Source organism: Geobacillus zalihae NBRC 101842 (assembly GCF_001544135.1).
Taxonomy (GTDB): Bacteria; Bacillota; Bacilli; order Bacillales; family Anoxybacillaceae; genus Geobacillus; species Geobacillus zalihae.
In genome coordinates this window covers 57,672-98,597 of record NZ_BCPV01000006.1, presented here as the reverse complement: position 1 = coordinate 98,597, position 40,926 = coordinate 57,672, and the positions used below count along the sequence as shown (strand labels likewise).

The window sequence follows — 40,926 nt, the reverse complement described above, 5'->3', positions numbered from 1 at the left end:
TTTTTCGGGGGGGAGTAAGGAACAAAATAGCTGCCGACTTCCAAATGAATGACTCCTTTGACGTTTCGGTCAAGCGCGGCGACAATCGCAGGATAATGCGACAGCTTGTCCGCAAATTGCCGGATTGTCGCGCTTACTTCATAACCGTCATTCATGTAGACGATGACGCGGTCTTCATATTCCCTCGTCGGCTTGTAGTGAATTTCCGACATGGCGCCCAGCACGGCCGCGGGCAGTTCGGCGAGCTGCCCCGTCATTTCAGCAATGGCGTCGCCGTCTTTCCAGCCGACAAGCACCGGCGCATCGCTTGGCGCCGTCTTCGTCCCTTCTTGCTTTAACAGCCGCCCGTTTTCAAGCAATGGAAAAAACGTTTGCCGGTCATACACATAAGCGATTCGCCGCCATTCGCGGACGTGGATGGCGATCGTGTTCGGCAGCTGTTTTTCCACTGTTGCCTCCTTAATTACTGGATGGCGAGTGAGCTTTTCTTCCACGTTTTGTTCATTCACTTTCCAAAAGCTTGTCCGCTTCGTAATGCCGCTTAAGCTGATGATGCGCTCCGCTGTGAGATGACGGTTGCCGCTCACTTCCACATGCCCGACAGCGCCAAGCGGCGACTGGAAGTAAAGGACGCACAAAATAAATAGAAAAAAGAAAGATAAGTACGCAATGAGCCGGCGGTTCGCTTTCTGGCGGCGCCGCTCCTTCAGTTTCGGCACGCGGTCCTCCAAGACGACGACTTTTCCCTTTTCCATCGCATTCCCCGCTTTCTTCTTCAACGCCCGCGCTGAAACGACCGGTATAAAAACAAACGGCATCCGCTGCCGTTTCTTTGTTTTTGCACTTATTTTCATTATATCACAAATGAATGCAAGAGAGAGCCTGTTTTTATCGCATTTGCCGGCACCGTTCGACGATGGGCTGCGTTCGAGAGACGCCAAAAAAACGGCGGACATCCGCCGCTTGCCTAATACCGGGCATGCCTGCTGATATTAAGCAGCACGCCGATGGCCATCAGCATCAATGTCAGCGACGATCCGCCGTAGCTTAAAAACGGGAGCGTGATGCCGGTAACGGGCATCAGTCCCGTCACAACGCCGATATTGATCATCACTTGAATCGCGATCATCGAAATAATGCCAAGCGCCAAAAAACTTCCGTACAAGTCAGGGGCGCCAAGGGCAATGCGCACGCCGCGCCAAAGAAGAAGGGCAAAGAGCAGGAGAACGAGTGAACCACCGATAAAGCCGAGCTCTTCAGCTAAAATGGCGAAAATAAAGTCGGTTTGCGGCTCCGGCAAGTAAAAAAACTTTTGTCGGCTCTGCCCGAGCCCAAGGCCGAACAAGCCGCCCGGCCCAATGGCGTACAGCGACTGGATGATTTGAAATCCGCTTCCAAGTGGATCTTCCCATGGGTTTAAAAACGATGTAATCCGCTTGATTCGATATGGAGCCGACAGGATGAGGGCGGCAAGCCCAGCGAGCCCCAAAACGCCAAGCCCGGCAAAATGGCTGAGACGGGCGCCGGCGACGAAAATCATCGTCACGCACGTACCAACCATAACGGTGCCCGTTCCTAAGTCCGGCTGCAGCATAATCATGCCGAACGCGGCAAACACAAGCAAAAGCGCCGGCAACAGTCCTTGTTTAAATGACGTAATTTTTTTTTGGTTTTCCGATAAATATTTGGCCAAAAACGCGATCATCGCCAGCTTCATAAACTCGGACGGCTGGATCGAAAACGCCCCGACGCCGATCCAGCTGCGCGACCCGTTGCGAACCATGCCGATGCCGGGAATGAGCACAAGAACGAGCAGCACAAAACAGACGCCAAGCAACACTTTCGACCAGTCGCGCCACACCCAATAATCGATGTTCATGACAAAAAACATAGCGATAATGCCGACGCCCGCAAACAATAGCTGGCGCTTGGCGAAGAAAAACGAATCGTTGAATTTGTATTCCGCCCAAATGGCGCTCGCGCTGTACACCATAATAAGTCCGATGGCCAAGAGCGAAAACGTCAAAATCATGAGCAAAAAATCTGGCGCAGACTTTTTCCGCGGCAATGCCCAACACCTCTATTTTTGTAAACTAGAGGGGAAGGGCTGTCCCTTTCCCTCTATTTCAACTTATGCACGGCATTGATAAAAATGTCCCCTCTCTCCTCGAAAGTTTTGTATTGATCCCAGCTGGCGCATGCTGGAGAGAGCAAAATGACGTCGCCCGGCTCGGAAAGCTCGAAAGCAACCGGGACGGCTTTTTCCACATTATCGACATATCGGATCGTTTCTATTCCCGCTTTTTGGGCGATGCGGCCGATTTTATCCGCCGTCTGGCCGAACAGTACGACCGCCTTCACCTGTTGCAAATACGGGAGAAGATCATCAAACTCATTGCCGCGGTCAAGCCCGCCGGCCAACAAAATGACCGGCTCGCCGGCAAACGCTGAAAGCGCCTTTTGCGTCGCTAAGATGTTCGTCGCTTTCGAGTCGTTGTAAAACCGCCGGCCGTCAATTTCCGCCACATACTGAAGCCGATGTTTCACGCCGGAAAACGTCGCCAGCACCTGGCGGATCGCCTCATCACTGGCGCCGGCCAGCTTGGCGGCCGCCACCGCCGCTAAAATGTTTTCCAAATTGTGCTGTCCAGGAAGAACGATGTCAGCGATTCTGATAACGGGATCACCGTTCCAATAGATGGCGCCATCTTGAACGTACGCCCCTTCGCCAAGAAGCTTCGTCGCCGAAAACAGCACTTTTTGCGATCGAACCGAGGAGGCAATGTTCATCACGAGCGGATCGTCGGCATTGACGACGGCATAATCGCGCTCCGTTTGATTGCGGAAAATGTTCGCCTTTGCCGCTGCATACGCCTCTTTCGTTCCGTGGTAGTCCAAGTGGGCGTCGAAAATATTGAGCAAAACCGCAATGGTTGGGCGAAACTTGTCAATGCCGGCAAGCTGGAACGAAGACAGTTCCATGACAAGCCATTGCCCCGGCTTCGCTTCCCTCGCCACCTCGCAGGCGACAAGGCCGATGTTGCCGGCAAGCAGCGGATCTTGGCCATCCGCTTTTAACATTTCGTAAATGAGCGTCGTCGTCGTCGTTTTTCCGTTGGACCCGGTGATGCCGATAAACGGCCCTTCGGAAATGTGATAAGCAAGCTCCACTTCGGTCACAACCGGAAGCCCCTTCTCAAGCGCCTTTTTCACCATCGGGTTCGTGTACGGAATGCCCGGGTTTTTCACGACAAGGTCAAACGGCTCATCAAGCAGTTCAAGCGGATGACCGCCGCAAACGATGCGAATGCCGAGCGGTTCAAGCTGCTTGGCCTCCATGTTTTCCGAAAGCGGCTTTTGATCATTGACGACGACCTTAGCGCCTAACTCCGCAAGAAGCCGAGCTGCCGCCGCTCCGCTTTTCGCCAATCCAATGACAAGCACACGACGATGTTGATAAAAACGAGTCGGTTTCAATTACATCCACACCTCGATATAAATTGCTAGCATCGCAAATAAAAGGCCGACGGCCCAAAACGTCACAACGATCCGCCATTCTGACCAGCCGACAAGCTCATAATGATGATGAAGCGGACTCATGCGGAACACGCGCCGTCCCGTCGTTTTGAACGAAGCCACTTGAATGATGACCGACAGCGTCTCGATGACAAACACACCGCCGATGATGACAAGCAACAGTTCAAGCTTCGTCAGGACAGCGACAGCGGCGATCGCCCCGCCAAGTGCGAGCGAGCCGGTGTCGCCCATAAACACTTTCGCCGGGTGGGCGTTAAACACTAAAAAGCCAAGCACGGCGCCAACAACAGCGACGCAAAATACAGCGACATCGTACTGGCCTTGATTCCAAGCCAAGACGGCATAAGCGCCAAAGGCGATCGCCGCCGTTCCGGCAAGCAGCCCGTCAAGCCCGTCGGTCAAGTTGACAGCGTTCGAGCCGCCGACAAGCATGAACAACAAGAGCACGCCGTACGCCCATCCGAGGTCGACCGACCAATCGGCGCCGGGAATATGTAACACCGTCGAAAAGCCGCTTTGGCGGTAGACGGCAAAAAAGATGGCTGCGATCAGGAGCTGGCCGATAAATTTTTGCCGGCTCGTCAAGCCAAGATTTCGCTTCATCACGACTTTGATCATATCGTCGAGGAAGCCGAGCACCCCATAGCCGACGGTGACCAACAACAGCAAATACGTCCTCGTCGACAAGCCGGCGATTTTCGGCGTGATCCATAAGGTCGTCGCCACAATCACCAACAAAATCATGATGCCGCCCATCGTCGGCGTGCCTGATTTTTTTTGATGCGACTTCGGCCCTTCCTCGCGGATGCTTTGTCCGAATTTCAACCGCCGCAAAAACGGAATGAACAGCGGCGATAAAATGACAGTGATGAGAAAGGAAGCCGCCATGGCCATGATGATCACTTGTTCTCGCATGCATTGTCACATCCTTTAAACGGCCGAGCGTCCAGCCATCGCTTCTTCAATTTCGCCAGCCGGCGACGCACGGCCTCCCCAGCGATGGGACTGTCTTCGGGAAGCTCGAAGAAAAACTGCGCCTCCCCCTCGCCGCCTTGCTCTAAATACCGTTCAAGCAATGCCGCGGCCGCCTCGAGCGGCGACGGAACGAAAAAAAGTGGAAATTGGTTAGGAATGTAGCGCGGCAACGGTTCGCCAAGAGGCCAAAACGAACCGATCGCCCCGTGTTCAATCGCTGTTTTCAATGTTTCCGCCCCACGCTCAAGCGGGACGAACAATCCTTTCTTCACCTGCTGGATCGGATCGACGAACAGGGCATGAAAACAAATCGTTTCATCGACAATGCCGCGCGCCTCCACCGCCATCGATTGCACCATCCTGTATGCGATCATCGTCATCCTCTCTCCTTCACTGCCGCTCGGGCAACAGCACGATCGTCAAACTCAATCACATCATTGCCAATGATTTGATACGTTTCATGCCCCTTGCCGGCAATCAACACAACATCGCCTTCCTGCGCCTGGCCAATGGCGTAGCGGATCGCCTCTTCACGGTCAGGAATCGTCACATGCTTTCCGACCTCAGCGCTTACTCCCGCTTCCATGTCGCGCAAAATTTGCTGCGGGTCTTCCGAGCGCGGATTGTCGGAGGTAAAAATAGCGACATCCGCATACCGCACCGCCACCTGCGCCATGAGCGGGCGTTTCGACCGGTCGCGGTCGCCGCCGCAGCCGATGACGACATACACGTTTCGCTTCGCCAATTGGCGCACCGTTTTTAAGGCATTTTCTAAACTGTCCGGCGTGTGAGCGTAATCGACGATGATCGTAAAGTTTTGCCCTTCATCAACCGTTTCAAACCGACCCGGCACCGGCTCGACATCCGCAAGCGCCGCGGCGATCGTTTCAAGCGAAAAGCCAGAGGCAAGGCAGGCAGCGGCAGCGGCGAGAATGTTATAGACATTGAACGAGCCGACAAGTTTCGTTTCGACCGCCGCCGATCCGTGCGGCGTGCACAGCCGAAACGCCATGCCGCCGGCGGTCATGCGGATCTGTTCCGCCATCACATCGCTTTTTTCCCTCATCCCGTATGTGACGATCGGCGCGGCCGTCATATGTTTATAATACTGCGAAACCGGATCGTCATGATTGAGAACGGCAAATTTCGGCCGCCGTTCGTCGTAGCGGTTGCCGAGCTGGGCGAACAAAAGCCCTTTGGCGTTCCGATATTCTTCCATTGTCCCGTGATAATCCAAATGGTCTTGCGTTAAGTTCGTAAAGACGGCCACATCGTAATCGCAGCCATGCACCCGCCCTTGGTGCAGCGCGTGCGACGACACTTCCATGGCGACAAACTCCACTCCTTCATCGACCATCTGTTTAAACGTGCGCTGCAAAATGAGCGACTCCGGCGTCGTATTGGCCGCCGGATAGGAGCGGTCGCCGACCTTGATGTGAACCGTGCCAATGAGCCCTGTTTTCTTGCCGGCTTTTCTCGCGATTTGTTCGATGATCGACGTTGTCGTCGTCTTGCCGTTTGTGCCTGTCACTCCAATTAAATGAAGGCGGTGGGTCGGCCGTCCGTAAAATGCGTCCGCTAAAATCGCCATCGCCCGCCGGCTGTCCGACACAAGAACGACGGGAACATCAACGGAAAGCGGTCGCTCGGCCACGATCGCCGCCGCTTTGCGCGCCACCGCTTCCTCGGCAAAGTCGTGTCCGTCTACTGTAAACCCTTTAAGGCAAAAAAAGAGAGAACCGGGGGCAACGCGGCGCGAGTCCATTTCGAGCGCCACGATATCGGGATTGCCTCCATGGTGCACCCAAAAACCGGGCAAGTGTGACAGCAGCGTCAGCAGTTTCATATTTCGTTCATCCCTTTCGCTTCGAAATCGTCCGCTCCGTTAGGCAGACAGCGGAAAAAGGGGCACAACCAACCCGATGTGTCATCGCATCGGTCGCCCCTTGCACGTTCGTCTTACCGTTCTTCCGCCGCTTCGCGTTTCGCCAAATAAATGCGGACCGTTGAGCCTTCTTTCACTTTCGCCCCTGGCTTCGGGGATTGTTCCACAACGACATCTCCCTCGCCACTAACATCTAATTTTAAGTCAAAAAGCTGCTCTTGCAAATCATTTTTTGTCATTCCGATCAAGTTTGGCACTTCAATGACTTTCGGCTCGTTCCAGTCGCGCTCCTTCTCGAGCTGGTCTTTGCGGGGCTTCACGCCCAACGTGCGCAAACTATCTTCCATAATTTTCCCCACAATCGGGGCAGCGACCGTGCCGCCGAACTGAACCGTTCCTTTCGGGTTGTCGACGGCGACGTACACGACAAGCTTCGGGTCATCCGCCGGAGCGAAGCCGATGAACGAAACGATATGGTTGTTTTGCAAATAGCGGCCGCCTTGCGCCTTTTGCGCCGTTCCCGTTTTTCCACCGACGCGGTACCCTTCGACATACGCCTTTTTCCCTGTTCCTTGAGCGACGACGCTCTCAAGTGCGTAACGGACTTGTTTCGATGTTTCCTCGGAAATGACGCGCCGTTTCGCTTTTGGCGTGTTGCGGCGGACGATCTCTCCTGTTTCCGGGTCGACCCACTGCTTGGCAATGTACGGAGTGTACAAAATGCCGCCATTGATTGCCGCCGACACGGCAGCGACTTGCTGGATCGGCGTCACCGACACTCCTTGGCCAAACGCCGTCGTTGCCAGTTCCACCGGCCCGACCCGTTTCAAATCAAACAAAATGCCTGTTCCTTCGCCTTGCAAGTCGATGCCCGTTTTCTCACCAAAACCGAATTGCTTAATGTAACGAAACAACGTCTCCTTTCCAAGCCGCTCGCCAAGCTCGACAAACCCCGGGTTGCACGAGTTTTGCACGACTTCCAAAAACGTCTGATCTCCGTGGCCGCCTTTTTTCCAGCAGCGAAGCGTAGCGCCGGCTACTTTGGCGTAGCCCGGGTCAAAGAAATGGTCTTTCAGCAAATTCACCTTATGTTCCTCAAGCGCCGCGGCCAGCGTAATGATTTTAAACGTCGATCCCGGTTCGTACGTGCTCCAAATCGGCAAGTTGCGGTTGTAAATTTCCGGAGGAACGCTCCGGTAATCCGCTGGATTGAACGTCGGGCGGCTCGCCATCGCCAAAATTTCACCGGTGTTCGGGTCCATGGCGATCGCGATGATGCCGTCCGGATTGTATTTCGCCTCCGCGATGTCAAGTTCGCGCTCCATGATCGTCTGAATGCGCGAATCGATCGTCAACACCAAATTCAAGCCGTCAGTCGGCGGCGTATAGTCATCAGCGATATCGGGCATGCGCCGCCCTTTCGCATCGGAATAAAACTGCACGGAGCCGCGCTCGCCCCTCAGTTCCTTGTCATAATACAGCTCCAACCCGGTGAGCCCTTGGTTGTCAATGCCGGTGAAGCCGAGCACGTGCGACAAATAGCTGCCAAACGGATAGTAGCGCTTCGTATCTTCCGCGATATACACCCCATCCAAGTCGAGGGAGCGCACATTCGCCGCTTTTTCATCGGAAATTTTCCGCCCTTCTTTCAGGCGGACGATCGACGTTTTTTGCGTGATTTGTTTATAGATGGATTCGACCGAACCGCCCAGCACCCCTGCCAGCTTTTTCGCCGCCTCTGCCGGGTTTTTGACTTGCCGCGGAATGACATACACCGTCGGAGCGCTCATGTTCGTCGCCAGCGGGACGCCGTTGCGGTCCAAAATTTCGCCTCGCTTCGGCTCAAACGGAATGTTCCGGCCCCATAGCCCTTTCGCCCGTTCCGCTAATAGATCGCCGAGCCAAAATTGGACGTAGCCGAGACGGAGATCGATAATGGCAAAAATCAAAATCCCGATCAAAAACACGATCGTCAACCGCTTGCGCACGGTAACGTACGATACGCGCATATGGCGGAACCTCCTTCATGGTGGGCTCGTTCCACTATATGCTTGTACGCCCCGTTATAGAACGGCAAAAATCATTCGTGCGGCTCGGCTTCTTTCCGTAAAGCCGCCTCTTTCTCCTTCTCCGCCGCCGCTTTCTCCCATTGGCGCGGCGGAGCCAATTCAACAATTAAATAATCGCCTTTGCGCACCTCCGCTCCCGGACGAATGTTTTGGCTGACGACATAGCCGGTCCCTTTCGTGCTCGGCCGCAAGCCGAGTATATGAGCCACTTTCATAGCGTCGCGCAGCGAGAAGCCGCGCAAATCCGGCATCGTTGCCGCCCCGTCCGTTTTTAACACGACCCGTTCGCCCAAAAGAACGTGATCGCCGCCTTGCGGAAGCTGCTGCTCAACATATTTGCCGCGGCCGATCACGACCGGCACATATCCCTTGTCCTTCAGCTGCTTGGCTGCCGAAGCCGCCGGCTGGCCGATCCATGAATCAAGCGCCTGCGGTTTTGCAGTCTTTGCTTTCATTCGTTTTTCCCCGTTCGGTTCAATATGCAAATATTGCAAACTGCTTTTCATCACCGTCGTAAAAATTTGCGACACCGGCGCCGCTCCGGTTTCGGTCACATCGAGGTGCGGCTGTTGGACCGCGACATACATGAGAAGCTTCGGATCATCCGTCGGCGCCATGCCTAAAAACGAAAAAATGTAGTTTTCCCGTCCGGTCAAATAGCCCCCGGAAGCCGACGGAATTTGCGCCGTCCCCGTTTTGCCGGCGACGCGGTAGCCGTTGATTTGGTACGGACGGCCGGTGCCGTGCTCGGACGTGACGACCGTCTCTAAAATGGCGCGCACTTTGCGCGCGGTTTCCGCCGTAATCGGCTCGCCGACCACGGTCGGCCCATGATCGAGCACGACTTTGCCGCTGTCTGGGTCGACGACTTTCTCGATGACATACGGCTTCATCATTTTCCCATCGTTGGCGATCGCCGTCGCCGCTTGGATTTGCTGGATTGGCGTCACCGATGTCCCTTGGCCGAATCCGGTCGTAATTCGTTCAATCGGGTAGCGATAGCGGATTTGCCCGACCGCTTCGTTCGGCAAATCGATGCCCGTTTTCCGGTCAAAATGGAAACGGTGCAAATATTGCAAAAACCGATCTTCACCAAGCTTTTCTTTCACTAAAATCGAAAAGGCGACGTTTGAAGAGCGCTGCACCCCTTCATTAAACGTGATCGTCCCCCAGCCGACATCGTTATGGTCGCGGATCGTGTTCGGCCCCACTTTGTAGGAACCGGAGCGATACGTTTCGTTGCCGTTATACACTCCTTCGTTGATGGCCGCCGCGAGCGTGAACACTTTCATCGTCGATCCCGGCTCATACGGATAGGAAATGGCGTCATTTAAAAAGTTCGTAATATCACGCTTGTTTGGGTCGAAGCTCGGACGCGTCGCCATCGCCAAAATTTTCCCTGTTTTTGGATCAGCGACGATGGCGATCATTTTTTTCGGCTTGTATTGCTTCTCGACACTGCTCATCGCATCTTCCAAAAACGATTGAATCTTTCCGTCGATCGTCAAATAGACGTTTGCCCCATTGTCCGGCTTGACAATGCGCTCTTCCCCCCCGGGGAGGCGGAAGCCGTTTGCGTCGCCGGCAAACGACACATAGCCGTCTTTTTCACGCAAATACCGGTCAAGTTCTTTTTCCACGCCCATTTTGCCGACCGTTTCGTTAGCTTCATTTTTTTGCGCGTAGCCGATGACGTGCGACGCAAACACGCCGTTCGGATAAAACCGGCTCGTGTCGCGGATGAAAGCGATGCCTGGCAAATGGAGCGCTTCGATTTTCCGTTTCAGCTCAAAACTGATGTTGCGGCCGTAGGACCCAAACTCGACTTGCTTCGCTTTTTTGGTCAAAATGCGCTCCATCGCCTCGACGTCCATGCCAAGCAACGGGGCGAGTTGTTCCGCTGTTTTTTTCGGATCGACCACATGGTGCGGATGATCTGGATCGGTTGTCATCTTCGGATCCAAAACGGCCACAACCGTATACGACGGCACATCTTCAGCCAAAACGGCGCCGTTGCGTTCGAAAATCGTTCCGCGCTTCGCCTTGATCGTCCGCGTTTGTTGATGCTGCCGCTCCGCGATCACAGCCAGCGTTTGGCCGTCCGCTTTGCCGGTCCATTCAAGCTGCACAAAGCGGGCGAACAACAGAGAAAAGAGAAAGCCGAACAGGCAAAACAGGATGAACGCTCCCTGATGGGTGTTGCGATGCTTTCTTGCCTCCATCGCCGATCATTCCTGCACAACTTTCACATGGTTTTCGTTGAGCGACAAACCGAGCTCTTTTGCCTTTTGCAAAATGCGCTCGTACGCGCTCAGCCGTTGCACCTCGATATATAGGTCATTGTTCTCCTTTTTCTGCTCGTCAATCGACGCCTCGAGCTTTTGCACCCCTTTGTTCAATTCGTAAATGCGCACTTGGTTCGAGACGATATGAACCGCCGCATAGAAAACAAACAAGCAAAACAACACAAACAGCATCTTTTCAGCCAGCGACAGGCGAAAGCGCTGCTTCCGCCGCGTCTTCGGGCTTGGCGGTGACGCCGGATGTCGTTGTTCGCGCGCGACTTTGACTGCTGCATCGTTCACATTTTTCCCCTCCTGTTTCTCCATGCATTCGTTTTTCGCCGCAATGGGCGGCGCCCGCATTGAAATTTGGTTGTGTTTCCCCGCTATTTTCGTCATCTACAGCTTTTCGGCAATGCGGAGTTTGGCCGAACGGGCGCGACGGTTTCGTTCGAGCTCTTCCTCGGAAGGAACGATCGGTTTTTTTGTAATGATTTTCAGCACGGGGCGGTAGTCGTCGGGGAGAACCGGAAGCCCCGGGGGCAATGGCGGGCTTTCGCTCGCCTTTTTAAACGTTTCTTTGCAAATGCGGTCTTCAAGCGAATGAAACGTAATGACGCTCACCCGGCCGCCGGGGGCGAGCAGTTCGATCGCCTGCTCGAGCGCCTCGCGAAACGCCTCAAGTTCGTCGTTGACCGCGATGCGAAGCGCCTGAAAAATGCGTTTGGCCGGGTGTCCGCCGCTGCGGCGCGCCGGAGCGGGAATCGCTTCCTTAATCACCTCAACGAGCTCCCCCGTCGTTTTAATCGGCCTCGTGCGGCGCACTTCCTCGATTTTGCGCGCCACTTGCTTCGAAAACTTCTCTTCGCCGTAACGGAAAAAGATGCGGACGAGCTCCTCGTATGGCCAGCGGTTGACAATCTCCGCCGCCGTCAGCCGCTGCTTGCGGTCCATCCGCATATCAAGCGGCGCATCGTGCTGATAGCTGAAGCCGCGCTCGGGTTCGTCGAGCTGCGGCGAAGAAACACCCAAATCAAACAAGACGCCATCGACGGACTTGACGCCAAGCGCCGAAAGCTCCTCTTGCAAAAACCGGAAGTTCCGGTGCACAAACTGCACTTGCCGGCCGTAGCGGGCGAGCCGTTCGCGCGCATGCATGATGGCGGCTTCGTCTTGGTCAAAGGCAAACAGCTTCCCACGTGCCGACAAACGGGAGAGCAAATACTCGCTATGGCCGCCGCCGCCCAGCGTACAATCGACGTAAATGCCGTCAGGTCGGATGTTCAGCCCATCGACTGCCTCTTTCAGCAACACGGTTGTATGTTGAAACACATGTCCACCACCTTCGTTGCATAAAGCCACACTCACATCGGCCAGTGGCCGCCTCCTTATTATATCGCAAAGATGGACAAAATTTTAGCTTTTTTTGTAAAAAAACGTCCTTTTTTGTTTCTTTTTGTCGGACGGACCAATCACGGCCATCCTGGCGGCTTCACCCCTTTACTTTTATTTCCATTTCGTGAATATTGTTTTTTTACAATTCATTTCACAAAAAAGAAAATCCTGCTCAAAGCAGGATGTTTCTTTTCGACTTTTTCTTTGAAAAAGCCTCACATATATACAATTTTATGCATTCCATTGCCAGGACTGCGAATGGCCAAAAGTTTTTCTACAAAATCAAATCCGTAGCGGTTGATGTAATAAAACACGTTCCAAACCCGCTCCTGGAGCGCACCGTTCGGCCGAAGCGACGTCTCGATGCGCCAAAATTTCCGCCGCTCCGCCTCATGTTTGCGCAACAGCGCCCGCTCGAGCGCGTGCTGAAGAAACTCGATTTGCGCCTGAATGATGGCGGCATTTTTCGCCACCAATCCCTCCAATCCGCGGTCAATCGCCACCCCAAGCTCACGGAGCGGCCGGTGCGCCGCGTCAATGTCCGCCTTCGCTTTGGCAAACGCCGAAGCAAGCGGCGCTTGAGCGGTCGCCTCCCGCCACTCCCGCTTTGCTTCATCGAGCCGCCCGGACAATACATCAGCCACCTCAAGGCCGATATCGGACAGGTCGGTTTGCAGCGAACGGCTGACGATTGTCGCCTGCAGACGCGGCACGACCGGAGGCATTTCTAGGTCGAAAAGCGGAAACGCCTCTTTCAATTCCGCCCAATAAGCGATCTCCCCCGGTCCGGCAACGAAAGCGAGCGTCGGCAGCAAGTGCTCTTGCATGAGCGGACGAGTGACGACATTGTTGCTGAAACGGGCCGGATTCGTTTCCGCAAGCTCAAGGAGCTCTTCTCTTGTCCAAACGAGAGTTCCCGCTTTATTGTGAAACAGGCCGCGTTCCTCATCATACTGCAAAAGCGAACGTTCACGGCCGTCGTAATAAAACAAGTTGGCCGCGTCACGACCGATTTCAATCAGCGGCGCATATCCGAGCGCGCGCAACGCCTCTTGCTGAGCGAGCACCACGGCCGTCACATCGCGATGGCGTTCAATGAGCGCGGCGAAAAAGCGGCGCTCAAGCGGCCGCACCGCCGCATCGCCAGCGTTCAAAACAACTAAACCGTGATCAGCGAACAACCGGAGCACAATGGCGGCAAAAAAGTCGACAAACGTGCGCGCCTCATCAAGACACGATGACAAAAAGAAGAGCAGCTCATTCGTCACGTCCGTTTCCCCATACGTTTTGACGACGCGCTCGATCCACTCTTTCGCAGCCATCCGGTCCAGCAGCACATCGGCAGCCATCCGTTTTTCGTTCGTTTTGTGTGGGTACGCTGCTTTTTTTACTTCTCCTTCCTCAACGACATAGACATGATCGATTTCCGCGATGTCATGATCTTCGCCGGCGATCCAAAACAGCGGCACGACCGGGACGCCCAATTTTCGTTCCTGCTCTTTGGCAAGCTGGATGATGGTGATGATCTTATAAATCGTATACAGCGGCCCAGTCAACAGCCCGGCTTGCTGCCCGCCGACAATGACGACGCTTCGCTCGTTGCGCAGTTTCTCAATGTTTGCCATCGTAGCCACACTCGCCGAGAAGCGCCGGTGATAAGCGCGCAAATAGTCGGCAAGCCCTTCTCGGTCATAGGTTCTTCCTTGCAAATAGGCCAACCGCCGACAAAACGCTTCATCGTCCGCCTGGGCATAAGCGAAGCCGCTCTCTGCTGGAAACGCGCCGGTTATGTAATCAGCCGCCAATTTCGTCGCTGCTGGCAACGGAATTTCGCGAACTTCCATGGCGAAAAACTCCCTTTCTTATGTATTCTTTCATGAGTATAGCACGTTTATGGCCAAGAGAAAAAAAGCTTGCTCGGCCACACTAAAGGCTCATCGCAACGCGCATGGCCATTCCGTATACAAGCAGCCCGGCGTAAAGAGAGGCAAAAATGAGAAAACTCGCCCGCCAAAAGACGCGGAACACCGTCCGCAAACGAAAGTCCGCCGTTTTCCGCCAATAGCCAAGCGCGATCGCCGCGTGCAGACCAAACAAAAAGAGAAGAAGAGGAACGAAGTACGATTTTCCAAACAGCACTGTCAGCAAAAAATAGACAGCGGCGATGAAAAAAGCAGTCGCAGCGTTGACCGCGGCATAAAACGCTGCCCGCCTCCGCCTGCCGACCAAGCGTGCTCCGAAGTAGACGAGCAAAAACAGCAGAAGCGGCGCGGTCACAAACGTCGCCAGCGTCGAAGCGAGCCAATCACCCATCCGTCTCTCCCCCTTCCTTCCCTTTCACCGCGCAAAAGACAAAGCGGACGACCGGCAGCATAGCGCCGCGCGCCTCCCCTTGTTTCAACACATAGCCCAAAATGGCGTCAATCTCCGTCCGGCGCCCGTTCGCCAAGTCCATATACATCGACGAATAGTTGTCCGCTGTTTTTTGGCATATGCGGACGACGCGCTCCCACGCCCGATTGGCGTCTTCAAGCGGCAGCACGTTCCGCACCTCATCAAACAGCTGCCTCATCATATCGCGGTACGGAGCCGTTTCTAGCAGCGCCCCGTTTTTCACTTGCAATAGAGCGGTGAGCGGATTGATGACTGCGTTGACGACAAGCTTGTCCACAAGAATGCGCTCCCAATCATCGGCCCATTCGATCGGAAAGCCGCGCTCCCCTTCCCGAAGCTCCCAGGCGTCGCCAAATGAACCATAGCGGGAAGCAAGTGTCAGCTTTCCGGCGCCCGTATGCGCCACCGTCCGGTCATCCAGCTTTATGGCACCATGCTCCACGACGCCGACGAGGACATTTTTGTCGGCAAACATCGTCAACTGCTCGAGATGCCCCATGCCGTTTTGCAAAAAAACGAGCGTGCGAACGCGGCGAAACGCGTCGATTTGCGCACAGACGGAAGCGAGATCGTACTGTTTGACGGTCACAAACACGAGCGGCTCGTCCAGCTCCGCTCCAGCAAACGGCTGCGCGCGCACCGCCACGACCGATGTCTCGCCATCTTTTTTCAGCGCCACACCATGCTCGGCAAGCTGCCTTGCTTGGGACGGACGCCTCGTATAGACCGTCACCCCATGGCGCCGCCCAAGATAAGCGGCGAGCAGCAATCCGATTGCTCCGCCGCCGACAATCCCAATGTTCAATCCTTCTCCCCCGCTTTCTTGCAACATGGCGTTAGCCTTATTTTAGCAGAGATCTTCTTCTTCCGTTAAGAAAAAAAGCCGGCGAAAAGCCAGCCTTTACCCTTCGTCGACGCCTTCAGCCACTGCATTCGGCGCCGGTTTCCCGCTGTCTGTCACCATTTTGCGCGCCCGCTCCATAATGGAAAGCAGCGTTTTATACTCCTCCTGGATCGCAGCTAGTTGTTTTTGCAGCGATTCTTTTTCCATTTGCAACTTTGTTACCATTTGCTGCAGCTGCTCCATATCGTTTTTGAGCGCCCGGTTTTCATCGGCCGTCCGTCGGGCGTCGCGCGCCTTTTGCTCCTCAGCTTGCAAAAAGGCCAGCACTTCCGCCCATGACAAATGGCTTTTGACTGCCGCTTCCACCTTCGCCTGCCCCTCGCTTTCCTTCGTTGATGAGGTTTCTTTTTTTCGCATCTTCCGTTCTTGCTTGGCTTGCTCGATCTCCTCCTTGTACTGCTTGCGAACGCACGAATTCCAGCGAAATCCGCACGCTGCCGCCGTCCGCGACAAGCGCCGCCCGACTTCGGCAAACGCCTCCAGTTGGGTGCCGCCTTCGCGAATATACTGAAGCACAACATTCGCCAACAACTCATCCTCTTCTTTCGTCCATGCGTCTTGACGCACTCCCGTCATCCCCTTCCCCCCTTATCGCCGCTTTGTCATTATATGTATGCGGCTAGTAGAAACGGTAGAAGGAAAAAATTACTTCTTACGCAAAAAAGGACGCAATGCCTGTTCATGTTCGGCCGACCCCCACAGCTCGGCGCAACGGGCGATCTCGGCGAAGAACTGCTCTCGAAACCAAGCTGTTCGCCATTTTTCGCCGGCTGCGGCCTTATATGCCTGCAAGACGGAAAGCGATCGCTCCGCATAAGGCGCCAGCCGTTCACGCCATTGTTCGCGCCAATGTTCGGCTGGTAGGATGGCGTCAACCCAACCGCACGCTTCCATCGCCTCCGCCGTCATCGGCTCGGCGCGCAGCAATAAGTCAAGCGCCCGCCCGTACGGAAGTTTGGCAAACAGCATCGACGCTCCTCCCCAGCCGGTTGTAATGCCAAGCCGGCCTTGCACAAATCCGATCCGGCTTCCTTCTTTGGCAAAGCGAAAATCGCAAGCGGTCGCCAGCTCGCAGCCGCCCCCCATCGCTGTTCCGTTGACAAGGGCGGCCGTCGGCTTCGGAAACGTCAGCAGCCTGTACAGCAGCTCTCCCATGCGCATGAGCATCTGTCTTGCCTCCGTGCCGCGCAAATGCCCAAACTCGCTCAAATCGCCGCCGGAGCAAAACGCCTCGCTGCCGGCGCCGGTAATGGCGAACACTTTCACCTGTGGATCAGCCGCCGCCTGTTCCATCGCCTCCTCAAGCGCCCCCATCACGGCAAAATTGATCGCATTCCGTTTCTCTGGACGGCAAATCGTAAACAGCGCAATGCCGTCATGATGCTCCAACATGGCTTCCATCAGCACGTCTCTCCTTTCTTCATCAATGAATTGGGCGCGTTCTCTTCAATTTCCTGCCTCACGACGAAAAAAACTGCCGCCTGGACGAACAGCGTTGATTTTTTGCAGACAATCAAAAAGGCTGTCCTCTTTTCGGACAGCCTGTCGTTCGATGTCGGCCATTATTTGTTGACGACATCTCTTCCTTTGTATGTTCCGCATGCTTTGCAGACGCGGTGCGCCAATTTCCATTCGCCGCAGTTCGGGCATTGCACCATGCCTGGCACTTGCAGTTTAAAGTGCGTGCGGCGCAGCCGTTTTCTCGTTTTCGATGTTCTTCTAAAAGGTACTGCCATCATTCCCACCTCCTTGTCGGGCGCATTTTGGCATATCCATGCCGGCGGATCAGTCAACCTCGAGGCCGCCGTCCGCCGGCACACAAGGCGGCTGCCGGACGGTGCGCCATAGGCGCCATCGGCCGGCAACGCCGACTCACGATCATTCCTCTCGTTTTTCCTCGAAAAACTTGGCCAGCCCTGCAAGGCGAGGATCTACTTTCTTTTCCCGCTCTTGCATCGCTTTCTCCCATTCTTCTTCCGACAGAACGTCCCATCCTTCCCCATGTTGCGGCGCGCCGCCGGCAACCGGTCCTTCGGCGATCAGCTGCAACGGGATTTCAAGCAAAATCAACTCGCGGATGATAGGGTTCAAATCAATCGTGTCCCCCGCCACCATATGGGTGTCCTCATCGGTCTCCACGATGCCGCTGCCATCCGCAAAAAACGTCTCCGTCGTCTGAATGGAAAACGGATACGTCACATCGACAAGCGTCCGCGAACAAGGCAACACCATCGTTCCGGACAATGTCAAATGAAACGTGAATTTTGTCGACCCGACATCCGCTTTTCCTTGGACGTGCACCGGCGAAATATCGCGGATCAACGTGTCAATTTGTTTTAAATCAGACACATCGACCGTCTCATCAATCGCCATTTCCTTATGTTGAAAACGGCGAAGCTGTTGGACCGTCCATTTCATATCATCACCTCAAGGCAACGAATAAAATTATACGTTTCGTTTCTAGTTTTGTCAATGTTTTTTCTTTACAACCACTCATTCCTTGGAAAAGAACGGCATACTCCCATCATGTCCAAATGCCATTCCGAACATGCACGGTCGGCGCGCGGACATCGGAAAACGGTCGACCGCTTCGTTTCTTTTGCTGTCCTCACCGCATGTTGCCGTTGATCTTCGCCGCTTTCTATTCCATACTAAGTTCAGATCGAATAGACAGCCATTTCGTTGCGGCCAAGCCGCGCGAATCGCCATGAAAGGAGCGAAAAAAGGTGAAAGCCGTCGGCGTGATCGTGGAATACAACCCGTTTCACAACGGTCATTTCCACCATTTGAACGAAACGAGGCAAAAGACAGATGCGGACTGTTTGATCGCCGTTATGAGCGGAAACTTCTTGCAGCGCGGTGAGCCGGCCATCGTCTCCAAATGGGCGCGGGCTAAAATGGCGCTCGCCGCCGGCGTAGATGTGGTCATCGAGCTGCCGTACGCCTTCGCTGTGCAAGCGGCTGAACAGTTCGCACATGGGGCGGTGCAGCTGCTTGCGGCGATCGGCTGCCAAGAGCTTTGCTTTGGCAGCGAATCGGGGGAAATTTCCGCTTTTTTATCCGCGGCCCAAACATGGCTTGAACAGAAGGAAACGTTCGATTCCCTCATCCGCACCGGGCTTTCGCGCGGACAAAGCTTTCCGAAAGCCGCCGCTGAAGCGTGGCAAACGTTCGGCGCCGCTCCGCTTGATTTGTCCAAGCCAAACAACGTGCTTGGTTTCGCGTATGTGAAAGCCATTTGGCAAAACAAGCTGGCGATGATGCCGCGCACGATTCCGCGGCTGGCCGCCGGCTATCATGACGAATCATTTTCCCACCCGTCGATTGCGAGCGCCACCAGCCTGCGGAAAACATTGCGACAAACCGGTCGTCTCGAGTCGATCGCGGCGTACGTTCCGCCCGCTGCGCTCGAACAACTCCGCCAATACCGGGAGACATACGGGCGCTTTCACGATTGGGAAGTGTATTTTCCGCTCCTAAAATATCGGCTGTTGACCGCCACAGAGGCCGACTTGCGCCGCATCGCCGGCGTGGAGGAAGGGATCGAACACCGGCTGAAGCAACACATCGCCCACGCCGAAACGTTTGCCGCCTTCATCGCCGCTGTCAAAACGAAGCGATACACCTGGACAAGGCTGCAACGCCTATGCGCGCATGTGTTGACGAATTTCACAAAAGAGGAGCAAGCCAAAGCGGCCAACCCGACCTATATCCGGCTGCTCGGCATGAGTGAAACCGGCCGCCGCTACTTAAAGCAGGTGAAAAAAAGCGCTGCGCTCCCGCTCGTCGCCAGAGCATCCAAACTCAATGGCGACCCTCTTTATGAGCAAGAAAAAAGAGCGGCAGCTGTGTACGCCGCCGCTTTTCCGGAGCCGCTCTACAGCGCCGCGCTGAAAGAAGAATACGCCACGGCGCCGATTTACGCTTCCGGCATCGAACGCAAATAACGAACTGCCTCGTCGAACGTATCGACCGGGACGATTTTCATATGCGTCCCGATTTTTTTCGCCGTCCGCACCGCCTCGCGATAGTTCGACGTCGGCGCACCATGTTCGTTCGGGGCGAAAAACACCTCGGCTCCTTCGCGGTCAGCGGCCACGACTTTTTGCGAAACACCGCCGATCGGCCCGACGTTTCCGTCAAGATCAATCGTCCCGGTGCCGGCGATTTTATGACCTTTTGTAATATCTTCATCGACAAGTTGGTTGTAAATTTCAAGTGAAAACATGAGCCCAGCCGACGGTCCGCCGATTTGTTCCGACTCCACGTCAACCGGCGGGTCGGTGCGGACGTCATAATCGGTCATGAGTGTCACCCCAAGGCCGACTTGGTTCGGGTGCTGTCGAAACGGCTTGAGCTCGAGCTCTGTTTCCTGCCGCTTCCGGCCGCGAATGAATGCGACGCGGACGCGATCACCCGCTTGTTTTCCGCGAATGTAGTTGACCATCTGCTCCGATGTGCCGAGCGGCTTTCCGTCGATCGCGACGATGCGATCACCGGTCTTTAGACGGCCGGCGGCCGGCATATCCGGGAGGACGCTCATGACATAAACGCCATGAGGTTCATACGACACCGGCTTTCCGGCGTGGCGATAAGCGACGATGATCGCCGCTTCCTTCGACTGTTCCATGAGCTCAAGCTGGCGCATCGTATATTCCTTGTCGCTCTCCCCTTCCTGCTTGATTTCCTCGACCGGATGAAGCTCATAAAACGGGCGGATATGGGCCAACAAATACGCCATCACATTCGCCCGCCCCATCCGCACCGTCGTAAGCATCAACGTTCCCTTATCGCGGTCGCCGTTTTCCACGTGAACGAGCGGCTCCAAACTTTGCGCGCTTCCCGGCATCGTCACATAATACGGCAGCTTCATAAAAATGAGCAGAAAGATGAGGGCGGCGCCAAAGAAAAACAGGGCAATATACGTCCGTTTCTTCATTCGTGTGATGACTCCTTCCACTGTTCGATCGCTTGACGGATCGCTCCCACTTGCTTCCGCGCTTCCTCTTCCCCGCGAGCGATGATTTCCTCAATATCTGTGAACGCCCGCGAGCTATACTGTTCGACTCGCGGCCGGATCATAACGTCTGAGGCGAGCTGACGGTGAGCGACCAGTTCCGCTTGCAAAATATCGAGGCTCTGCCAAATGACATCGGCGATCGACGCAATTTCCGCCTTTGTGTTGAGCGGAGAGACATCGACGGCGATGACAATATCCGCTCCCATCGCTCGGGCGACCGACACTGGCACCCGGTCGACGACGCCGCCGTCGACAAGCAGTCTGCCATTCACCTCCGCCGGCACAAAAATGCCAGGAATTGAGATGCTCGCCCGCACCGCCTGGGCTGCTTCCCCTTGCCGAAACACGACTTTCTCCCCTGTCTGCAAATCAGCGGCGACAACAGCCACAGGCGGGGACATCTCCTCGATTCGTTTCCCTTTCGTCAACAAGCGAAGAAACTGCGTGATGCGCTCGCCAGCGATCAGCCCCATTTTCGGCACCGTCCAGTCAAGAAAATCGTTGCGTCGAAACGATTGAGCCAACCGATAGAGACGATGGAGGCCATGGCCGCTTGCGTAAAGGACGGCGACAAGCGCGCCGATGCTGCTGCCGGCCAAATAGGAAATCGGAATATGCTCCTCCTCAAGCACTTTCAATACCCCAAGATGGGCGAACCCGCGCGCTCCTCCCGACCCGAGCGCCAATCCGACTTTTGGCGGCACGCCTCCTCCCCCCTTTGTCGCAGCGCTATCCGCTTTCATCTTATGGTCTAAAACGCCCCCCTATGCTCGTATATTAGGTTATATGAGGTTGTACTACAAGAAACCGCACGGCAAAAAAGGGGGGAAAAAAGTGAAACAAAATTGGGGGGCGAAATGGAAAACCGTATTGCTCGCTTCCGCCGCCACCTTGTTTGCGTTTTCGCTCATTTGCTATCCAAAACAGTCGCTTGAAGCGTCCATTCGCGGTTTAAATATGTGGTGGGAGGTCGTCTTTCCATCGCTTTTGCCGTTTTTCATCGTCTCGGAGCTGCTCATCAGCTTCGGCGTCGTCAGCTTCCTTGGCGTCTTGCTCGAGCCGCTCATGCGCCCGTTGTTTCGCGTCCCGGGCGTCGGCGGATTCGCCTGGGCCATGGGAATGGCGTCCGGCTACCCGTCTGGAGCCAAGCTGACCGCCCGCCTGTACCAGGAAAAACAGCTGACGACGATTGAAGCCGAACGGCTCTCGTCGTTCACCAATTCATCCAACCCACTTTTTATTTTTGGAGCTGTATCAGCGGGATTTTTCAACAACCCGCAACTCGGCCTTGTGCTGGCCGTTTCCCACTATTTAGGAAACATTAGCGTTGGGCTGATCATGCGCTTTCACGGCATCCGAAAAGAACAGAGGCAAGCGAAGCGGCAGCCACGCTCATTTTCGCTCCCGTATGCGCTGCGCACACTGCACCGCACGCGACTGAAAAACGAACAGCCGCTTGGCAAACTTCTTGGCGACGCCGTGCGTTCTTCTGTCCAAACACTGTTAATGATCGGCGGTTTTATTATTCTCTTTTCGGTTATGAATAAACTGCTGTATATGATGCATTTGACCGAACAGCTTGCCCCATTGCTGCGCCATCTGCTCCGCCTTGCCCAGCTGCCGGAGCAGCTTGACATCCCAGTGTTTTCCGGCTTGTTTGAAATTACACTTGGCAGCCAAATGATCAGTCAGACCGATGAGGCGATGCTGATGGAAAAAGCAGTGGCAACAAGCTTCGTCCTCGCTTTTGGCGGTTTTTCCGTCCAAGCGCAAGTCGCCAGCATTCTCGCCGAAGCGAACATCCGCTTTCAGCCGTTTTTCATCGCGCGCTTGCTGCACGGAGTGTTTGCCGCTTCCTTTACATACTTGCTTTGGAAACCGTTGTACATCAAAACAGCCGGCGGGATGCCGACCCACATCCCAGCGTTTCTTCACGCCGCAAAAGACAGCGCTTGGAATGAAGGCTGGCGGTTGCTGCAGCAATACGGGCCGCTCCTGACACTGTTGTTCCTTTGCCTTTATATATGGCTCGTCATCAAGGCGGTTAGTAAATCGCGCGGGCGCTCATAAGACGCTTGAGCGCCCAGCTTTTTGGCAGCAAAAAGCCATCGGTGCGGCTCGCGTCGTCTCGGCCGTGAGCCGCCCTTGACGGCAAAACCGGGCCGGCTCCGACTGCAACGTTCGCTTAAGCGGCTTTCATAAGGAAGCGTCAATCAGCGGCCGTGGACGCAAATTTCCGCTTCAGCGCCTGCTCAACAACCGGGGGCACAAGCTCGGAAATATCGCCGTTGTATTTCGCCACTTCTTTGACGATGCTCGAGCTTAAAAACGCATACTGGCTGTTCGTCATCATAAAAAACGTTTCAATGTTTTCATCAAGAACGCGGTTCATCGACGTAATTTGCATTTCGTATTCGAAATCGGACACAGCGCGCAAGCCGCGCAAAATGGCATTCGCTTTTTTGCTGCGGGCATAATCAACAAGCAGGCCGTGAAACGCTTCGACATGGACGTTCGGAAGCGTCCGCGTCACCTCACGAAGCAGCTCGATCCGCTCCTCGACAGTAAACAGCGGCTTTTTCGACGAGTTGTTCAACACCGCCACATACACTTGATCAAACACTTTCGCCCCTCGTTTAATAATATCCAAATGCCCGTACGTCACAGGGTCAAAGCTCCCGGGGCAAACCGCAATGCTCGCCATCGCTTCCATCCCCTTCCCATCTATAAATCGTCACACCGGTGATACCGTATGTTTCCCGCTTCCATCGTGTCAGGCCGCCGACCTCCTCCGGCAGCTCCGCCTCCGCCGAGTGTTCAGCGACGACGACGCCGTGCGGCTCCAGCAACTGACGCTCGGCGATCGACGACAGCAACGTCGGCCACTGTTTCTCTTTGTACGGCGGATCAAGGAAAATAACCGCAAAGCGGAGGCCGCGCTTCGCTGCTGCCTTCAGCGCCCGCTCGGCGTCGTTGCAGTAAATTTCCGCCCGCTTCTCAAGCCCGCAGGCCGCCACGTTTTTTCGGACCGTCTGCACCGCTTTCCTGTCTTGATCGACGAAAATGACGCGCTCGATTCCTCGGCTGAGCGCCTCGATGCCCAAGCCGCCGCTGCCAGCAAACAAATCAAGACCGTTGCCGCCTGAGAAATATGGCCCGATCATATTAAATATCGCTTCTTTGACTTTATCGGTCGTCGGCCGCGTCGACATCCCTGGAACCGCTTGCAGACGCCGTCCTTTGCATGTCCCGGAAATGACTCTCATCGCCTTCACCCAATTCACCGTTTCAAGGTGGCCTTGTCATCCATTTGATTCGTTGTTTTCATGGTAATCTTACCATAAAGTTGATGATCGTCAAACTACGGAATTTTTTCGCCATTCATGTATAGAAATCGGCAAACGGTCCATAATGAGTAATGGCAACACGCTTGACGCGTTGTTGCCAGTGACGGAGAAGACTTACGTTTCCCCATAAGTTCTTCCTCCGGTTTCTCCTCTCCCTTTTCTTTATTCTTTCCGATCCTTGTTCCGCCCTGCGCGGAGGCAAGGAACTGGAAAGGGCCTTGCGGGTTCATTTCCGCAAGGTTTTTTTTGATTGCAATTCGCGAGGATGGCCGGTAAAGTTAAGGGTGGACGATGCTTGCAAGGGGGAACGATTCATGATCCAACGATTTATCGAACTTGGCGAAGGATATTCCGATATATATGAGCTGATTGCATTGGCGAAGGCCAACCGCCATCGTTTGTCCGGATTCTTTGTCTTTCATACGGTGAAAAAAGGCCAGGCGGTCGTCTCCTTGGCCGTTGTCCTTCATCCGACGGATCCCGGCGATTTCCAACCACTTTACATTTGCCGTGAAGGCATTCCCGATCCGTCCGTCAAGCCAAACAAACGGTACGAACTATTTATGGAAACCGCAAAGGAGCTGGGCATGGACGTCATTCACCTTGATGTTAAGCCATCGACGATGTTCGCTGAACCCGATTTATATTACCAACATTTGATCGGCATTATGCGGATGAATCGCTTCATCCCGCCGCTGCAGTAAACAAAGAAACAGCGGGCCGAAAAGCCGGTGCCGGCTTTTTTTCGACCCGCTGTTTTCCTTCATCCAAGCGGATACGGGGAGTCTTTTTCCTTCTCCCCTTTCGATTCAAATTCCAGTTTTAAAAATGGGCGGTACGACGGCTCGACCCGCTTGACGAACGGAAGCGAGGCGAGCTTTTTCATTACATGGTCGACTTGCTCCATATCACAATACAGAACAGCATACTTCAGCCGTTTGGAAATGTAATGAATGTTGCCGAACTTGCGCAACTGTTTCCCATATTTCAGCGAATGAAGCCAAACGATAATCCCTTGCCGTTTTGGAAACATAGTCCCTTCCCCTTTTTTATGTGCGGCAGCCGCAGCTTCCGCCCGCCCCGCAGCCACCGGAACAGCCCGCCGACAAAAAGTACGGATTTCCGGTCGGCACTTTCACATGTTCGGACACCGCTTTGCCGATCAGCACGCTGATCTCATCAAGCAACTCTTGCATCGCCTTCTCCGCCTCCTTAAAGGCGGCGACCGTCTCATGCAAATCGAGCTCTCGCTTCGCTTCGCGCACTTCTTTCATCACGTCGCGGTAATCAGGATGGTATTTTCCGAAGCGCTGCACTTCTTCGTAGCGCTCCTTCAGCTTGACAAAGCGAGCGGTCAGCTGCTGGGCGCGGCGGTCTTGCTTCAGCCGCCAAAAGGCGCGGCGGTATTCGTCCGCCACGTCCGACTCGACAATCATTTTGGCCAACGCTTCTGCTTTATCTAAAATCTCGATGCGCTCGAGAGTCGCAATCTTCACCAAATGGCACCTCCATTATCCATCATACCATGAACGAAAAGAAAATGAAAAGGAAAGAGATAGCAAAGAAGCAAACAAAAAAGGCGATCCAGACTGTGCCGAATCGCCTCTGTTCGCCTTTTAAACGATCGTCGTCATCTCTATCGGATGGCGACGTCAAATTCGTGCGTCATGCCGGTTGCTTTCCCATCATTGTAGACGAGCTCAAGACGGATGGTATGTTTCCCGCTCGGCAAACCGCGCACGATAAAGGCGGCCGTGTATACTTCCGTCATTTTTTGCCCGTTGACATAGACATTAATGTGTCCGCCGCCGCTCCCTTTGCGGAACGGAAAGTGGACGGCAACACATTCAATGAATACGTCGCTTCCTTTCACTTCATGCTTCACCTGAAGCGGACCGCCCACTGCTTCGGCGTGAGCGGAGGACGACGGCGCCGGCTCAAAGAAGGCATACGCCGCAAGCAATATGACAGCCGCAAACCATGCGAACCACTTTGGCAAAGACATCACTCCCTTTCGAAACTAGTCTTTGCCATTGGCCGCCCGATTAGTCGCGCATGGCTTTAAACATTTGCCACATAAGCGAAGCCATTTGCAACGATTGGGAGATTCTTTCCACTTTGTCAGGGATCGTCAGCTCATAGTGGCGCAAGGCGGCCAATTGGAACGTCGACAGTTCATGCGGACGGCGGGCAAGGAGCCGGTACCAGCGCGGCTGTTCGCGCAAAAACGCGCGCAACATCGGAGTTCCTTGCACGTATTGCCATACATCTTTCCTCATCGCCACCACCCTTTAATCTTTGCGGAACGAAAACGGATGCGCTTCTTTGTTTCTTTGTTCTTGACCGGCCCCTTGAAATTCGGAAAGAATGCTCTGAATCGCCGCGATCGCCTGCTGGACGTTCGCCAAATGTTTTTGCACATCAGCTGCATCGATCTGTCCAAGCATAGCCGCGAGCTTATCGAGCCATTTGTTCGTTCCTTTTTCCTCCTCTTTTGCCGCACCGTTTGTTTCCCGATACGGCTCCCATATGTCATCGTCTTCCCCGAACAAATACCAATCCTCATACACTTGTTTCCACGTCTTTTTGCCACTGCGCACCTCCTGGATGATTTTTGGATGTTTTTTCACAAACTGTTTAAACTGTTCAACGGAAGGATGCAGAGGCTTGACCATGGCGGTTCTCATCCCTTTCGTCCACTCATGCCTATCTGCCATATCATATCGCATCCAACACAGAGAGGTGCGCCCAATTTTTAGAGCGGCGTAAAGAAGTTTTGCGTATAGTAATCGGCGTAGACGCCAACGCCCAAGTGAGTGAACTCTTCGTTCAACATCATGTTCCGATGGTTTTGGCTGTTCAGCCATCCGATGGTCGCCTCAACGCCATCGACTTGATGGGCGGCGATATTTTCCCCGGCAAGCTGGAACGGAATGTGAAGCGCGCCAAGCCGCTTCGATAAATCGCCATACTGCGGCGACTCATGGGAGAAAAACCGGTGATCATGCATATCTCGGCTATGTTTTTCCGCAGCGGCAGCGGCCTTGTCATCCCACATGAGAGAGGAAAGCCCATGGCGACGGCGGATCAAATTCGTCCAGTCAAAAATTTGCTTCGCGTTGGCCGCATCAACAGCCTGTCGCTTTTCTTCCGACAGCGGCGCGGCCGCCGGCAGGCTGCCGCGGTAAACGAGCTCGTACGGCCGCAACTTGACGAACGTTTCTGCATCCATCAGGCGGATCGCCGCCACCTCGCCGGTAAAGCGGTCAACATACAGCTGAGCGTAGACGCTGCCCACTTTGACAACCGGCCTTGATGAGTAATCTTGTTCAGACAGCTCAAACCGGTATGTCCCGCTGCCTAGCTTAATCTCAATGTTCGATAGCACCGGCATCGTTTGAAAAATCGTCTGCAACCGCTGGCCGACCGCAAACGGTTCAACGTTCACCTTCTCTCCGCCGACAAGAGCGGTGACGACGCGACCGCGCAAGATGCCAATCTGCACGTACGACTCAGGTCGACGGCTGTACACCCACCAGTCATATCCGTAAGCTGACGGGTCGATTCGGTCTGGAGCGCCAAGCCGTTTTTTCGCCTCTTGCGCCGATTGCCCGATCAACGCAACGATGCCGGCCGTCGCCTTCGGCTCTTTCAACATGTATCGATTCGTCTCTGGCTGCTCCGGGGGGCTCGGGGGCGGCGGACTCGGCACAAAATAATACAATCCAATCAAGAAAAACAAAAAAAGGAAAAACCATTTCACACGGCAACTCCCGCTTTCTGCGCAATCTCCTTATTGCCATTATAGCCGTTTTTTAGAGGCCAAAAAAAGAGGACACCCAAAAAGAGCGCTCCTCCTCGAAAGAAGCCGTGTCCGTTGCGTTTGTCAATGGATGGCGTCTTGTTCGGAAATCTCGCTTAACGCACGACCCGCGCGTTCATCAGAATAGCGGTTCGTCGCCAAATCGCCGAGCGAGATGATGCCGACCAAACGCCCGTTTTCTACGACCGGGAGGCGGCGAATTTGGTGACGTGCCATCATATCTGCTGCCTTTTGCACCGAATCGTCCGGGGAAAGCGTGACGAGATCGCGGCTCATCACTTCCGTCACCGCAGTCGAACCGGGACGTTTTTCAGCCATGCCGCGCACGACAATATCGCGGTCGGTAATCATTCCGACAAGGCGGCCGTCATCGACAATCGGAATCGCCCCGACGTTGAAATCGCGCATTTTTACCGCCACTTCGTAGAGATTGTCAAGGGGCGTGCAATATTGCACATCCGTTGACATGACGTCCCGTACCGTTTGCATTCTTCGTCTCTCCTTTCTACCCGTATTGTGCGCCGGATCACACAAAAAAATGCGAGCGAAACGGAAACAATGGCAAACAATTCGTTGAAAAGCAAACCGTTTTCGTACTATTATAAATGAGGGGATGATTTCCTGTTTGGCGCTTTTACATATTGTGTTGTTAGGAGGAAGAAAGATGAAGTTTGAAAATACTGGACTGGAAAATCAGACGGTCGAACTGTCCCACCTTGATGACATTATGGAGCGCCACGGTTTTGTCCGCGCAGCGCAATGGGATTATGAACGGGTCACATACGACCGGAAATACGTCGTCAAAGAAGGCACCTACTATTTGCGCGTTCAAGGATACGCCATTGAGGGAGATGTCGATTCGCGCTATGCACTCATTAAGCTGCTCACGCCGATTTTAGGGAAACATTACTATCCACACGGCGTCGAATACGGCGATGATGAACATTTTCCGTCCTCTCTTGTCAGCCAATGCCAAAACGTGTTGGCGCAGGTCAAAAGCGAGCTTGAAAAAATCAAAGAATAATCAAAAAACGCATGAGAGCACGGTTCTCATGCGTTTTTTTCCGGCATGACAAGCCGTTTGACAACAATGTCGACCGCCTCGGCGACATATGGCGTCATCGCGGCGATCTCCTCGGCAATATGCTGTTGCAACTGGCGGCAAACTTCCATCACCGGCGCCCCATATCGAATGGACATCTTGACCGTGACGCGGCACCGCTCGCCTTGAGCAACGGTGATGAACACCTCACAATCGTCAAGTGCGACCTCCGTCTGGCCGCGCACACACATCATGACAATGGTCAACAGCGTCGCCTCTACGGCGCTCCGTTTCCGATAGCGAAACGTGTTCACCGCCTTCTCCTCCCGCTGCACAAAATCACGTCTATACAGGCGTGTTGTATTCTATATATATAAGTTGCAATTTTGTTTTACATGGCATTGTTCGCTCTTCTTGTCACCGTGCCAGCTTGTTAGGTGATAAAGTAAAGACGGGACATGGAGGTCGGAAATTCTTTATTACAACCTATATAGAAGATATTATTTTCAAACTAGTATACTAGAATGTTAATTTTGTGATCGATAATCGAATTTGTATGGCCAAAAGAGGGAAAGCGGGTTGTCTACAAGACCAGTGAAAAACGGCGGTTCCTTTAACTAGCGTACGATTCATCGAAAAGAAAAGTTGCTGCTATATTCCTCCATTTGAAACACACCACAGGGAAGTAGGATTTTCGGTTAAATTTATTAATATTTCGTTTGAAACCGCTTACTACCCAAGGCTTGAAAGGGGGGATTTATTTAGAGAGAGACCGATATCGTTTTTCTTTACGGTAGTTGTGAGCAAGGGGGATCAAGAAAATGGGATTGGAGGGAGAAAGGTGTTAAAAAAGGTGTTTGCTACTTTAACGGCAACTGTGTTGGCAGCTAGCATGCTTGCGGGATGTACAGACAATGAATCCGCTTCATCCGGCGGATCTAGTGAATCAAAAGATGGAAAAGTCACGATTACAACCGTGCGTACGCTAAAAGATGATACAAAATTTCGAGACGGAGAAGATCTTAATAACAACCCGATTACACGGTGGTCGGAAAAAGAGTTAGGCATCAAATGGGAAACACTTTGGACTGTTCCAAATGATGAACAATACAACAACAAAATCCGTTTGGCCTTATCATCAGGGCAAAAGCTGCCTAACGTATTTAAAGTATCAGATGGGCAATTAATCAACGATTTAATCCGTTCTGGAAAAGTCATGCCAGTTGATGAAGCCATTGAGAAATATGCATCACCCAGATTAAAAGAGATTTATGAGCAATTTCCAGAAGCGTTTTATCCGGCTACGGTCGACGGAAAACGTTATGGAATTCCGCGTTTTTCTGGAGGAAATGGTTCAGACTCCTTGCTTTGGATTCGCAAAGACTGGCTTGATAAGTTAGGACTCCAGCCGCCAAAAACGATTGAAGATCTTGAAAAAATTATGGATGCGTTTGTCAACAAAGACCCGGATGGAAACGGAAAAAAGGATACAATCGGCTTAACGTTGGCAAGCAAAAATGGCTTGGCGACATGGCTGGCGGATGGCAGCTTTATTTTCGGTGCTTACGGCAATTATGTGCCAGGTTCATGGTCAAAAGGGGAAGACGGTTCTTTGGTCTACGGTTCCGTTCAACCGTCTATGAAAAAGGCTCTAGAAAAATTGAATGAATGGTATAAAAAGGGGTACCTGGATAAAGAAGTAGGTATTTTAGACGAACAAACGGCAATTGAAAGCTTTGTTGCTGGGAAGTCCGGGATTATTTCTGCTCCGCCTTGGGCAGCTGGCTGGCCGATCACGGATGCACTGAAAAATAATCCGGGAGCTGTAGTTGAGCCGTATCCGCTACCGAGCGGCCCAGACGGAAAAATTGGTCGACGCGGTGAAGGTCTTGTTACAGGGATGTTCTTGTTCAGTAAAGATTTTAAACATATGGATAAGTTTTTTGAATACTTAGATGCTATTTATGGCTACATTTACAATGATTCGACATATTTCGAATATGGATTAGCTGAAGGCTATGATTACGTCATGAAAGATGGGAAACCTGTTTATGATGCGGATGAGATTCCTGGAGGAAAAATTGACCCAGGAAAGTATTTTATCACAGAAGATATCCCAACTGTTCCGTATATGCTTTATGAATTAGCAGAAGAATTGTATACAACAAAACGTGATGCTAAGAATGCGTACGAATATACAAAAATCGTTTCTCAAGGCGAGCCTTACATGAAAGCGGCAACGATTGTTAATCAGCAAAACCAATACCGCATCGAAAATGAATTTACTGGACCGCCGACAAAAACAATGCAAAAACGTTCTGAATTCTTGACGAAAATGGAGCGGGAGACGTTTGCTAATATTATTTATGGTCGGGCGCCACTCAGTGCATTTGATGACTTTGTGAAAAAATGGGAAGAATCTGGCGGTAAAGAGATTACAAAAGAAGTAAATGAATGGTATCAATCAGTGAAAGGAGAAAAGTAAAGGAGCATGATACAACGGTGCGGACATGGTTGGAACAATCATGATGACAATCAATGTCTGCACCTGTCTTTTTTAACATGGGCATGCTTTGGGAAAATGCTTTCGATGAAGGGAAAGGAGGAGGAAATAATGCAGCCGACAGTAGATTTAAAACGGCAAACAACGGCGGTTGGAACGAGGAAACAATGGAAGTTGAAAGGGACATGGCAGCTGCATACGATGTTGCTTCCAGCTCTTGCTATTGTATTCATTTTTCAGTACATTCCAATGTTTGGATTGGTGATGGCGTTTCAAGACTATGAGCCGTGGCTTGGTTTTTTGCATTCACCTTGGGTTGGTCTTGAACATTTTAAAACGATGTTTGAATATGAAGATGCCCGTCAAGTGATATGGAACACACTTGTGATTTCCACTTTGAAAATCATTTTTAATCTCGCTGTACCGCTTGCGTTCGCTTTACTACTGAATGAAATATATGTAATGAAGTTTAAACGGACTGTCCAGACGATCGTTTATTTACCGCATTTTTTGTCTTGGGTTATCTTAGGTGGTATTTTGATTGATATACTTTCTCCTGAAGGGGGCATGGTCAACCGCGTGCTGACGGCCTTATTTGGCATTGAGCCGATTTTCTTTCTCGGTGATAATGATTGGTTTCGCACAGTCGTTGTCGTGACTGATATTTGGAAAGAATGTGGATTCAATACGATCGTGTTTTTAGCTGCTCTTACTTCAATCAATCCGTCGTTGTATGAAGCCGCCATTGTTGATGGTGCGAATCGCTGGCAGCAAACCATTTACATTACGTTGCCTTCCATGTTGCCGATTATTATCGTTGTGGGGACTTTATCGTTAGGAAACATTTTAAATGCTGGGTTTGACCAAATTTTAAACTTGTATAACCCCCTTGTTTACAAAACGGGCGATATTATTGACACGTACGTTTACCGCGTTGGTCTTTTAAACGGGGATTTTAGCTATGCGACGGCCGTTGGGTTATTTAAATCGATCATTAGCTTTATTTTAGTGGTGATAGGATATCGCCTTGCTTATAAGTATGCCAACTATAAAATCTTTTGAGGGAGGGGAGGCATATGTATCATCATTATCAAAAAAGCTTGTCCTACAAAATATTTACTATTTTTAACTATACCTTTTTAACGGTTGCTGCTTTGCTTTGTATTTTGCCTCTTATTCATATTTTAGCTGTTTCTTTTAGCGGCAGCGCAGCAGCAACGGCCAATTTGGTCGGGTTTTGGCCTGTCGATTTTACGCTAGATGCGTACGAAAAAACGATTGGAAACGAAAACTTTTTGCGCTCTCTCTGGAATTCGTTTTTACGGGTCGTATTAGGGACAGCCATTTCCATGGCCGTTATGTTGTGTGCAGCCTATCCGTTGTCCAAAAGTGACAAGGCATTTCGCGGACGAAAAATTTATATGTGGTTTTTCGTTTTTACGATGCTGTTCCATGGCGGGCTTGTACCGACCTATATGGTTGTGACAAAGCTTGGGTTGACGGATACGATTTGGGCGCTTATTTTGCCGTCTGCCGTCAGTTCGTTCAACTTAATCTTGCTTGTGAATTTTTTTCGTACTTCAGTGCCCAAATCGCTTGAGGAAGCTGCTTTGATGGACGGAGCAAATCACTTTACGATTTTTTGGAAAATTTATTTACCGATTTCTGTTCCAGCGATTGCGACGATTTCGCTGTTTACGATGGTATTCCATTGGAATTCATGGTTTGACGGGATGATTTATATGTCCGATGTTAAGCATTACCCGTTGTCGACTTTCTTGCAAACGATTATTGTCCAACAAGATTTTACCAAAATGAGTGTTGACGCAGAAACGTTGCAAAATTTGTCTGAACGGACGGTAAAAGCCGCGCAAATTTTTATCGCAGCGTTGCCGATGCTGATCGTTTATCCGTTTGTGCAAAAGTTTTTCGTCAAAGGGATTGTCTTAGGGGCGGAAAAGGAATAAGAGGGGGAAGTGAACATGGTAACGGAATACGAACCTTGCTGGCTAAGATATGCGAAAAATGATCAGTATGAAGATAATCAATCGCTGTTTACAACGATCGTAGCAAAAGGAGAGTCTCCGATCTTCGGTGCTGCAGTCGAAGAGTTACGAACTGGCATCATATCGATGTTTGGTTGTGAGCCGCAAGTGGTGCGGGAGGCGAAACAAACAAGCTTCATTTGGCTTGGCACATTTGACGATGAGGAGTTGAAACATCAATCGCGCGACAGGGAAAGGGCAACGATTATTCATCCAGAAGGATATGTCATCCGCTCCGACGTCCGTAATGGGCAATCACGCATCTACATCGTCGGGCGGACAGACAAAGGTGTTTTGTATGCGGTGTTTCATTTCCTCCGTCTATTGCAGATGAAAGAGAATGTGGACGATGTATCGATCGTCGAGCAGCCAAGCAATAAATTGCGCATGATCAATCATTGGGACAACATGGACGGCAGCATTGAACGCGGATATGCCGGACAATCCATTTTCTTTGTCGACGGTCAGTTTGTGAAACAAAAACAGCGGATCAAAGACTATGCTCGGTTGCTTGCCTCGGTTGGTATCAATGCCATTTCGATCAATAATGTGAATGTTCACAAACTGGAAACCAAATTAATTACGGAAGAGTTTTTGCCGGAAGTGGCGCAAGTGGCTGATATTTTTCGAATGTATGGCATCAAATTGTTTTTGAGCATTAACTATGCCAGCCCTGTAGAAATTGGGGGGCTTTCGACCGCGGATCCGCTTGATCGGGATGTACAGCGGTGGTGGAAGGAGACGGTGGCGCGGATTTACCGTTACATCCCTGATTTTGGCGGCTTCGTCGTTAAGGCCGATTCCGAGTTTCGCCCCGGCCCGTTCACCTATGGACGCAGTCATGCGGAAGGGGCCAATATGTTGGCAGAGGCGTTGGCGCCGTTTGGCGGCCTCGTTGTTTGGAGATGTTTCGTATATAACTGTCAGCAAGACTGGCGTGATCGAACGACCGATCGGGCCAAAGCGGCGTATGATCACTTCAAACCGCTCGATGGACAGTTTCGTGAGAATGTCGTCTTGCAAATTAAGAACGGTCCCATGGATTTTCAAGTAAGGGAGCCGGTTTCTCCGTTGTTCGGGGCCATGCCGAAAACCAATCAAATGATGGAGGTTCAAATCACCCAGGAATATACAGGACAGCAAAAACATTTATGCTTCTTGATTCCACAGTGGAAAGAGGTGCTTGATTTTGATACGTATGCCAAGGGAAAAGGGTCGAAAGTAAAAAAGGTAATTGATGGCTCGCTATTTGACTATCGATACAGCGGGATCGCAGGGGTATCTAATATTGGCAATGACCCAAACTGGACCGGGCATACATTGGCGCAAGCGAACTTGTACGGATTTGGGCGGCTCGCTTGGAATCCGGATTTGTCTGCCGAAGAGATTGCCCGCGAATGGATTGCGCAAACGTTTGGGGACGATCCAGACGTGATTGCGACGATCTGTTGGATGCTTCTTGCTTCTTGGAACATCTATGAAAATTACACCTCTCCGCTCGGTGTTGGTTGGATGGTGAACCCGGGGCACCATTACGGGCCAAATGTGGACGGATATGAATACTCGCACTGGGGAACGTACCACTATGCTGACCGTGATGGAATCGGAGTGGATCGGACAGTTGCGACAGGGACCGGATATACGGCGCAATATTTTCCGGAGAATGCGGCGATGTATGAATCGCTAGATAAGTGTCCTGATGAGCTGCTTTTATTTTTCCATCACGTTCCGTACACGCATCGGCTGCACTCTGGAGAAACAGTGATTCAACACATTTACAATACGCATTTTGAAGGGGTTGAGCAGGCGGAACAGTTAAAGAAATGTTGGGAACAGCTGGAGGGGAAAATGGACGCGAAACGGTACCAAGATGTATTGGAACGGTTGACGATGCAAGTGGAACATGCCAAAGAGTGGCGCGATGTCATTAATACGTATTTTTATCGAAAGTCAGGGATCGATGATCAATATGGCCGGAAAATTTATCGATGAATGGGGGAGAATTCATGAAAGTGATCCACGTGCCTGCCAACGGGAAAGAGCAGTTTAAAAAGAACTGGAAATTTTGCGTTGGCACTGGGCGGCTTGGCCTCGCCTTGCAAAAAGAGTATCTCGATCATTTAAAGCTCGTGCAAGAGAAGATCGGATTTCAATACATCCGCGGTCATGGCTTGCTTTCCGATGATGTCGGAATTTATCGAGAAGTCGAAATCGATGGGGAAATGAAGCCGTTTTATAACTTTACGTACATCGACCGGATTGTTGATTCGTATTTAGCGTTGAATATCCGGCCGTTTATTGAATTTGGATTTATGCCAAAAGCGCTTGCTTCGGGAGACCAAACAGTTTTTTATTGGAAAGGCAACGTTACACCCCCGAAAGATTATAACAAGTGGCGTGATCTCATCGTAGCGGTCGTTTCCCATTTCATTGAGCGATACGGGATTGAGGAAGTGCGGACATGGCTGTTTGAAGTATGGAATGAACCTAATTTAGTGAACTTCTGGAAAGATGCCAACAAACAGGAGTATTTTAAGCTGTACGAGGTGACAGCCCGAGCGGTAAAAAGCGTTGATCCTCATTTGCAAGTTGGGGGACCGGCTATTTGCGGAGGAAGCGATGAATGGATTACGGATTTTCTCCACTTTTGCGCCGAACGGAGGGTGCCTGTTGATTTTGTCAGCCGCCATGCCTATACATCGAAGGCGCCGCATAAGAAAACGTTTGAATATTACTACCAAGAACTTGAGCCGCCAGAAGATATGTTGGAGCAATTCAAAACGGTGCGCGCCTTGATTCGCCAGTCTCCGTTTCCGCATTTGCCGTTGCATATTACCGAATATAATACATCGTACAGCCCCATCAACCCGATTCATGATACAGCGCTCAACGCAGCGTACATTGCCCGTATTTTAAGTGAGGGGGGAGATTACGTCGACTCGTTTTCGTATTGGACGTTCAGCGATGTGTTTGAGGAAATGGATGTTCCGAAGGCGTTGTTTCACGGTGGGTTCGGTCTGGTTGCGCTTCACTCGATTCCAAAACCGACATTTCATGCGTTTACGTTCTTTAATGCTCTAGGTGATGAGTTGCTGTATCGCGATTCCGAAATGATTGTGACAAGGCGGAAAGATGGATCGATTGCCGCAGTGCTTTGGAATTTAGTGATGGAAAAAGGGGAAGGATTGACAAAAGAAGTGCAGCTGGTGATTCCAGTTTCATTTTCCGCTGTTTTTATCAAGCGGCAAATCGTCAATGAGCAGTACGGGAACGCGTGGAGAGTTTGGAAACAGATGGGGCGTCCCCGTTTTCCAAGCCGTCAAGCGGTGGAAACGTTGCGTCAAGTGGCGCAGCCTCATGTGATGACGGAGCAGAGACGGGCAACGGACGGTGTGATTCATTTATCTATTGTCCTATCAAAAAACGAGGTGACATTAATCGAGATTGAGCAAATTCGAGATGAGACAAGCACATATGTCGGCTTAGATGATGGTGAAATAACATCGTATTCTTCATGAAAGATTATCAAAATGGTTTTGGAGGGACGAGATGGACGTAGTCACCATTGGCGAATCGATGGCCGTATTTACACCAACAAGTGTCGGCTTGATGAGACAGGCGACCACCTTTACTATGCGGATTGGCGGAGCGGAATCCAATGTCGCTGTCGGCCTTGCTCGATTAGGCCATCGTGTAGGATGGATCAGCAAGGTCGGAAGCGATGAGTTTGGAAAGGCGATTTTGTCTTTCCTGCAAGGTGAAGGGGTGGATGTCAGCCGGGTAAAAATGGATGGGGAAGCGCCGACCGGCATTTACTTTAAGGAACAAAGACGTCCAAACGATACGCGGGTGTATTACTATCGCAAAGGATCAGCGGCGAGCAGGCTGACTCCTGCCGACTTGGATGAGAAATATATCGCAGAGGCAAAGTATTTGCATATTACGGGAATCACTCCGGCGTTAAGCGAGAATTGTCGTGAAACGATCTTTGCCGCCATGGCGATGGCTCGCCGTCATGGGGTGAAAATCGTTTTTGATCCGAATTTGCGGTTGAAACTATGGAATGAAGCGGATCGGGCCAAGGAAGTGATGCTTCGCATGGCAGCTGAATCAGATGTGGTTCTCCCTGGAGAAGCTGAGGCATCGTTTTTATTCGGAAAACATTCGGTTGAGGAATGGGGAAGCCGGCTGCTTGACATGGGCGCCTCGCTTGTTGTCATTAAACTAGGCGCAAATGGTGCCCATTATTTTACGAATGCGCATCATGAGTATGTTCCAGGGTTTCCTGTTGAAAGGGTAATCGACCCTGTCGGTGCTGGGGATGGGTTTGCAGCTGGGCTGCTATCCGGACTGCTTGAAGGACTTCGTTTAACAGAAGCGGTGCAGCGAGCGAATGCAGTTGGCGCGCTTGTGACAATGGTCGAGGGGGATGCTGATGGCATGCCGGAACGCGATGACGTCGAGCGCTTGATAAATCAGCGACGGGAAGATGTTACGCGATAAAGGAGATGAACCTACATGAAGGTAGTCCAAATGATTCGAGAGATTGGCATCATTCCAGTCGTCCGCGGTGCGACGGTTGATACTGTTCTTCCGCTGTCATTGGCTTTGCGGCAGGGAGGCATTCCAATCATGGAAATTACGATGGAAACAGCTGGGGCTTTGGCCGCGTTGGAAAAGGCTGCAAGGGAACTGAAAGATATGTTGATCGGTGCGGGAACGGTGCTGGACGCTGAAACAGCACAGAGGGCGATTTCAGCTGGGGCGCGGTTTATCGTTTCTCCCTTCCTTTCTATTGATGTGATTCAGGCGGCAAAACAAAATCGCGTTGTCAGTATCGCAGGAGGATTGACGCCGACCGAAATTGTGAATGCTTTTCAGCACGGGGCTGATATGGTGAAAGTATTTCCTGCTCATGTGTTTGGGCCAAACTATATTCGAAGCATAAAGGAGCCGCTCCCCCACATCCCCCTCATCGCAACTGGAGGAATCAATCTGAAAACGGCTGGAGAGTATATAAAAGCGGGAGTGGATGCCATCGGTGTCGGGAACTCGTTAGTGAAGGTTGAAGGGGCATTGAAAAACGATCAGTGGAAGATTATTGCCGAACGGGCAGCTCAATGGATGTCGATTGTGCACAAGGTGAGGGGAGAGAATGCGGGTGAATGAATCGCTGAGAAATTTGACAGGAAATATGTTCTTTCCTACATTGGAAGAAAACACATGATCATGGATGTACTTTATCACTGCCATACTAGTATATAAGAAAAAGGGGAATCGCAAGGTGATCTTTACTGCCCAACAAAGCCAACAAATTAAAAGTTCTGTCAGAGGTTCGGCGCGCGACCAGTTGTACGAGATGCTAAAGGAAAAGATTTTGCGCCTTGAGTTGGAACCAGGAACAAAAATTTCCGAAAAGGAAATTGCTGAGCAATTGCATATTAGCCGCACCCCGGTGCGGGAAGCATTTCTCAAACTGGCGCAAGAAGAATTGCTTGATATTATTCCGCAAAGCGGAACCATTGTTTCGCGCATCAACTTGGAACATGTGGAGGAAGGGCGCTTTATCCGCGAGGTTGTCGAGAAAGAAGTGGCCGTTTTAGCTTGTACGAAATTGCGTCAAGATCATCTATTTGAAATGGAGAAGAATATTGCGATGCAAGAGTTGTGTGCCGAAAAAGGAAATTTTCTTGAGTTGTTTGAGCTTGATGAAAAGTTCCATCAGCTCATTTACGATGGCTGCCGAATGTCGCGCTCGTGGAAAATGGTGCAAAGTTTAAACAGTCATTTCAATCGTTTGCGTGTACTGAGACTATCATCCGATCTTGATTGGGACATTATTATTTCCCATCACAAGCAAATTTATCGGTTAATTGCGAATAAAGAAGCAGAGAAAGTGCGTCAGGTGATGGAAGAGCATTTGCGGCTTGTCGAAATTGAAAAAGACGTACTAAAAAGGCAGTATCCTCATTATTTTGTATAAGTTGTTGGAAGTTTCGCTTTGCGGGAGGGAGACAGTGTGCAGCCGTTCATTCATGAAAATTTTTTGTTGCAAAACAAGCATGCCGAAGTGTTATACCATGACTATGCGAAATCATTGCCGATTATTGATTATCACTGCCATTTGAGCGCAAAAGAGATTGCGGAAGACCGGCGGTTTCATGATATGACGGAGCTTTGGCTCGAGGGGGATCATTACAAATGGCGGGCGATGCGGGCGATGGGAGTCGAAGAAAAGTATATTACCGGAAACGCCTCTCCAGAGGAAAAGTTTCAAGCATGGGCGAAAACGGTGCCGTATTGCATCGGGAATCCACTCTATCATTGGACACATTTAGAGCTAAAACGCTATTTTCAAGTGGATGCTCTTCTGAATGAGCGGACGTGGCGCGAAATTTGGGATCATTGCAACGCTTTATTGAGACAGGAAGGATTCTCAGCCCGCTCTTTCATGGTCAAATCTAATGTGGAGTGGATTGGGACAACGGACGATCCGCTCGATGATTTAGCTGATCATCAGGCAATCGCCCAAGATCCATCATTTCCAGTAAAGATTGTTCCGTCTTTTCGTCCTGATGCAGTCATTGAAATCAACCGCCCTTCGTTTTTAGACTATGTGGGAAAGCTAGGGGAAGCAGCTGGCCTGCCGATTCATGATTACAATCAGCTGCTGCAAGCCATTGAAAGCCGAGTGCGTTATTTTCACGAGAAAGGATGCCGGATGGCTGATCACGGCTTAGAATCGATGCCGTATTCAGAATGCGGATGGAAGGAAGCAAACGATATTTTTCAAAAACGAAAAAATGGATTTGTCCTCAGCCGTGAGGAGGAGGAAAAATATAAAACTTTCACTTTATGCTTCTTAGCCCGATTGTACCACTCACTTGGTTGGGTGATGCAGCTGCACATCGGTTCGATTCGAAATACAAATGAAAAGATGTTTCAGCGTCTTGGTCCGAATACAGGATATGATTCGATTCATGACTTTTTCCTTGCCCAGCCGTTAAATGCCTTTCTTAATGAGCTAGAGCGTCGCGATCAACTGCCAAAAACGATTGTGTACACATTAAACCCTGCTTATAACTATATTGTCGCCTCAACGGTCGGCAATTTTCAGTCAGAAGGAGTAAAAGGGAAAGTTCAATTTGGCGCAGCTTGGTGGTTCAATGATCATCAAGATGGCATCATCAGACACTTGACGGATCTTGCCAATGTCGGTGTGTTCAGCACGTTTGTCGGAATGTTGACCGATTCAAGGAGTTTTGTGTCTTATGTACGCCACGAGTATTTTCGCAGAATTGTATGCAATTTGATCGGTTCATGGATTGAAAAAGGAGAGGTGCCGCAAGACTATGATTTTTTAGGGAAAATCGTTCAAGATGTATGTTACTTCAACGCGAAACAATACTTTCAAGTCGGCGTGAGTGGGGGATGAGATCAGAATGAAAATGACGTTTCGCTGGTTCGGAAAGGAACATGATACTGTTTCATTAGATCATATTCGGCAAATTCCAGGAGTTGAAGGAATCGTTGGAGCTCTATATCATATTCCAGTCGGTGAAGTATGGCCGCTTGATGATATATTGGAACTCAAACGGCAGGTAAATGAAAAAGGATTTCATCTTGAAGTCATTGAGAGCGTCAACGTCCACGAAGATATTAAACTTGGTTTACCCTCGCGAGATCGATATATTGAAAACTATAA

At 51.6% G+C, this 40,926-nt stretch carries 43 protein-coding genes (1 of these 43 cut by a window edge); 14 read left to right on the top strand and 29 right to left on the bottom strand.

Going from position 1 to position 40,926, the window contains the following annotated elements; all coding sequences use genetic code 11:
- From divIB to GZ1_RS04065, 17 genes are all read right to left on the bottom strand, one after another.
- On the bottom strand, positions 1 to 755 hold a 755-nt coding region (divIB, locus tag GZ1_RS04145; protein ID WP_217996039.1), incomplete at its 3' end, for a cell division protein DivIB.
- Positions 756 to 967: 212 nt separating this feature from the next.
- A complete protein-coding gene (gene spoVE / locus GZ1_RS04140) occupies positions 968 to 2,068 on the bottom strand; it encodes a stage V sporulation protein E (protein WP_060787945.1) in 1,101 nt (366 codons plus the stop codon).
- 53 nt (positions 2,069 to 2,121) lie between these two features.
- Positions 2,122 to 3,477, bottom strand: a complete 1,356-nt coding sequence (gene murD, locus GZ1_RS04135; protein ID WP_060787944.1) for a UDP-N-acetylmuramoyl-L-alanine--D-glutamate ligase — start codon at positions 3,475 to 3,477, stop codon at positions 2,122 to 2,124.
- Positions 3,478 to 4,452 (bottom strand): phospho-N-acetylmuramoyl-pentapeptide-transferase, encoded by a 975-nt coding sequence (gene mraY / locus GZ1_RS04130; protein WP_060787943.1) that lies wholly within the window; start codon positions 4,450 to 4,452, stop codon positions 3,478 to 3,480.
- Positions 4,437 to 4,892 (bottom strand): hypothetical protein, encoded by a 456-nt coding sequence (locus tag GZ1_RS04125; protein ID WP_060787942.1) that lies wholly within the window; start codon positions 4,890 to 4,892, stop codon positions 4,437 to 4,439. The genes mraY and GZ1_RS04125 overlap by 16 nt, the downstream gene beginning before the upstream one ends.
- Entirely contained in the window at positions 4,889 to 6,358 is a 1,470-nt protein-coding gene (locus GZ1_RS04120) for a UDP-N-acetylmuramoyl-L-alanyl-D-glutamate--2,6-diaminopimelate ligase (protein ID WP_020756474.1), read from the bottom strand. Before GZ1_RS04120 ends, GZ1_RS04125 begins: the two co-directional genes overlap by 4 nt.
- A 113-nt stretch (positions 6,359 to 6,471) precedes the next feature.
- Complete coding sequence (locus GZ1_RS04115) at positions 6,472 to 8,406, bottom strand: stage V sporulation protein D (protein WP_060787941.1); 1,935 nt, start codon at positions 8,404 to 8,406, stop codon at positions 6,472 to 6,474.
- A 71-nt stretch (positions 8,407 to 8,477) separates the two neighbouring features.
- Complete coding sequence (locus tag GZ1_RS04110) at positions 8,478 to 10,688, bottom strand: penicillin-binding protein (protein ID WP_060787940.1); 2,211 nt, start codon at positions 10,686 to 10,688, stop codon at positions 8,478 to 8,480.
- Between the two features lie 6 nt (positions 10,689 to 10,694).
- Complete coding sequence (gene ftsL / locus GZ1_RS04105; protein ID WP_033006878.1) at positions 10,695 to 11,051, bottom strand: cell division protein FtsL; 357 nt, start codon at positions 11,049 to 11,051, stop codon at positions 10,695 to 10,697.
- Positions 11,052 to 11,147: 96 nt separating this feature from the next.
- The gene (rsmH, locus tag GZ1_RS04100) at positions 11,148 to 12,080 is read right to left on the bottom strand and encodes a 16S rRNA (cytosine(1402)-N(4))-methyltransferase RsmH (protein ID WP_033006876.1); all 933 of its coding nucleotides are present in this window, start codon (positions 12,078 to 12,080) and stop codon (positions 11,148 to 11,150) included.
- A 278-nt stretch (positions 12,081 to 12,358) separates the two neighbouring features.
- Complete coding sequence (gene bshC / locus GZ1_RS04095; RefSeq protein ID WP_060787939.1) at positions 12,359 to 13,987, bottom strand: bacillithiol biosynthesis cysteine-adding enzyme BshC; 1,629 nt, start codon at positions 13,985 to 13,987, stop codon at positions 12,359 to 12,361.
- Positions 13,988 to 14,069: 82 nt separating this feature from the next.
- On the bottom strand, positions 14,070 to 14,456 hold the full coding sequence (locus GZ1_RS04090; RefSeq protein ID WP_013145856.1) for a DUF3397 domain-containing protein: 387 nt from the start codon (positions 14,454 to 14,456) through the stop codon (positions 14,070 to 14,072).
- Positions 14,449 to 15,369 (bottom strand): 2-dehydropantoate 2-reductase, encoded by a 921-nt coding sequence (locus GZ1_RS04085; RefSeq protein WP_060787938.1) that lies wholly within the window; start codon positions 15,367 to 15,369, stop codon positions 14,449 to 14,451. The genes GZ1_RS04090 and GZ1_RS04085 overlap by 8 nt, the downstream gene beginning before the upstream one ends.
- A gap of 69 nt (positions 15,370 to 15,438) precedes the next feature.
- Positions 15,439 to 16,017 carry an RsfA family transcriptional regulator gene (locus tag GZ1_RS04080; RefSeq protein WP_020755458.1) on the bottom strand — a complete coding sequence of 193 codons (579 nt, stop codon included), beginning with the start codon at positions 16,015 to 16,017 and terminating at the stop codon, positions 15,439 to 15,441.
- A 69-nt stretch (positions 16,018 to 16,086) separates the two neighbouring features.
- Positions 16,087 to 16,842 carry an enoyl-CoA hydratase/isomerase family protein gene (locus GZ1_RS04075; protein ID WP_033005871.1) on the bottom strand — a complete coding sequence of 252 codons (756 nt, stop codon included), beginning with the start codon at positions 16,840 to 16,842 and terminating at the stop codon, positions 16,087 to 16,089.
- A gap of 161 nt (positions 16,843 to 17,003) precedes the next feature.
- On the bottom strand, positions 17,004 to 17,177 hold the full coding sequence (gene rpmF / locus GZ1_RS04070; protein ID WP_011230605.1) for a 50S ribosomal protein L32: 174 nt from the start codon (positions 17,175 to 17,177) through the stop codon (positions 17,004 to 17,006).
- A gap of 142 nt (positions 17,178 to 17,319) precedes the next feature.
- Entirely contained in the window at positions 17,320 to 17,859 is a 540-nt protein-coding gene (locus tag GZ1_RS04065; protein ID WP_020755455.1) for a YceD family protein, read from the bottom strand.
- Between the two features lie 308 nt (positions 17,860 to 18,167).
- On the opposite strand from GZ1_RS04065, the gene GZ1_RS04060 reads away from it, so the two are divergent.
- Entirely contained in the window at positions 18,168 to 19,388 is a 1,221-nt protein-coding gene (locus GZ1_RS04060) for a nucleotidyltransferase (RefSeq protein ID WP_060787937.1), read from the top strand.
- On the opposite strand, the gene GZ1_RS04055 is transcribed toward GZ1_RS04060, so the two are convergent.
- A complete protein-coding gene (locus tag GZ1_RS04055) occupies positions 19,361 to 20,380 on the bottom strand; it encodes a SepM family pheromone-processing serine protease (protein ID WP_033005868.1) in 1,020 nt (339 codons plus the stop codon). The genes GZ1_RS04060 and GZ1_RS04055 overlap by 28 nt on opposite strands.
- Entirely contained in the window at positions 20,377 to 21,165 is a 789-nt protein-coding gene (locus GZ1_RS04050; RefSeq protein WP_083509267.1) for a patatin-like phospholipase family protein, read from the bottom strand. Before GZ1_RS04050 ends, GZ1_RS04055 begins: the two co-directional genes overlap by 4 nt.
- Positions 21,166 to 21,295: 130 nt before the next feature.
- Between GZ1_RS04050 and spoVV the strand changes: the two genes are divergently transcribed.
- Positions 21,296 to 22,531 (top strand): dipicolinic acid transporter SpoVV, encoded by a 1,236-nt coding sequence (gene spoVV / locus GZ1_RS04045; protein ID WP_060787935.1) that lies wholly within the window; start codon positions 21,296 to 21,298, stop codon positions 22,529 to 22,531.
- A 139-nt stretch (positions 22,532 to 22,670) separates the two neighbouring features.
- On the opposite strand, the gene coaD is transcribed toward spoVV, so the two are convergent.
- Together coaD and rsmD are read right to left on the bottom strand one after the other, a co-directional pair.
- Entirely contained in the window at positions 22,671 to 23,165 is a 495-nt protein-coding gene (gene coaD, locus GZ1_RS04040; protein ID WP_011230599.1) for a pantetheine-phosphate adenylyltransferase, read from the bottom strand.
- A complete protein-coding gene (gene rsmD, locus GZ1_RS04035) occupies positions 23,131 to 23,727 on the bottom strand; it encodes a 16S rRNA (guanine(966)-N(2))-methyltransferase RsmD (RefSeq protein ID WP_060787934.1) in 597 nt (198 codons plus the stop codon). The genes coaD and rsmD overlap by 35 nt, the downstream gene beginning before the upstream one ends.
- A 395-nt stretch (positions 23,728 to 24,122) precedes the next feature.
- On the opposite strand from rsmD, the gene GZ1_RS04030 reads away from it, so the two are divergent.
- Complete coding sequence (locus GZ1_RS04030; RefSeq protein ID WP_011230597.1) at positions 24,123 to 24,512, top strand: DUF7147 family protein; 390 nt, start codon at positions 24,123 to 24,125, stop codon at positions 24,510 to 24,512.
- Positions 24,513 to 24,571: 59 nt separating this feature from the next.
- On the opposite strand, the gene GZ1_RS04025 is transcribed toward GZ1_RS04030, so the two are convergent.
- The 7 genes from GZ1_RS04025 to GZ1_RS03995 all read right to left on the bottom strand — a co-directional run bounded on the left by GZ1_RS04025 (position 24,572) and on the right by GZ1_RS03995 (position 28,120).
- Positions 24,572 to 24,841, bottom strand: a complete 270-nt coding sequence (locus GZ1_RS04025; protein ID WP_011230596.1) for a YlbG family protein — start codon at positions 24,839 to 24,841, stop codon at positions 24,572 to 24,574.
- A gap of 16 nt (positions 24,842 to 24,857) precedes the next feature.
- Positions 24,858 to 25,304, bottom strand: coding sequence for a YlbF/YmcA family competence regulator (locus tag GZ1_RS04020; protein ID WP_033005874.1), 447 nt, complete (start codon positions 25,302 to 25,304; stop codon positions 24,858 to 24,860).
- A gap of 140 nt (positions 25,305 to 25,444) precedes the next feature.
- On the bottom strand, positions 25,445 to 25,813 hold the full coding sequence (locus GZ1_RS04015) for a hypothetical protein (protein ID WP_015374350.1): 369 nt from the start codon (positions 25,811 to 25,813) through the stop codon (positions 25,445 to 25,447).
- Between the two features lie 40 nt (positions 25,814 to 25,853).
- Positions 25,854 to 26,087 carry a YlbE-like family protein gene (locus GZ1_RS04010; protein WP_011230593.1) on the bottom strand — a complete coding sequence of 78 codons (234 nt, stop codon included), beginning with the start codon at positions 26,085 to 26,087 and terminating at the stop codon, positions 25,854 to 25,856.
- Between the two features lie 12 nt (positions 26,088 to 26,099).
- Positions 26,100 to 26,483, bottom strand: a complete 384-nt coding sequence (locus tag GZ1_RS04005) for a YlbD family protein (RefSeq protein WP_013145871.1) — start codon at positions 26,481 to 26,483, stop codon at positions 26,100 to 26,102.
- Between the two features lie 80 nt (positions 26,484 to 26,563).
- A complete protein-coding gene (locus GZ1_RS04000; protein ID WP_020755441.1) occupies positions 26,564 to 27,571 on the bottom strand; it encodes a CAP domain-containing protein in 1,008 nt (335 codons plus the stop codon).
- Between the two features lie 123 nt (positions 27,572 to 27,694).
- On the bottom strand, positions 27,695 to 28,120 hold the full coding sequence (locus GZ1_RS03995) for a CBS domain-containing protein (RefSeq protein ID WP_020755440.1): 426 nt from the start codon (positions 28,118 to 28,120) through the stop codon (positions 27,695 to 27,697).
- A gap of 175 nt (positions 28,121 to 28,295) precedes the next feature.
- On the opposite strand from GZ1_RS03995, the gene GZ1_RS03990 reads away from it, so the two are divergent.
- Positions 28,296 to 28,655, top strand: coding sequence for a YugN family protein (locus GZ1_RS03990; protein WP_015374347.1), 360 nt, complete (start codon positions 28,296 to 28,298; stop codon positions 28,653 to 28,655).
- 26 nt (positions 28,656 to 28,681) lie between these two features.
- Here the strand turns inward: GZ1_RS03990 and GZ1_RS03985 are convergent, their stop codons facing one another.
- On the bottom strand, positions 28,682 to 28,987 hold the full coding sequence (locus GZ1_RS03985; RefSeq protein WP_015374346.1) for an Asp23/Gls24 family envelope stress response protein: 306 nt from the start codon (positions 28,985 to 28,987) through the stop codon (positions 28,682 to 28,684).
- Between the two features lie 527 nt (positions 28,988 to 29,514).
- Between GZ1_RS03985 and GZ1_RS03980 the strand changes: the two genes are divergently transcribed.
- The 10 genes from GZ1_RS03980 to uxuA all read left to right on the top strand — a co-directional run.
- On the top strand, positions 29,515 to 31,158 hold the full coding sequence (locus GZ1_RS03980; protein WP_060787933.1) for an extracellular solute-binding protein: 1,644 nt from the start codon (positions 29,515 to 29,517) through the stop codon (positions 31,156 to 31,158).
- A gap of 129 nt (positions 31,159 to 31,287) precedes the next feature.
- Positions 31,288 to 32,238, top strand: coding sequence for an ABC transporter permease (locus GZ1_RS03975; protein WP_060787932.1), 951 nt, complete (start codon positions 31,288 to 31,290; stop codon positions 32,236 to 32,238).
- A 14-nt stretch (positions 32,239 to 32,252) separates the two neighbouring features.
- Complete coding sequence (locus GZ1_RS03970; RefSeq protein WP_060787931.1) at positions 32,253 to 33,143, top strand: carbohydrate ABC transporter permease; 891 nt, start codon at positions 32,253 to 32,255, stop codon at positions 33,141 to 33,143.
- A gap of 15 nt (positions 33,144 to 33,158) precedes the next feature.
- Positions 33,159 to 35,213: an alpha-glucuronidase family glycosyl hydrolase gene (locus tag GZ1_RS03965; RefSeq protein WP_060787930.1), complete on the top strand. Its 2,055-nt coding sequence runs from the start codon at positions 33,159 to 33,161 to the stop codon at positions 35,211 to 35,213.
- Between the two features lie 14 nt (positions 35,214 to 35,227).
- Positions 35,228 to 36,739: a GH39 family glycosyl hydrolase gene (locus GZ1_RS03960; RefSeq protein WP_060787929.1), complete on the top strand. Its 1,512-nt coding sequence runs from the start codon at positions 35,228 to 35,230 to the stop codon at positions 36,737 to 36,739.
- Positions 36,740 to 36,770: 31 nt separating this feature from the next.
- Positions 36,771 to 37,724, top strand: a complete 954-nt coding sequence (locus GZ1_RS03955; protein ID WP_060787928.1) for a sugar kinase — start codon at positions 36,771 to 36,773, stop codon at positions 37,722 to 37,724.
- A 15-nt stretch (positions 37,725 to 37,739) separates the two neighbouring features.
- The gene (locus GZ1_RS03950; protein ID WP_060787927.1) at positions 37,740 to 38,390 is read left to right on the top strand and encodes a bifunctional 4-hydroxy-2-oxoglutarate aldolase/2-dehydro-3-deoxy-phosphogluconate aldolase; all 651 of its coding nucleotides are present in this window, start codon (positions 37,740 to 37,742) and stop codon (positions 38,388 to 38,390) included.
- A gap of 115 nt (positions 38,391 to 38,505) precedes the next feature.
- Positions 38,506 to 39,204, top strand: coding sequence for a GntR family transcriptional regulator (locus GZ1_RS03945; RefSeq protein ID WP_013145193.1), 699 nt, complete (start codon positions 38,506 to 38,508; stop codon positions 39,202 to 39,204).
- Positions 39,205 to 39,240: 36 nt separating this feature from the next.
- Complete coding sequence (gene uxaC / locus GZ1_RS03940) at positions 39,241 to 40,656, top strand: glucuronate isomerase (protein ID WP_033008783.1); 1,416 nt, start codon at positions 39,241 to 39,243, stop codon at positions 40,654 to 40,656.
- Between the two features lie 7 nt (positions 40,657 to 40,663).
- On the top strand, positions 40,664 to 40,926 hold the 5' end (the start) of the coding sequence (gene uxuA, locus GZ1_RS03935) for a mannonate dehydratase (RefSeq protein ID WP_060787926.1). Its footprint extends 853 nt past the window's final position; only the first 263 of its 1,116 coding nucleotides appear in the window; the start codon lies at positions 40,664 to 40,666; the stop codon falls past the right edge of the window.

Excerpts from the sequence above, each read along its gene's own strand:
- mraY (WP_060787943.1), bottom strand. The coding sequence starts at position 4,452 with ATGCGAGAACAAGTGATCATCATGGCCATGGCGGCTTCCTTTCTCATC.
- GZ1_RS04125 (WP_060787942.1), bottom strand. The coding sequence starts at position 4,892 with ATGACGATGATCGCATACAGGATGGTGCAATCGATGGCGGTGGAGGCG.
- GZ1_RS04120 (WP_020756474.1), bottom strand. The coding sequence starts at position 6,358 with ATGAAACTGCTGACGCTGCTGTCACACTTGCCCGGTTTTTGGGTGCAC.
- GZ1_RS04115 (WP_060787941.1), bottom strand. The coding sequence starts at position 8,406 with ATGCGCGTATCGTACGTTACCGTGCGCAAGCGGTTGACGATCGTGTTT.
- GZ1_RS04110 (WP_060787940.1), bottom strand. The coding sequence starts at position 10,688 with ATGGAGGCAAGAAAGCATCGCAACACCCATCAGGGAGCGTTCATCCTG.
- bshC (WP_060787939.1), bottom strand. The coding sequence starts at position 13,987 with ATGGAAGTTCGCGAAATTCCGTTGCCAGCAGCGACGAAATTGGCGGCT.
- GZ1_RS04090 (WP_013145856.1), bottom strand. The coding sequence starts at position 14,456 with ATGGGTGATTGGCTCGCTTCGACGCTGGCGACGTTTGTGACCGCGCCG.
- GZ1_RS04085 (WP_060787938.1), bottom strand. The coding sequence starts at position 15,369 with ATGTTGCAAGAAAGCGGGGGAGAAGGATTGAACATTGGGATTGTCGGC.
- GZ1_RS04080 (WP_020755458.1), bottom strand. The coding sequence starts at position 16,017 with ATGACGGGAGTGCGTCAAGACGCATGGACGAAAGAAGAGGATGAGTTG.
- GZ1_RS04075 (WP_033005871.1), bottom strand. The coding sequence starts at position 16,842 with ATGGAAGCCATGTTGGAGCATCATGACGGCATTGCGCTGTTTACGATT.
- rpmF (WP_011230605.1), bottom strand. The coding sequence starts at position 17,177 with ATGGCAGTACCTTTTAGAAGAACATCGAAAACGAGAAAACGGCTGCGC.
- GZ1_RS04065 (WP_020755455.1), bottom strand. The coding sequence starts at position 17,859 with ATGAAATGGACGGTCCAACAGCTTCGCCGTTTTCAACATAAGGAAATG.
- GZ1_RS04055 (WP_033005868.1), bottom strand. The coding sequence starts at position 20,380 with ATGAAGAAACGGACGTATATTGCCCTGTTTTTCTTTGGCGCCGCCCTC.
- coaD (WP_011230599.1), bottom strand. The coding sequence starts at position 23,165 with ATGGCGAGCATTGCGGTTTGCCCCGGGAGCTTTGACCCTGTGACGTAC.
- rsmD (WP_060787934.1), bottom strand. The coding sequence starts at position 23,727 with ATGAGAGTCATTTCCGGGACATGCAAAGGACGGCGTCTGCAAGCGGTT.
- GZ1_RS04030 (WP_011230597.1), top strand. The coding sequence starts at position 24,123 with ATGATCCAACGATTTATCGAACTTGGCGAAGGATATTCCGATATATAT.
- GZ1_RS04025 (WP_011230596.1), bottom strand. The coding sequence starts at position 24,841 with ATGTTTCCAAAACGGCAAGGGATTATCGTTTGGCTTCATTCGCTGAAA.
- GZ1_RS04015 (WP_015374350.1), bottom strand. The coding sequence starts at position 25,813 with ATGTCTTTGCCAAAGTGGTTCGCATGGTTTGCGGCTGTCATATTGCTT.
- GZ1_RS04010 (WP_011230593.1), bottom strand. The coding sequence starts at position 26,087 with ATGAGGAAAGATGTATGGCAATACGTGCAAGGAACTCCGATGTTGCGC.
- GZ1_RS04005 (WP_013145871.1), bottom strand. The coding sequence starts at position 26,483 with ATGGTCAAGCCTCTGCATCCTTCCGTTGAACAGTTTAAACAGTTTGTG.
- GZ1_RS03995 (WP_020755440.1), bottom strand. The coding sequence starts at position 28,120 with ATGCAAACGGTACGGGACGTCATGTCAACGGATGTGCAATATTGCACG.
- GZ1_RS03990 (WP_015374347.1), top strand. The coding sequence starts at position 28,296 with ATGAAGTTTGAAAATACTGGACTGGAAAATCAGACGGTCGAACTGTCC.
- GZ1_RS03975 (WP_060787932.1), top strand. The coding sequence starts at position 31,288 with ATGCAGCCGACAGTAGATTTAAAACGGCAAACAACGGCGGTTGGAACG.
- GZ1_RS03970 (WP_060787931.1), top strand. The coding sequence starts at position 32,253 with ATGTATCATCATTATCAAAAAAGCTTGTCCTACAAAATATTTACTATT.
- GZ1_RS03965 (WP_060787930.1), top strand. The coding sequence starts at position 33,159 with ATGGTAACGGAATACGAACCTTGCTGGCTAAGATATGCGAAAAATGAT.
- GZ1_RS03960 (WP_060787929.1), top strand. The coding sequence starts at position 35,228 with ATGAAAGTGATCCACGTGCCTGCCAACGGGAAAGAGCAGTTTAAAAAG.
- GZ1_RS03955 (WP_060787928.1), top strand. The coding sequence starts at position 36,771 with ATGGACGTAGTCACCATTGGCGAATCGATGGCCGTATTTACACCAACA.
- GZ1_RS03950 (WP_060787927.1), top strand. The coding sequence starts at position 37,740 with ATGAAGGTAGTCCAAATGATTCGAGAGATTGGCATCATTCCAGTCGTC.